Below are 51,602 nucleotides of genomic sequence, written 5' to 3'. Positions count from 1 at the left end.
GCGACCGGCGTCCTGTTCTGGGTGGTCGCCGGGGCGCTGCTGGCGATCGCAGGCGCCCGCCGGGCGGGGGATGCCGTACGGCGCCTCACCACCCCGGACACCTCGCTCTGGGTCCAGTGCGACCAGCCGCGCTGCGGGCACATGCAGACCCGCCACGAAGTGACCGCCGAGGGGCTGCGCTGCAGCGTCTGCGGCCACGTCCTCACCTCCGAGTGAGCAAGGCCTGCGAGTCCGTAAGCCAGCCGCACGCCCTGCGGCCCGCCCGGCTCTACCCGTGCGGCTGGCGCTGCGACCTCCACACCCCCGCCGCCCTGCTGGGCCTCCCCGAGCCCGAGCCGGGCCCGGGGTGGCCCGCCGGGTCCTACCTCAACCAGTTCGCCGAACCGCCCGTAGAACAGGAGCAGTCGACATGACGACCACTGCTGCAGAGCACCGTCCGTCGCCCGCCGATCTGGCCCGCCGGTCCCCGGCCCGCCGACGGGCCGCGGACCGTCTGAGCGAGATGCTCGCCCCGGCCGTCCTCGCTCCCGGCGAGCGGTTCCGTCCGCTGTACGACATCGCGGTGCGCACGTCCGGGATGACGGCGCAGACCCGGCTGACCGCGCTCACCCTCGCCACCTACGCGAACGCCCGGACCGGGCGCATGGGGCAGCAGCCCGGTCTGCACGGTCTCGCGACGGCCACGGGGCTGTCCGCGGGCCAGGTCGTCGTCGCGCTGCGCGTCCTCGAGGGTCGCGGCTGGGTGCGACGCACCGGGCCCATGCCGTACGAGACCGCGCTCCTGCAGCCCGTCATCCCCACGCACTCCATGGGCCGGGCCCGCGCCGGGTTCCACCAGCGCCCCACCGCCCAGCCCGCCTGACCTACCCCGGAGAATCCTGGTGACCACCGCCGTCGCGTACGCAGCAGCCCCGGCTGCTGCTGCGCCGTGCCCTCAGCCGCCCCGCGCGGCCGAGGCGCGGCCGTACGCCGGCGGTGGTCTTCGTGTGCGTGTCCCCCTGCGCCTGGTTGTGGGCGCTCAGTACCGAGACTCGGCCCTGAGCGTCTACATCAAGATCGCAGCGCTGAGCATGAGGACCGAGGGCTGCACCGCCAAGGTCGCCACCCTCGCCGAGTACCTCGGCCTGTCCAAGTCGGAGACGGAGAGGGGTCTCCGCGACCTCGCGACGCCGGACGACGTCGACGGCCTGACCGAGGTCCTGACAACCCGGCGCACCCTGCCCGGTGGCCGCGGGCAGTCCGCGCACCGCACCGTCCGCCAGGCCGCCCCGGCCGAGCACTTCGTGTGGATCCCCGTACGGGCCGCTGACGCCCTCTCACCGCGCCTGCTGCGCCTCTACGCCCTGATCGCCTACGCCGCCGTACGCAACCAGCCGCTGGCCGTGGGGGACCTCGGCGCGATGCTCTACCACCACACCGGTCAGAAGGCCGGCCAGCACCTCGGCGAGCGCCAGGCCGCCCGGCTCCTCGAGGAGCTAGGCGCCACCGGCTGGGTCACCGTCCACCGCCGCGAGGGACTGCAGGGCCGCCACGCCTACGAGGCCTACCGCCACCCGCTGCAGGCCGTCCAGCTCGAGGACATCGCCCCTGACATCCATGACGGATCCGGTCCGGACGATCACGACGGATCCCTCACGTCTAGGGAAGACCCCAGGACTGACCGACCCGTGAAGAAGACGCGGGGTGGTGGTGGGATCCGCCGCAGGCGCCCTGCAGGTAGTAAGCCTGGCCGCCCTGTGGACAACTCGGCTCCGGCCACGTTCCGCGCTGCGGGTCACGACGAAAAGCGCAGCAACACCAGCGGCCCGGGAATCGCCGAGGCCGATGGTCACCTGACCCGCCGCTCCTGGCAGGTCCTCGAGCCCGTCCACCACCTGCTGCCCGGCCTCTCGGCCTGGGTCCTGCGAAGGATCGACGCCGAGATCGGCCGCCAGCTCGCCCACGGCACCGGCATGGAACGCCTCACCGCCCGCCTCACCGCCCGCTACGCCTCCACCGAGGCCCCGAGGGACCCGGGCCGGTGGATCCTCGGCCCGGGCCTGGTCCGCCGCGGCTGCCACCACCCGGGCTGCGAGTCCGGGACGCTCTGGCACACCGGCCAGCCCTGCCAGGTCTGCCTCGAGGACCAGGCGCCCGCCGAGGAGCCCGCGGCGCAGCAGCCGAGCCCGCCTCGGGAGCAGCCGCCGGTGCGGCCGGCGGACGCGCCAACGGTGCCGTGGGCGCCCCCGGCCGTCGACGGGCCGCAGCGCCCCGACCTGAGCCGGGCGCAGCTGCAGGAGCTCCGGGCGGCCGCGACCCCCGAGACCGTCCGCGAGGCCATCGGCCGGTACGGGCGCGCCGGGGCCACCTACCTCTACGGCCACGCCCTGGTCCTGCCTCACCTCGCCGCGATCGATCACTCCGGAGGGAACCCAGCATGAAGCCGAGCACCGCCCACATCACCATTTGCCGCCGCTGCAGCGCCCGGATCTGCTGGGCCCTCACCACGGCGAACGGAAGGCGTCAGCCGGTGGACGCCGAACCGAGCGAGGCCGGGAACCTGGCCGTCATGCAGGGCCCGGACGGGGTGCTGTACGTCCGCAGCATCACTGCGGCCCGGCCGGACATCCGCCCGGGCGAGTGGCAGGCGATGCCGCACCACGCCACGTGCATCTCCCCGCCGCCCAGGCGCAGCAGCAGTTCGGGGCAGCGAGCCCGCGGTGTTCGGCCGGCCCCGCAGAGGTGGCAGCCGTGATTCGGGAGGACGCCGAGACCCTCGCGCGGGTGACCGCTCGCCGGGAGGAGTTCCCGGACGGCTCCTACGGCGGCGCTCGCCGTACGCGCCCGGACCCCGAGGCGGCCGACCACGTCCAGGAGCTCCTCGAGGGCCTGGACGGGTGGCGCCTCGGCGACCGGGCCAAGCACCCATGGCGTCACCCGTCATGACGATCGCCGCCCTGCAGCGCCTCCTGGACGAGGAGCTCCCCGACGTACCGCGCCACCCGGCGCCCGAGATCCCTCACATCACCGCCGAAAAGAGGAAGTTCATGCAGCAGCCCCGACCCGTTCCCGGCCCACGTACTTCGCAGGAGGCTCCGACGGGCGGTGCCGCGCCGCTCCCCGTCGGCAAGCTCCTCGCGTGGGCCGAGGGACACCAGGCGAAGCTCATCGTCCGCAAGGGTGAACAGGCCCGGGCCCTGCTCCGGGAGCTCCGCGGCCTGTACGCGAAGGACGAGGAACTCGCCGAGGTCGCCGCCGAGGAGCAGCGCCTGGAGCGGCAGCTCGCCGAGCTCCGTTCGCGTAAGGAGCAGCTGCGGCCGACGCCGCGCAGATCCCCGACCCGGGACTACGTGCCGGCCGAGGTCCGGGCCTGGGCTCGCAGCGCCGGCGTGGACGTGCCCGCCATTGGCACCGTGCCGAAGGCCGTCGTGGAGGCCTGGCGCGAGGCGACGGGCGGTGCAAGCTGATGTCTCCCGAACAGGTCGACCGGGTACGTGAGATGGCCGCGGCCGGGGTGCCGGACACCGTGATCGGCGCAGAGCTGGGAGTGCACGCGCGCACCGTGCTGCGCGCCCGGCAGCGGCACGACATTCCGAGCACCTGGCAGCCGATCAGCGCCGGATGCGGGTCCGCCGCCCGGTACAAGGCCGGCTGCCGGTGTGCCGCCTGCCGCGCGCAGCACACCGCCCGCCTGCGCGCCGCGAAGGCTGAACGCTACGCCCGACGGGAGGCCGGCCTCGCCGTCTTCACGCACGGGGCGAGCGCCTACACGAACTGGGGCTGCAGGTGCCCGATCTGCCGTGCTGAGCACGGGGCGAGGATGACGGCGCGGGACAGGAAGCGGCCCAGCATGGACGGTTCCCGGTGATATCCGCCCGCCTGCGGTACGCGGGCCTCGTCCTGGCCGGCGCGGCGTTCGCGGTCCTCGCGTTCCTGTACGCCTGCTCCGGCCGTCCGGCTGCTGTCCTGCTGTGCCTCGTCCTGACCGGCGTCTGCTGGGAGGCCTGCTCGTACGTCCGCCGTGCTGCCGAGCAGCTGCAGGCCCTCCACCACCAGGCCCGCCGGCGTGCCCGCGCCGACATGCTCACTGGGATAGACCCGTGGGCCCGCTGGTGCTGCGAGGCGGGATTCGTCAGCCACGGCCGCCAACACGACGCCACCTGCGTACGGGAGCGGCCGTGAGCCTCGGCATCGTCGTGAGCTGCGACCGCCCCGTCCCGTACGGCATCTGCGCGGCGCTGCTTCACACCGGGGCGCGTACGGAGGCCGAGGCGTACGAGGTCGCCGCCCGCGCCGGATGGGCCGCCGGCGGTGCTGGCACCGACCTCTGCCCCGCCCACGCTCCGCGCCGCCCCCGAGGGGGCGGCCCGCGCTGCGGCAACAACCCCAACTTCGAACTGAGCCCCGGCGACCAGGCCGCTGTCGCCGAGTTCAACGCGTACCTCAAGCGCCGCGCGGCCGGAGCTCTGGCCGCCGCACCTCACACCCCCTGACCCACCGCACGACCGGAGCACGCCCATGGACACCACCTGCAGCATCTGCCAGCGCCACGCCCCCGCCGAGCACTACCTGTGCGTCGCCTGCCAGTACCGGCTGCACACGTGGCTGCGGGAGATCCCCCAGCACCTCCCGCTCCTGCAGGACCTGCTGCGCCCGGGCGCCGGTCCGGCGCAGCGCGGCGGCGCCGGCCGCGCCCACTCGCCGCTCCCCGTCGACATCCGGGTCCTGGACCTCCTCGGCCCCGGGCACGTCGTGCCGTGGGTGGACGCGCACGGCGACCAGACCGGTGGCGTCCCGCTCGAGCCGCTGCTGTACGGGTGGGCCCGGTACCTCGCCAGCGAACTGCCCTCCGTCCACCGCGACGCCCACGGGACGGTCCGGGTTCAGCCGTGCACCGGGCCCTGGTCGCGGCGCGGTGCCGATGTGCCGGCCTGGTGCGGGTGGCTGCAGGCCTACCTCCCGTACGCCGCCCGCCAGTCGTGGGCCCCGGCGATGTACGAGCAGCTCGAGGACGCCGTTCACCGGATCCGCCGGATCACCCACACCCGGCCACGCACCAAGGCCATGGACGCTCCCTGCCCCGGCTGCTCCGGCTTCGCCTTGCAGGAGAGGGAGGACGAGCTCCACATCAGCTGCACGGTCTGCTCCGTACGGCTGACGCGCGAGCAGTACACCGACCACCGCGCCGTGGTGATGCCCGGCCTCGTCCGCACCGCCCTCCTCATGCAGGCACGCCGCATGAGCGCCGCATGAGCGCTGCATGAGATGGCTTGGGGCCCCTGCAACCTTCCCCTGCCTTCGCATGTCCTCCATAGGCGCCGCGGATCAGCCGCGAGCAGCAGGCAGGAGGACCATGGAAGAAGTTGCACAGCCCGATCCGCAGCCCACGAAACGCTGCGCCGACTGTGGTGGCCCCATGCGAGGGGACAGCATCCACGTCGAATGCAGGCACTGCCGGAAGTGCATCCGGCCGGCGTCCTGCGGCCACAATCACGACCAGTGGCCCAAGCCGTAGCCTGCTGATACAGCGGCGCCTCGCCCATCTCTCCTGGGCGAGGCGCCGCTGCGTTCGGTCAGTTCTCTGGGCCCTGCAGGTCGGTGCGCCGCCCCTGCGTCATCCCGGCCTGCCGCCGAGCCCAGTACTCGTCGAACCAGGCCACGTCGTACTCCGGGCGGCTGCTCCCCGGGCGGAACACGGGAGCCGGCCATCCCTCGGCCGGGGTCGTCGCCAGCCGGTGAATCAGGGTCCGGCTCCTGCCGACGCGCTCGGCCAATCGCGGGATCGTCATGGTCCTCTTCTCCGGCTCTGGGCCCTCGGGCGGTTCGGGCATGCGGACATCCTCTCGGAGAAGTGTGGACAATGTCCACACTTCTCGCTACGGTCGTACTCGCCAACAACACGGCCCCGACCAGAGGTGCAACTCCGGTCGGGGCCAGCCATCCACCTGACTCACCAGGAGAGATGACCTATGCGCGATCGTATCCGCGCCTCTGCCGTACCGGCAGCCCGTGCCGCCATGGACGCCCGCCTGCAGGAGCTCATGGCCCTGCCGAGCCTCGCCGCGCAGCTGCTCCTTTCGGCCGCCGACCAGCTCGCCCAGAGCCGCCCCGGCGACGACCTCACCATCACCGGATGGGGCCGCACGCTCGCCCGCGCCGACCAGCGCATCCTCAGCGGCTACCCGCAGCCCGTCGCCCAGCACGCCGCCCGCCGCGCCATGAGCGCCCTCTCCGCCGAACTCTGGGCCAGCGCCCGGACCCGCGGTGAGTGGGCCATCTGCCTGCGCTCCGCCGCGAGGACCGTCTGATGGGCGCGCCGCTGCCGAGCACCAGCCCGGCCGCCGCCGCCCAGGCGTACCGCCAGGGCCAGGCCGCCGCCCAGCAGGGCCCCCGACCCAGCACCGCGGACAGCCGCATCCAGCTCGGATCCGCCCGCACCAACGGCAACAGTTCGGGTGCCCGATGAGCCGGGACAACGCCGACGACATTGCCGCGGCGCACCGCCACCCGCTCATCGCGACCATCGCCCCGGACGCCGCCTACACGGGCGAGTTCCAGGACGGTGCGTCGTGGCGGCCCGTGGCCGGCAACCCGAGCGTCTGCGGCGGCCACGTCCAGACCGTCATCGCCGGGGCGGTCCTGCGCGGCGGGACCGCCGTCGCGCACCGGACCGTCATCACGGTCACCCAGCCCGGCCTGGCTCCCACCCGCTGGACCCCGACCACCTGACACCGCGTACGGCCGGGCCGCACCTCGATGCGGCCCGGCCGCCCCTGTCCGCTCCCGGAGGAGCAGCGTGACCACTGAACAGACCGCCACCGAGCAGCAGATGCTCCCCGGCGTCCGCTACCGCACCGAGACCCGGCAGCGCCTCGTCCCGCACACCGTGAACGGCAAGACCCGCATGGTCGACGAAGACTACGAAGTGATGGTCCCCGTCCCGCCCCGCGACTGGGACCAGGCCGTCACCACCGCCGTCACCACCGTCGCCGCGCTCCTGGTGACCGTCGCCGTCATCTGGTCCGTCGCCAGCATCGGCGACCTCCTCGCCCGCGCCGTCGTCGCCCCCATCGCCTACCTCGCCGCGTGCGCGTTCGCCCTCGCCTGGGTGACCTGCATGGCCCTGGAATGGCTCGCCCGCTACGACGCCGCCCGCGCCGCCGGACCGCGCACGGCCGGCACCTGGGCCCTGGCCGTGGACATGGCCGTCGTCGCCACCCACGGCTACGTCGAGGAGGCCCTCTACGTAGGGCTCGCAGGGGCCGCCGTCTCCGCCATCGCGAAGAAGATGTGGTCCACCGTCATGCGCCACCAGTCCCGGCCCCTGCCTGACCGGACCGCCCAGTGGCTGCAGGACGAAGCAGCCGAGATCGCCGCCCGACTCGCCCTCGGCGCCCAGAAGCGACACCTGGCCCGGATTGAGGGCCAGGCCGCCGTCTACGCGCCGCCTCCCGCACCGGCGGCCCTCGAGCAGGACAACGGACGGGACACGCCAGGACAGTTGTCCCCGACTGTCCTGTCGGCTGTCCGGGCCATCCGGGCCACTGTCCCGGACCTGTCCCACGATGACGTCCTGGACCACCTCGACACCCTCGGCCTGGACTACGACCCGGACGTTGTCCTGGCTGTCCTGGACGCCGAGGACAACGCGCAGGACACGCAGGACAGCAGGTCAAGAGGCCCGCTGCCCTCCATCGCCCCGCCCGGGCAGTCCGTCGCGGACAGCGTCAGGACAGCCCTGTCCTCCGGTGTCCGGGACAAGGACAAGGTCGTGTCCTACGTCCACAAGCTCCACGGGACAGCTGTCCCGCGCTCCACCATCGTCCGCACGTACAACCGCGAGCTGGCGTCATGAGCGACGCCGAGAAGAGCCTCCGCGACCGACTGCGCCGCATCGTCGACGGCGCCCCCGTCGACGAGCAGCCGCAGCCGCCCCTCGTCCAGGTCCATGTCATTCCCGAGCCCACCGCGGCCCCGGCCGCCGAGGACCTGGACGACGAGGACGACCAGGAGGACGAGCAGCCGGAGAAGAGCCGGCCGTGGTGGTACGTCGTCCCCCGCCCCTTCGGCACCCGCCCCACCCCGGAGCCCGCGCCGACCCCGCAGGAGCAGACCGCGGCCGCGCCCGGCATCCACGTCACCGTGAACCAGCCCGCGCAACAGCCTCCGTGGACCCCGCCCGTCGACACACGGGCCGAGGAGCGGCTTCACCGCCGCCGTATCTGGGTCGTCTACCACCTCGGCGCAGCTGGCTGCGGGTGGGTCTTCGGTCTCCCGCAGCAGATGGGCGAGCTCATCGCCGACGCCGGCCGGGCCGGAGCAGCCGTCGGCATCGCCCTCGGCCTCGTGACCTGGATCGTCGCCTCCTACCTGCCCGGCCTCCCCTACATGCCCCCGGCGCTGCGCCCCGTCCTCGTCTGGGCCGCCCGCATCCCCGTCTGCTCCGCCGCCATCGCCCTCGCGCTGTACGCCCCCGGCACCGTCTAGGAGTTCACCGTCATGCACCTCGCAGCACCCACCAGCGCGGGCTCCGTCTTCGGATTCATGGGCTCAGGCGGCCTCGCTCTCTGCCTCACCGCGCTACTGATCTTCGGCGTGATCGGCAGAGGAAAGGTCAAGCTCAACACCTTCCGGGCCGGTCTCGTCGCGCTCCTCGCCGGGTCCGCGTACATCGCCGCCGGGAAGATCTGGGCGAGCCCGCAGCAGGTCGTAGAGCAGGGCTGGACAGGCCTCGGAGTCGGCGGCTCCGGAGGCCCGTTCGGAGAGATCGGGATCGGCGCAGCGTGCGCCCTGCTGCTCATCCTGATGCTGGTCGCCCCGCTTAACCCCGTACGGTCCGCGGCCCTCTGCCTGATCGCCGCGTTCACCTGGCCCTCGGCCGGAGACGGCTCCATCTGGGCCGTACCCGGTCAGTTCGTCGCCGCCCTGTTCATGATGGTCGGGGCCTGACATGGAGCACTGGATCGTGTTCTGGACGGCCCTGTGGGTGGGCTCGTCGAAGGTCACCCGCTGGACTGTTGACTGGCTGTGCAACGCCAAGCCGAAGCCCGCGCCGAAGCCTGCAGAAGAGCCGGCCGACGGCACGGGGGAGAGCAGCGAGGGGCCGAAGGCCGACCCGGGGGAGAAGCCCAAGACGCCGACGCAGAAGGTGCCCTCGGCCGAGGGCTCCGCCCTGCTCCGCTGGTTCGTGGTCGCCGCCCTCGCCGTGATCACCAAGGCCACGCCCTACACCACCACGATCGCCCTCGTCCTGGTCGCCGCCTGGGTGCTCACCGCGCTCGTTCTCGGCTACGCGGCGGCCCTCCCCGAGAAGGCGCCGGCGGACGGCGAGGAGAAGCCGGACGAGGAGCCTGCGACCGACCAGAGGCACCCCTCCGAGATCCTGACCCGCGAGCACGTCGCGCTGCTCCTGGCCGAGGTCTACACCGAGGGCTCCGGCGTCCACCTCGCCACCCTCGCCGAGCACCTCACCCGCACCCCCCTCGTCGGCCTCCCCGCCACCCCTTGGAAGACCGGCGATGTGCGCGCCCTCCTCACCCGCCACGGGGTGCGCGTACGGCCCGGCGTACGGGTGCCCCCCACGGGCGGGCGCGAGGGGGTCCACCAAGAGGACTTCCCACCCCTCCCCCAGCCTCCTTCTGAGCCGCCTGTTGTTGGCGTTGTTGTCCCAGGTCAGAGCAACAACAACAACGCGGGCAACGCCCCCCGCTTCACCGTCACCGACGACCCCCACAACCCCGCACAGGCGCACGTCCACCACCACGAAAGGGCCTGACATGCCGATCCACGCCATCCCCGAGAGGGCCGCCCTGCCGCACATCGGCACCGCCGGCTGCACCGTCCCCGTCCGCGTCCTCGAAGACGACGGGACCACCGCCCGCGTGCTCATCGAGGGCTGCGGCATCCACCTCCGGCAGGGCCAGATCCACCACGTCCCATCCGACGCAGTCGAGCCCATCCGCCGCTGACTCCCGAGGCCGGCCGCCATCCGCCAAGAGTTCGGCCGGCCCCGGGCCACCCATCCCCGATCACAGAGACAGGACCCGCATCATGGCACTCCGCAAGACCATGCCCAGCCGCGACCCGAAGCGTGCCGAAGCCGAGCCCCAGCACTCCCGCGAGTACTCCGCCAGCCGCGGCGGCCACGTCCAGACCCCGGCCAAGCCCGTCCCCGGCACCCCGAAGTAGAGGCACTGTCAGTGCCGCGCCGTACCGTCTGACACGTCCAGGTACTCGCTTGCTACTTGGACCCGCGCCCCGCTGGACAAGATCGCCATTCAGCGTCACACTTCTGCCAGCAGCACACGTGTGCCCACCCGAGCCCCTGACCACCGGCCAGGGGCTTTCGCATGCCCGGACGGAGGCCCATGGACACCGACCTGCTCACCACCGCCCAGGCCGCCGCCCACGCCGACAGAGCACGCCAAGCACTGAGTGCCACCGCTGCGCACATCCGCCCATGCACCATCCGCCAATGGAGCAGCCGCGGACACCTCACCGCCGCCGGCCTCGCCGACGACAACAGGACCAGGCTCTACCGCCTCGCCGACGTCGCCCGCGCCGAGCTCGCTACCCGCGGCCGCGCCCTGCGCCTGGTCGGCATCCCAGAGACCGTCACCAGTCCTGCACATCCGTGACACGATCCCCCCACATCACGTCATCCCAGGGGGGACCATGCGCACCACCACCACCGCCGCGCTCACCGCGGCCGTACTCCTCGCCACGCTCACCGCGTGCGGCACCAGCGACCAGGAGGACGCCATGGACGCAGCGCCTACCCAGAGCGCGCTCAGCAAGGCCGACCTCGACAAGGCCCGCGAGGCCGCCGGCCTGCCCGCCGAACCCGACGAGGCGACCGTCGCCGCGTTCATCGACGCCCTGAACGCGATCGACCCCCGCATCGTGAAGCCTGGCAAGGACGACCAAGCCGTGAGCCGCGGGCTCAACCAGTGCAGCTCGATCAAGACCACCAAGGACAGGGCAACGCTGATCGAGCAGACGCTCAGCAGGTTCACCATCGACACGCGCCTGCCTGACATCAGCAACACGGACACGGGCGGCAAGGTCCTGGACGCAGTCCACAAGCACCTCTGCCCCGACTTCTGACCACGCCTCACCCAGGCCCGACCACGCACGCGCATGGTCGGGCCTCGGCATGCCAGGAGGTAGCCATGCCCACACGGGCCCCCAAGCGATGCACCACTGGCGGCTGCGACGGCACCCCCACCCCCGGGTCGGGCAAGTGCCCCCGGTGCGCCCGCCCCCGCCCCCGCCCCTCGGCTGCAGCCCAGGGCTACGGACGCGAGCATGAGCGCCGCTTCCGCGCCGGCGTGCTGGCCCGTGACCCGGTGTGCGTGCTGTGCCAGGCCGCTCCCTCCGCGCACGCCGACCACTGGCCGCTGTCCAAGCGGGAGCTCGTCGACCGCGGCCTGGACGACCACGACCCCCGTCGCGGCCGCGGCCTCTGTGCCTCGTGCCACTCGAGCGAGACGACCAAGCACCAGGCCGGCGGATGGAACCGCAAGGGCCCGCAGTACTGAGCGTGACGGGGTAGGGGGCCTCCGATCGCTGCCCCGGGGCCCCGCGGAACGCGGGGGGGAGCCCCCTCTCGCGCTGACGGGTTACGGGATCCGCCGTACCGGGCCGCCCTAGGTGACACACCGTGACGAGAGGAGAGGGCCGTGGGCAAGCGAGGGCCGGCACCCAAGCCGACGCAGCTGCGCGTCCTGCACGGCGACCGCAAGGACCGGATCAACACCGACGAACCGCGGCCCGCCGCGCTGGAGATCGAGCCGCCGGACTGGCTGAGCGAGGACGCGGCCGAGGTCTGGGACCACCTGGCGGACGACCTGATCGGCAAGGGCGTACTCACCGCGTGGGACATCGAGGCGTACGCCAACTGGTGTGACGCCGTCGTCCGCCGCCGGGACGCCGCCGAGCACGTCGCCCAGGAGGGCGCCGTGGTGGAGCTCCCGGTGTTCAACAAGAACGGCGACCTGACCGGCCACCGCCAGGGGAAGAATCCCTGGCTCCTCGCTCTCGATGCGGCCGACGCCCAGGTCCAGCGGTACGGCGCCCGGTTCGGGCTGACACCGTCCGACCGCAGCCAGCTCAACATCGCACCGCCGAAGGACCGGGCAGGAGCGGAGCGGCTGCTGTCCTGAGCCCGGGGGGTGGTCATGGCTGCGCGGACCACGGCCAGGCCCTCGAGGTCGAAGGCTGCAACCCGCCCGCCCGGGCGCCGGCGGGCGCTGCGGATCGACCACACCAAGCGGTGGCGGCCGCGCTCACGTAAGGGCGGCCGCTGCGGCTACACCCTGGACGGCAAGACGTGCGAGCGGACCGGTGCGCACTACTGCGAGCCGCGGGCCGACCGCGTCGTACGGTTCTTCGCCGAGCTCCTCGTCCACCCCGCCGGCGCGCTCGCCAACCACCGGTTCGAGCTGGCCCCGTGGCAGGAACACGAGATCATCCGCCCGCTGTTCGGCGAGGTGGTCTGGTCCGATCAGTGGGGGCGCTACGTCCGCCGCTACACCCGGGCCACGATCGTTATGGCCCGCAAGAACGGCAAGAGCGCGCTGCTGTCCGGGATCGCGCTGTACATGCTGGTCGGTGACGGCGAGGAGTCCGCCGAGATCTACGGCGCGGCCGCCAACACCCGCCAGGCCGGGAAGGTGTTCGAGCCCTGCACCAAGATGGTGCGGAAGTCGCCGATCCTCGCGGCGCGGCTGGACCACATCAAGAACCAGCGGCGCCTGGTCGACGAGCAGACCGGCTCGCACTACGAGGTCATCCCGGCCGACGCCGACAACGAGCTCGGCCACAGCCCGCACTGCTTCATCCTGGACGAGGTCCTCTCGCAGCCGGACGACTCGCTGTGGAAGGCGATGCGTACGGCGGCCGGCGCGCGGACACAGCCGCTGATGATCGCGATCACCACCGAGACGTCCGACCAGGTGTCGTTCGGTGCGGAGTTCATCGACGAGGCCGACCGGGTCATGGAGGACCCGGCCCGGGCGCCGCACCACTTCGCGTTCGTGCGGAAGATGCCGCGCACGGTCGACGAGCTCGAGCGGCTCTGGCGGCTGTTCCCGGCACGCCCCGAGCTCCCGGTCTCGATCGATCCGTGGGACGAGCGGAACTGGGCCTGGCCCAACCCGGGCCTGGGTAACTTCCTGTCCATCCAGTCGCTGCGCGAGGAGGCCGAGGAGGCACAGAACAACGCCTCTGCGGAGAACGGGTTCCGCCAGTTCCGTCTCAACCAGCGCGTCAGTCAGATCACCCGCTGGATTCCCATGGACCTGTGGGACATGAACGCCCGGGAGATCGCACCGCACCCCGGCTGGATCGCCGGGCGCCTCGATGGCCAACGCTGCTGGGCAGGGCTGGACCTCTCGAGCAAGCTGGACCTGACCGCCTGGACGATGCTCTTCCCGGACGGGTCGATCATCTGGCGGTTCTGGGCGCCGGAGTCCATCTCCCCGCACCTGGACGAGCACACCGGCGGCCAGTTCACCGAGTGGGCGCGGGACGGATGGATCACGCTCACCGATGGCGACACGATCGACTACGACACGATCTACGACGACATCGAGACCGACCACCAGCTGCACCGCATCGTCGACATCACCTACGACAAGTGGTGCGGTGAGCCGGTCCGGCAGGAGATCGAGAAGCGCACCCGGCTCAAGACCGTGGAGTCCGACACCACGTACAGCCGGATGACGCCGCCCATGGCCGAGTTCATGCGCGGACTCAAGGCCCGGGAGTACGCCCACTACGGGAACCCGGTCGCCCGGTGGATGGCGGACAACCTCGAGTGCAAGAGCCCTCGAGACGACCCCGACCGCATCCGCCCGGTGAAGCCGGACCGCGGCAAGACCGGCAAACGAATCGACGGCATGCCCTCCCTGCTGTTCGCCATCGATGGCGGCATGCGCGGCATGCCCGCCCCGTCCATCTACGAGTCGCGGGGCATGGCCCTGTGACCCCCAAGGAGGCCCGCGTGGACCGCTGGGACGTCCTGGTCCTGCTCGGCGTCATCGCCATCGGCACGGGCCTGTTCCTCCTCGCTCCCTGGCTCGGCGTCACAGTGACCGGCGTCGTGCTCCTGGCCGTCGGCGTCGCCGGGGCGCACAGCGCGAACCGCAGCCCGGACGATCAACTGCAGAAGGGAGCCTGACGTGGGTTTCATGCGCAGCGCCCTGTCCGGAATCGCGACCCCGGAGAAGTGGGTGGAGGACTGGATGCGCGGCGGGTCGGTGAACTCCGCCGGCATCCGCGTGGACCAGGACACCGCGCTCACCTACAGCCCGTTCTTCGCGGGGGTGCGGGTCCTGTCCGAGGACCTCGGCGCTCTGCCCACGTTCCTGTACGAGCGGCTGCAGCCGCGCGGCAAGCAGCGCGCGAGCAACCACCCGCTGTACCCGCTGCTGCACGACCAGCCCAACAGCATGATGTCCGCGGCCTGGCTCAAGGAGACGCTGACCGCGCACGCGATCACGTGGGGCGACGGCCTCGGATACGTCGTCAGCAACAAGCGCACCGGCGTCGTCGAGGAGATCTGGCCCCTGCGCCCGGACCGCGTCACCATCGGCGTGAAGCGTACCGGGCCCGGGCAGTTCGAGCGGCGCTACCGCTACGACGACGACGTGAACGGCATCCACACCGTCCTGCTCCCGCACGAAGTCCTGCACATCCCCGGCCTCGGCTACGACGGAGTGCGCGGCTACTCCGTGGTGGAGCTCGCCGCCAACGCGATCGGGCTGGGCCTGGCGACCGAACACCACGGCGCCAAGGTGTTCTCCAACGGAGCCGCTCCCGGCGGCGCTCTGTCCCACCCGGGCAACCTGTCGCCCGAGGCCCGCCACCGTATGGCGGACGACTGGGAGAACATCCACAAGGGCATCGACCGCGCGCACCGCGTGGCGATCCTCGAGGAAGGCGTGACCTGGCAGCAGGTGGGGGTGCCCAACGACGCTGCCCAGTTCCTCGAGACCCGCAAGCTGCAGGTCACCGAGATGGCTCGGTGGCTGCGCCTGCCCCCGCACAAGATCATGGACCTGGACCGGGCGACGTTCTCCAACATCGAGCAGCAGCAGCTGGACTACGTGAGCAGCGCGCTCAACATCTGGCTGGTGCGGTGGGAGCAGGCGATCCTCACGCAGCTGCTGCTGCCCGAGGAGCGTGAGCGGTACTACGCAGAGTTCCTCGTCGACAGCCTGCTGCGCGGCGACACCCTCACCCGGTACCAGGCGTACGCGGTGGGCCGGCAGTGGGGATGGCTGTCCGCCAACGACATCAGGGAGAGGGAGAACCTCAACCCGGTGGACGGCGGGGACGCCTACCTGGTGCCGCTCAATATGGTGCCCGCCGGGCGTTCCGCGCCCGCCCTCGAGTCGGCGGCCAGCCGCCGGGCCCGCGTCCTGCACGGCCGCAACCACGCGGTCCGGGCGACGCTCGCCGAGCAGTACGGGCCGAAGATCGAGGAGTCTGTGACCGAGGTCCTGGACCTCGAGACCGCTCGGGTCAAGGACCTGCTCGCCGAGCACCTCGAGCCCGGCCGCGGCCGCCGCTCGCTGGCCGGGTTCCTCACCGGGCTCGGCGCCCTGTACGCCGATGACGGCCCGGTCATGGAACGGCTCTCCGAGTTGTGGGTGCCCCTGTTCACGCTGTTCGCCGCGGACGTCGCGACGGACGCGGCCGAGGAGGTCGGGCACGAGGACGACGTCGACCTGTCGGTGTGGGCCCGCGCCTACGCCCTGGCCCACGCCGCCTACCAGGTCGCCTCGTCCTTCGGGCAGCTGCGCAACGCAGCCGAACAGGCGGACACTCCCGAGTCGATCGTCGCCGACGTTCTCGAGCGCCTCGCCAAGTGGCAGGACGAGAAGGCCGAGAAGGTCACCCGGTGGGAGACGACGCAGCTCCCGAACGCTGCCGCCCGGGAGGCGTGGCGCGACGCCGGTGTGAAGCAGGTCCAGTGGGTTGCCCGCGGGTCCAAGCACTGCCCGTACTGCACGAAGTTGGACGGCACCGTGCGCGACATCGAGAGGCCGTTCGTCGGCAAGGGCGACGAGATCGACGGCGACGAAGAGGGGGAGAAGCTCGTGGCCAAACGCGACACATTCCACCCACCGGTCCACGCCGGCTGTCAGTGCGAGGTGGTCCCCGTTGTCCAGTGACCAGGAGGACGTCGAACACGGCACCTGCTCGGCCTGCAGTAGCGACGTCGCGCGCAGCCCCTCTAGCGAGGAGCGGCACGAAGACCAACCTTGCGGTCTCTGCGGCGCCACGTCCCAGCTCCGCCAGCAGGACGCGCCGCCGCGCGACCGGCAGATCAAGGAACCCAGGAGGAACCGAGGATGACGCGGCACTATCTGCGCGGCTACGTGCTGCGCGCCGACGACCAGGACCACGACGACACCACGGGCGACGGCAAGCCGCTGCGGATCATCGCAGCCACCGCCGGCCGCAAGGGCGACGGCCTGAACCTGCAGATGGACGGCGCCGACCTCGGCCGGTTCCAGTCCAACCCGGTGGTCGGCTACGGGCACAACTACTGGGGCCGTGACGGCCTGCCCATCGGCCGGTCCGACAAGACGTGGATCGACGGCGACCGCCTGCTGATGGACGTCGCCTTCGATCAGGACGACGACTTCGCCCGCACCGTGGAGCGCAAATACCGCGGCGGCTACCTCAACGCGTTCTCCATCGGGTTCGACGTCTGGAACATCGACGACGCCGGCGTACCCGAGGGCTGGGAACTGTTCGAGGTCTCGGCCGTGCCGCTGCCCATGGACCCCAACGCCGTTGTGGAGTCCGGGCGAGAGCTCGCCGTGATGCGGGCCCTCGAGAGCCGGATGACCCCGGAGGCATTCGCCCAGGGTGTCCTGAACCAGCTTGGTGAGGACCGGCCCGGCCGCGCCGGAGCCGTCCTGTCCAAGAAGAACAAGACCCTCGTGCAGAACGCGGCCACCGCCCTGCAGGAGCTCCTCGACGCCGCCGGCGGAACCGAGGACGAGGAAGAGGACGACGAGCGCCAGGCGCCCGCCGTCGACCACGCCCGGCTGCTCCGGCTCGCCGGTATCTGACCCCCGCGCCGCGCAGCCGCGCGGGGCACCTCACCACACCGAAACGGAGACACCCGTGCCGAACATCCGGGAGCTGCGCACCAAGCGCACCAAGCTGGGCGCCGACGCCCGCGCCATCATGCAGACGGCCGAGGACGAGGGCCGCTCGATGACGCCGGAGGAGGAGACCCGGTTCGACAAGCTGATGGACGAGCGCGACGGCGTCGACACGACGATCGGCCGCGCCGAGCGCCTCGAGGACAAGGAGCGCCAGGACCCGGTCGAGGACGACCAGCCTGGCGCCCGCGGCGGCGAGGCCGCGATGGGCGCCCTGCGTGCCTACCTCCTGGGCGGGCGCTCCGTGCTGACGGAGACGCAGGCTCGAGCCCTGAACGCCGGACACGACCCGGAGGGCGGTTTCCTCGTCGCGCCGCAGCAGTTCGTCAAGGACCTGCTCAAGGGCGTGGACGACATGGTCGCGCTGCGCGGCCTGGCGACCGTGCACCAGCTCACCCAGGCCGAGTCCCTCGGTGTGCCCACCCTGGACAACGACCTCTCCGACGCCGAGTGGACGAGCGAGCTGTCCACCGGCAGCCAGGACGACGGGCTGCGGTTCGGCAAGCGGGAGCTGCGCCCGCACCCGCTGGCCAAGCGCGTCAAGATCAGCCGCAAGCTTCTGCGTGCCGCGGTGATGAACCCGGAGACGCTCGTCCGTGAGCGCATGGAGTACAAGTTCGGCGTCACCGCCGAGAAGTCCTACATGGTCGGAGACGGCAACCAGAAGCCGCTGGGGCTGTTCACCGCGCACGCCGACGGCATCCCCACGACCCGGGACCTGGACATCTCCACGTCCGGGAGCGGGTTCGTGAACACGGCCGGCGGCAACTCGGCGGACGACCTGATCACCGCGAAGTACACGCTCAAGAGCGCGTACCACGCCAAGGCACGGTGGCTGTTCCACCGGATGATGATCGCCTCCGTGCGCAAGCTCAAGGACGGCGACGGCAACTACATCTGGAAGGCCGGCCTCGCCAGCGACCAGGGCGACCGCATCCTGGACCTGCCGTTCATCACCTCGGAGTTCGCCCCCGCCACGTTCGGGGACGGCGACTACGTCGGCATGCTCGGGGACTTCTCCTACTACTGGATCGCCGAGGCCCTCTCGTTCGAGGTACAGCGCCTGAACGAGCTGTACGCCGAGACGAACCAGGTCGGGTTCATCGGCCGCCAGGAGGCCGACGGCATGCCCGTCCTGTCCGAGGCGTTCGTGCGCCTGCAGTCCAACGACGTCGTCGCCTGACCCGCGCCCCGCGCAGGCCCACGCAGAAGAGGAGCAGTACGCATGCGCACTGACATCAAGAACAGCCTGGACGTCGTCGCGACGCTGACACCGGCCGCCCGGACCGACACGGCGAGCGGCACCGCCGTTGACCTGGCGAACTACGACGCCGCCGCGGTGGTCATCACCACCGGGGCCGTGGCCAACGCCGCGTTCTCCATCGAGATCCAGGAGTCCGACGCCTCCGGGTCCGGCTTCACTGCGGTCGCCAACGCCGACCTGGACGGCACCGAGCCCGCCACCCTGACCGCGTCCACGGTCACCGTGATCGGCTACCACGGCATCAAGCGGTACATCCGCGCCGTGGCCACCGACGCTGGCACGGGCGACGCCAGCTTTGGCGTGGCCGTGATCCGCGGCAAGGGCCGCGTCAAGCCCTGACCCTGCAGCACCCGTCTACGCCGCCCGGGCGCCCACCACGGTGGGCGCCCGCGGCGTATCCCCACGAACAGGAGGACCGCTCATGCGCGTTCAGATGCTGCGACTCATGGCCAGCCCGACCCACGGCACCGTCCCGGCCGGGGCAGAGATCGACCTCCCCGCGGACGAGGCCCGCCGGCGGATCGACGCCGGGGACTGCAAGCCCCTCGAGACCACCGCGCCTCGCCGCACCACCGCCCCGACGCCGCCGGCCGATCCGGACGTGCCGGTGGAGGCGATGACCGTGGAGCAGCTCAGGGCGTACGCCGCCGAGCAGTCCATCGACCTCGGCGACGCGAAGAAGAAGGACGAGATCCGCGTCCTGGTCGTCGCCGAGGTCGAGCGCCGCCGCGATGCGGACGAGAACGGCGACGGCGACTGATGGCGTACGCGACCGCGGACGAACTGCGCCGGATGCTCCGGGAGGAGTCGTTCACCGAGGACGACACGGCTACAGCCGAACTCCTCATCGAGCTCGCCCAGGGCGTCATCGAGGACGAGACCGGCCAGGCCCTCGAGCAGTCCGAGGACACCGTCACCCTGGACGGCCCGGCCGAGAACGACGAGCGGTCCCAGAACGGCACCGGCTCGAGGAAACTCATCCTGCCCCGGTGGCCCGTCACCGACGTCGCCTCAGTCAGCCTCACCGACGATGACGGCGAGGACCTCGTCTTCGGCAAGGACCGGGACTACACCTGGTCCGCTGCCGGGATCCTCCACCGGCGCGGCGGCGACTGGCCCGGCCACCAGCGGGCCATCGAGGTCACCTACACCGCCGGATACTCCACCATCCCCGCGGGCCTCAAACGGCTCTGTCTGCGCCTCGCAGCCGGTGCCTGGTCCAACCCGGAGCGGCTCACCTCCGAGGCGCTGGGAGACCACTCCAAGGCCTGGGCGGCTGACGCCCTGGGGATGGAGCTCACCGACTCCGACCGGCGGACGGTGGGCGCCTACCGGGCCCGCACATGAGCGTCGGGCGCTGGCTCAACCGGCGCCTGCAGGTCTGGCGCGAGACCACCGTCCCGGACGGCGCCGGCGGCCAGGTCTCCACCTGGGTCCTGCAGGGCGAGGTGCGGGCCAAGGTGGACCAGCCCTCCGCCTCGGACCGGCTGCTCGCCCAGCAGTCCGGCAGCAAGCACAGCCACTCCGTCTACCTGCTGCCCACCGCCGACGTACAGCGCCGCGACGAGCTGCGCGCGCCGGGCCAGACGTACCGGGTCCTGGCCGCGGTGCAGCCCTCCGGGCCCCGCTACGTCAAGGCCGACTGCGAACTGACCCAGAAACAGGGAGGCCCCTGATGGACCCCACCACCGCACCGCTACCGACCGACCCCCAGGACTGCCGGCAGAACGCCGAGGCCGCTCACAGCGACGCGCGGGCCCTGATCTGGGCGGTCCTCGCCGTGGCCGGGGAGCTCCACGAAATCCGCAAGCTGCTCCGGAAGAGGTGAGCCCATGGCCCGGCGCGGGATGACGGTAGAGATCCAGGGCCTGGCCCGGCTGCGGGACCAGCTCGAGGACGTCGACGAGGAGATCCTGGCCGCCATCAAGAAGGCGGTGAAGGAGTCCGCCGAGGCGGTCAAGGCGGACACCAAGCGCGACGTCGCCAAGGACAGCGGGAACCTGCAGGAGAAGGTCGACGACCGCTACAAGGACGACGGCTTCACAGCGACGGTGGGCTGGCACGACGCCGAGGAGTACTACGCCCGGTTCCTCGAGGCCGGCACCCGGCGGCGACCGGCACGGCCGGCGCTCGGCCCTGCGCTCGAGGCCGAGCGCCACCGCTACCGCGCCCGACTCACCGAAGAGGTACGGCGGGCGCTGCGATGACCACCGCCCCGGAGACCATGCTCCCGATTCAGACCGCGATCTACGCGGTGCTGAGCGGGGACGACGTCCTCACGGACGCGATCGCCGCGGTGTACGACTACCTGCCCGAGGAGGTCCCCTACCCGTTCGTCGTGATCGGCGAGGCGATCGAGACACCGGACAACAGCCACGACCGGTACGGGCGCGAGACCGTCGTGACACTGCACGTCTGGACGCAGGCCCGCGGCCACACCCAGGGCCTGACGATCGCCAAGCGCGTCACGCAGCTGCTGGACCACCAGCCGCTCAGCATCGAGGGCCTGGACCATGTGGTCACCCGTCACGAGTTCTCCCAGACCCTCACCGACCCCGAGCCCCCCGGCACCATTCGCCACGTGGTGCTGCGCTACCGGGTCGTCACCGAACAACCACCCGCCACGTAGGAAGGCATCACCGATGGCAGCTCTCGCAGCCACCACCGTCACCACGGTGGGTGGCCTGGCCGACCTTGCCGGGGCGGCCGTCGCCGCCACCGCGCTCGGCGACACCGCCCCCACCGGGCCGGGCCTGTTCCTGGTCGTCGTCAACGGCGGTGCGTCCGCGCGCACCGCGACGATCGCCACCCCGGGCACCGTGAACGGGCACGCGATCGCCGACGCGGCGCTGGTCGTCGCCGCCGGGAAGACCGGCATCATCCCGCTGACCCACCTCTTCCGGGGCGCCTCGGACCGGGCAGCGATCACCTACGACGCCGTCACGTCGGTGACCGTCGCCGTCCTCAAGCTGGGAGCCTGACATGGCAGGGAAAGACGCCTTCGGTACGCAGTTCCTCCGGGACACGAACGGGGCTGGGTCGTTCACCGCGATCGCGAACGTGTCCGACATCAGCGGCCCGTCGCGGTCGCGGGAGGCCATCGAGGTCACCGCGCACGACTCGCCGAACAAGTACCGCGAGTTCATCAAGGGCCTCAAGGACGGCGGCGAGGTTGAGATCACCCTTAACTACGACCCCGGCAGCAGCACGCATGCGGCGCTGGACGCCGACTTCGAAGAGGACGACCTGCGGGACTACCAGGTCATCCTCCTGCCGGGCGAGCCGGACGAGCACACCTGGGAATTCTCCGCGCTGATCACCGACCTCGGCGACGAGTTCCCCACCGACGACAAGGCCGAGCGCACCGCGACGTTCAAGATCAGCGGCAAGCCCACCCTCACCCCGACCGGCTGACAGGAGAGCACCACCCATGGCAACGCTCAAGGACCTCATCCGTGGCGCCACGGACATCAAGACGCAGGACGACGTGGAGATTCCGGAGTGGGCGCCCGGCGTCCTGTTTCGGGTCACCGGCCTGCCGTCCGGGGACTGGGAGGACTACCACAACAAGCTCTCCAAGATGACCCGCCGGGATGAGTCTTCCGGCATCGAGATGACGATCAAGTCCCGCAAGGCCGAGATCGTCGCCAAGGCGCTGCGCGACCAGGAGACGGACGAGCTCGTCTTCCCCGACCTGCGGGAAGGCATCGCGATCCTGTCCCGGCGCAGCGCGGGAATCGTCGGCGGCCTCTTCCTCCTGGTGCGTCATCTCTCCGACGAGGAGCGCGACTTCACGCAGAAGGTCAAGGTGGCCGAGGCGGATTTCGGCGACGGCCAGAGCTGACGATCCAGTACGACCTGGCCGTGGCGTTCCGGATTCCCCCGTCCGAGGTTCTGGACCGGTTCGCCGAGGAGGAGATCATCCGCCTCCTGGCCTACCAGAACCTCTACGGGCCGATCACGCCCAAGCGTCTGGATCTCCTCTTCGCGCGGCTCGGCATGGACGTGGCCGCCCCGCACATGAAGAAGGGCCGGCTGCCCAAGCTCAAGGACCACCTCATCGAGTGGTCGCGGCCGCGCCGTACGGGGCGTGAGCTCCTCGACGCGATCAAGGGAATCCAAGCCGGGTTCGAGAACCGCGACAAGCGCAGAGGGGGTCCCCGGTGACCGTGCTCGATGAGCTCCTGGTCCGTATCGGCATGGATGCCTCCGGTGTCGATGAGGGTACGGACCAGGTCGCCAGCAAGATGGACAAGATGGCCGGCCCCGCCGCCCTGGCCGGGGCGGCCGCCGGTGGCGCCCTGGCCCTCGGCCTGACCGCCGCCATGGACATCAGCTCTGCACAGAGCAGCCTGCGCGACCAGCTCGGCCTGACCGAGGCCGAGGCCGCCCGGGCCGGTGGCATTGCCGGTGACGTCTACTCCGCAGGGTTCGGCGAGTCCATGGACGACGTCGCGAACGCGGTGGGCGGGGTTGTCTCCTCGATGGGGGAGCTCGGAGATTTCACCGACGCCGAGCTGCAGGGGATGTCCAAGTCCGCTCTGGCCCTGGCGAAACGCTTCGAGATCGACGTGGCGGACGCTGCTCAGGCCGCCGGAAACATGATCAACAACGGGTTGGCCAAGGACGGCACCGAGGCCTTCGACATCCTCGCGGCCGCCGCGCAGACCCTGCCCAAGCAAATGCTGGCCGACATCCCCGCGACCGTGAACGAGTACGGGAAACACTGGGCGCGGATCGGCCTGGACGGCAAGACCGCGATGGGCATGATGTCGCAGTACGTCAAGGCCGGCGGCCGCGACATCGACCAGGCAGGCGACGTCCTGCACGAGTTCGCCCGCATCACCTCGGAGGAAACCGCGCGGGCCGCCGACGGACTCAAGGCGCTGGGCCTGCCGGCCAAGCAGATGCTGGCCGACATCAACGCCGGTGGCGAGCCCGCCAAGGCGGCGCTGCAGAAAACCATCGAGGCACTCCGCGGGGTGAAGGACCCCGCGAAGCAGGCCGAGCTCGGCATCGCCCTGTTCGGCGACATGGCCGGCGAGGGCGCCGACGCCCTGTGGGCCATGGACCCCGCGACCGCGGCCGCGTCCACCGGCATGGCCGATGCGGCCGGGTCGGCGAAGAAGATGACGGACGCGATGGAGGACGACCCCGCGCAGCAGATGGACGCTGCGATGCGGACCCTGACCACCGGTCTCGGCGAGGCCCTGCTGCCCGTCCTGCAGCTCGTCTCGGGATTCATGGCCGAGAACAAGGGCCTGATGCAGGTCCTCGTCCCGATCGTGCTCATCCTCGCCGTGGCCTTCGGGATCTTCGCGATCGCCGTCTGGGCCGTCAACGCGGCCATGCTCGCCAACCCGGTGACGTGGATCGTCCTGGGGATCATCGCCCTGATCGCCGTGATCATTCTGATCATCGTGTACTGGGACGAGCTGGGTGCGGCCGCGGGCCGTGCCTGGGACTGGATCCAGGAGAAGGTCGGCCAGGGGGCCGACTGGGTGTCGGGCAAGATCTCGGGCGCGATGGCCTGGGTGAGGGGCATCTGGGACACCGCCTGGGCGTGGATCTCCGGCAAAACAGCGTCCGCCGTCTCCGTCGTCCTCGGTGCTGTGGGCTGGCTCTCCGCGATCCCGGGCAAGGTCAGCGGCTGGTTCGGCCAGGTCGTGTCCTGGATCAGCGGCCTCCCAGGGAAGATCTCCCGTGCTGCGTCGGGCATGTGGGACGGCATCAGCCGGAGCTTCAAGGGCATGGTCAACCAGCTGATCAGCGGCTGGAACAACTTGTCGTTCACCATTGGCGGCGGCTCGATCATGGGCGTGTCCATCCCGAGCCTGACCCTGTCCACGCCGAACATTCCGATGCTCGCCGACGGCGGCCTGGTCACCGGCCCGACCCTCGCCATGATCGGTGAGGGCCGGGAGGACGAGGCGGTCCTGCCGCTCTCCCGCCTTGAGCAGCTCATCGGCGTTCAGCAGGACGTGCGGGCGCCATCTGTCCGCAAGACGTCCGGGGCGGCCGCCGAGGTCCGCATCACGCTGGACAGCACCGGGGGCAGCAGCGCAATGCGGACCCTCCTGCAAGAGATCGTCCGCATCGACGGGCGCGGTGACGTACAGACCGCCTTCGGGCAGTGAGGAGGCAGCCGTGGCCCTGTCCATAGACCGGCGCACGGAAATCCAGATCGGCGGTACGTGGACGGACGTCAGCGGTGACGTCCGGGAGAAGGACCCGGTCGTCATCGAGCGCGGCTCGAAGAACGAGTCGAGCAAGCCCGCCCCGTCTAAGATGACGCTCACGCTGAACAACCGGCACGGGCGGTACTCGCCGCGCAACCCCATGAGCCCGTACTACAGGCTGATCGGCCGCAACACCCCGGTGCGTTTCAGCGTCCAGGGCCCGGAGTCCTACCTGCAGCTGGAGGGCACCACCTCGTCCTACGCCCGCACCCCGGACACCGCGGCCCTGGACATCACCGGGGACATCGACATTCGTGTCGAGGCGACCGTCGACTGGTACACCGTCCCCGTTCAGACCCTCATCGGGAAGTGGAACAGCGGGACGGCTCAGCGCTCCTACATGCTGCGCCTGGAAAACGGTCTGCTCACCCTGAACTGGTCGACCAACGGAACCGCGTTCTTCTTCGCGTCGCAGGTCCTGCCGAGCCTGCCCCGGCGCGCCGCGGTGAGGGCGACGCTGGACGTGAACAACGGCTCCGGCGGGTGCACCATCGTCCTGTACTGGGCAAAGACGCTGGCGGGGCCGTGGACGCAGGTCGGCGACACGATGGTCGTCGCCGGGGTCACGAGCATCTACTCCGGGACCGCACCGCTTGAGGTCGCCCCGGTCTCGGCTACCGGCTGGGCGCCGATGCGCGGTCGTATCCACCGTGCCGAGGTCCGCTCCGGGATCGGCGGCACCGTCGTGGCGAGCCCGGACGTGCGGGCGCGGGCCGAGGGCACCACGTCCTGGGCGGATTCCGCCGGCCGCACATGGACGCTCGGCACGGACGCCACCATCAGCGACCGGGCGTACCGGTTCACCGGCGAGATCAGCACGTGGCCGACACGGTGGGACGTCTCCGGATCCGACGTGTGGGTCCCGATCGCGGCGGCCGGAGTCACCCGCCGCCTCGGCCAGGGACAGAAAGCCCTGCAGTCCACGCTGCGGCGCCGTATCCCGTCCGACCCTGACCTGATCGCGTACTGGCCGATGGAGGATGGCGACGCGGCCACCGCAGCGTACTCGCCGATGGCCGAGATCAGGCCCCTGCAGATGCCGGGCTGGGACTTCGCCGCAGACGATTCCCTCGGCGGTGCCTCCGCCCTGCCCAAGGCCAAGAATCCGGCCCTTCTACGCGGGACCGTACCGCGGTCCAGTGCCCAGGGCTGGCAGGTGGAATGCGCCTACTACCTGCCGACGATGCCCGCGACGCAGACCGAGATCCTGCGGGTCCAGGTGGCCGGGTCAGTGATGTCCACGGCCATCGTCTACGCCAGCACCGCAGGTATCCGCATCGAGGCACGCGACTCCGACGATGTGGTGATCGCCGCCTTCCTCTACACGGACGCCGTCGCGCTCGGCGACTTCTGGGGCAAGTGGAACAGGCTGGCCCTGTACACCTCGGCAGCCGGGGGGACCGCCTACCTGTACGTCAGCTGGCGGGACATCGCAGAGAACGGCCGGTGGATCTCGCGCACCACCTTCACCGGGGCCCAGGGCGCCGTCGTGGGCGTGTCCGGGACCTACGGGGCGGCCACCGCCGACCTGGTCCTCGGCCACCTCGCCGTTTTCGACGTCCCCGCCACCGGCACCCTGATCACGTCACCCCCCGGCAGCAGTATTTTTGCTGGCGCCGACGACGGATTCGCCGGCGAGACAGCCCTCAACCGCATGTACCGGCTCACCACCGAGGAATCCGACCAGGTCGCTCTGACGACGCGGGACGGTGACATCAGCGTTCTGTCCGAGGCGATGGGCCCGCAGCGCCCCGACACTCTGCTGCACCTCCTGGAGGAGGCCGCGGCCACCGACGGGGGGATGCTGTACGAGACGCGCGACGCCCTGGCCCTGATGTACCGGGACCGCTCCACCCTCTACAACCAGCCCGTCACCCTGGCCCTCGACTACACCGCGCCCGGGGAGGTGCCGCCGCCGCTGGAACCGGACGAGGACGACCAGTTGCTGCGCAACGACATCACCGTCACCCGGCGCGGGGGCTCTTCCTGGCGTGCGGTCATCGAGGACGGGCCGCTGTCCGTGGCCCCGCCGCCGGACGGGGTCGGCGTCTACGACGAAGCGGTGACCCTGTCGCTGTACACAGACGCACAGCCGCAGCAGATCGCCGAGTGGCGCGCGCACCTGGGCACGTGGGACGAGGCCCGCTACCCGACGATCACCGTGTGGCTGCACGCGGCCCCGCACCTCGTCGACCAGGTCCTCGGCCTGGACATCGGCGACCGGATCACCATCGCCCACCTCCCGCCGTGGCTACCGCCCGGGCTGATCGACCAGCACATGCGCGGCTACACGGAGCGGATCGGCGCCGTGGAGTGGTCCCTGGCGATGAACTGCGCCCCTGCAGGCCCGTGGACGGTGGGGGTGTATGACGATCCGGTGCAGGGCCGGCATGACACCGGGGGCTCTTCCCTGTCCTCGTCGGTGACCGCCACAGCCACCACCCTGACCGTAGCCGTGGCTGACGGCACCCGGTGGACCACGGCCGCCGCCAACTTCCCCTTCGGCGTGCGGGTCGGCGGGGAGGTCATGACCGTCACCGCGATCAGCGGAACCTCGTCTCCGCAGGCGTTCACGGTGGTCCGGTCCGTCAACGGCATCGTCAAGAGCCATCCGGCAGGCGCGGATGTACGTCTTGCCCAGCCCACTATCTACGCCCTGTAGGAGGCGCACATGCCCGATCTCGCCCTGGCCGGGGAGCGACTCATCGCGAGTGTGGAGAACGCTCGTGCACCGTTCACCGTGGACTACACCTGTATCACCGCCAACACACCGGCATCTCCGGTGTCGGCCGAAACCGTCTGGGTGACCACCCCGGCCATTCTTTTCCGGGCGGGCCGCGCGTACCGGATGACGGTCAAGGGCTTGATCACCGTCAGCGCCACAGGCAGCGAGGGCCGGATCCGCGTTCGCCGGGCCAACGTTTCCGGGACCACGCTGTTCGACAGCTTCCGGATCAGCACCCCGAACGCGGCCAACTACTGCTTCGAGCTGAGCAACATCTTCTTGAACAGTGGCGCTTCGGACATCTCCGCCGCCTTGGTCGGGACCGTCGCCCGGGACTCCGGAGCCGCGAACTACCACGTCTCGGCCACCCCCGCGGCAAACCCGGCGTACATCCTCACCGAGGACATCGGGCCCATGGCTGACTTCCCCGGGGCCACCGCCCTGTAGTCCACTACCCCTTCGCCCCGCGCCATCCAGGCCCGGGGCTTTCGCATGTCTGGAGACCTGATGGCCACACCACTGACCCCCGACCAATGGCTAACGGTTCTGCGCGCGGAGGGCGTCACCGTCGAGGAGTACCCCGGCTGGCGGACCCGCGGCCGCGACGCCGCGACCGGGATGACCTTCGGCCCGGTCCGGATGTTCCTCAACCACCACACGGCCGGCCGGAACGCCCGCGACGTCGTCGCGAAGAACGGCGTGAGCGGGTTGCCGGGTCCGCTCGCTCACGTCTACCTCGCCCGGTCCGGCGTGGCCACGATGTGCAGCGCAGGCCGCGCGAACCACGCCGGGACAATGGCGGTCAACGCCTACGCGTCGTTCCGCGACGAGAAGAGCAGCCACCCCTCGCCGTCGAAGGCCTCGGGCACGGTCGACGGAAACGACGTCTCGTACGGCATCGAGACGGAGAACCTCGGCGACAACAAGGACGTCTACCCGCGGGCCCAGTACGACGCATGGGTACGGATCGACGCGGCTGTCTGCAGGTTCCACGGCTGGTCCGCCGAGTCGGTCGGCTGCCACAAGGAGACGTCGATCGAAGGCAAGATCGACCCGCGCGGCCCGGTAGAGGGCTACGGCGCCCGCAGCCGGTTCGCCTTCACGCCCGCCCAGTTCCGGGCTGACGTCGCCGAACGCCTCACCCACCCCGCGTCCTGGTCCCCCGGGACCACCGCCCCGTCCACCCCGTCGAAGGAGACCCCTGTGGCCGCCACGGACAAGCAGATCGACGACCTGCACGGCAACCTGCTGCGCATCGGTGACATCGGCACTGAGACCAAGGCCGGCGACACCGCCACCCGCACCATGCACGGCGCCGGGTACTACCTCGCCCACATCCTCGACCAGGTGCGCCAGCTGCGTGCCGAGGTCGCCGCACTCAAGAAGGGGGCCTGACCATGACCGAGCGACACCCCGCCACCGAGCACCTGCTCCGGCAGTTCGAGCACAGCCACCTGCCCGCCCACCTGCAGGCCGTGAGCGCGCCGTGCGGGGAGCTCGCGCGGCAGCTGGTGGATGCGCTGCCGGACGGGCCCGAGCTGTCCGCCGGCCTGCGCCACCTGCTCGAGGCGAAGGACTGCGCGGTGCGCGCCGCCGTCGACGCCCAGCGCGAGGCGTAGGACGTGTCTGTCGACGCAGCGCCGCACCCCAGCCTCGTCCACCGGCTGTACGAGCCGGTGGCCCGGGACGTCGTCCGTCAATACCTCGAATCCCTCCCGCATGCGCCCGAGGTCCCGGAGAGCTTCCGGGGCCCCAACTGGAAGAGAGACCACCATGAGCACCCTGGCCACCGGCGCCTTCTGGAAGGCGACCGCCGAACGCACCGCAAGGACCTTCGCCCAGGCGGAGCTCGCGCTGCTCGGCAGTGACGGCCTCGGTCTGGTCGACGTCGACTGGGGGCAGGCCCTGTCCGTCGGTGGGCTGGCTGCCGTCCTGGCGGTCCTGACCGCCGTGGTGGCGAGCGGTAGCGACACGGACGGCCCGGGTGTCACGGAGGCCGTGGCCAAGGAGTCGCTGACGCTGCCTGCGTACCGAGGGCCGGCAGGAACCTGACCCCTCGAGAGCTCGGCCGGGGGCCGATTGCCCCATGCACAGGAGGTACAGCACGTGGACGCTGCGACGCTCGGCGCCGTCGGAACGATCGTCGTCGGGCTCGCGGCGGCCGCTGCTGCGCTGATCGGACAGCGCAGCAACGCCCGGGCCACACACCAGGGCGCCGTGATGACCGGGTACGGCGGCCTCGTCAACGAGCTCCAGGAGGAGCGCGCCACGCTGCGGCAGGAGCTTACGGCCGCCTACGCCGAACTCGCCGGCGAGCGCGCCGACAAGGCACAGCTGCAGGCGCAGATCGCGCAGCTGCAGGCGGCCATCGCCGACCGTGACCGACAGATCGCCGCCCTGGGAGGGCCGACATCGTGACGACCAGCACCCAGCCCCGGCATCGTACGGCGGGGATCCTGGCCAGGCGATGGCGCTCGCTGGCCGTGACGGCCGTCCTCGCGATCCTCGCGGGGGCGATCGTCCTGGTCTGGCTGCGGATCGAGGCCGAGTCGGACCGCACGCTGCAGGTCGCTGCCGAGGCTGATCGGCGCGGGGCGGCGGTGTCGACCCTGGCGGGCGACGTACGGGTCCTGCGCGCGCAGATCCAGGCGGACGGTAAGACGCCGGCCGCGCCGGATCCCGCGAGGGCGGTCGATGACCTGCCGGATCGGGCCGAGGTGCCGGTCCCGATACCCGGCCCGGCTGGCCCTCGAGGAGCGACCGGCCGGGACGGCGTCGACGGGGAGCCAGGCAAGGACGGGTCTCCTGGCCCCGCCGCCACCGGCGCCCCGGGGCAGGCTGGTCTCGACGGAGCAACAGGACCCGCGGGCCCCGCCGGTCCGGCCGGTCCTGCAGGCCCTGCTGGAAAGGACGGAGCCGACGGCAAGGCGGGCCCCGCCGGTCCGGCCGGTCCTGCAGGACCGACGTGCCCCGACGGGTACGCGCTGCAGGCGCCGCCCGGGGATCCGGACGGGCTGATGTGCCGACGGACCGACGCCCCGCCACCCGCGGTTCCCGACCCGAGCACGCCCGCCTCGTCCCCGGCCGCCCTCGTCCCCGAGCGGCGCCGTCCATGACCACGCCCCTGCCCACCCCCACCGGGTGGGCAGGGGCGGCTTTGTCGCGCGGTGACGCACGAAGGCCCCACCTCCCGCGCGGGAGGTGGGGCCTTCGGAGGTACTCACCGAGCCGACGGCGGTACCGTTCTGGTGTCGAGTCAGAACTGGAGACCAGTATGCATGCTCTGCCCCATGACCACACCGGCGCACGCATCAAGCGGTTGCGCCTCGAGCGCCACCTCACCCAGAGGGCTCTCTGCGACCTAGCGCAGATCCCGTACTCCACCCTCACGAAGACGGAGCAGGGCACCCTCCCCGCGTCGCCGCGGCTTATCGCGGCTGTGGCCCGGGCGCTCCGTGTCGAGGTTGCGACGGTCACCGGCCAGCCGTACACGACGGAGCTCCGGGCGGACGAGCTGGACGTGCTGATCCAGCCGATCCGCGAGGCGCTCGATGTGTATGACCTCGGCGCCGACCCGGACATCACCCCTCGCCCCGGACGGCTCCTCGAGGACGACGCCCAAGGGCTCCTCGTCGCGGTTCGCGCAGGGGAGATCAAGCGGACTGCCAGCCAGCTGCCCGGGCTGATCCTCGAGCAGACGACCGCGGCCCACATTGAGGACACGACGGAGGGGTGGCTGCTCCTCGCGTCGTACTACCGCACGGCGTACGACGTCACGAGCAAACTCGGCTTCCCCGACCTGGCGACGATCGCACTGTCCCGCATGGAGTGGGCGGCAGAGCGCGGCTCCGGTGCAGTGATCGGCGGCATGTACCGGTACATGCGCGCCCTCACCTATCTGCGGGCCGGGCAGTACCGCACCGGGGACCGACTGATCCGGCGAGGGCTCAGCACTCTCGAACAGGCAGACAGCGGCCGGGAGCGAGATGTCCTTGTCGGGCAGCTGCACCTCGGCGCCGCAGTGATGGCCGCTCGAGCGAAGGATCGGGCCGCGGCGGACGAGCACCTCGAGGAAGCGGGCCGGATCGCCCAGCTCACGGGCGACGCATCCGAGGTGCACTGGCTCAGCTTCGGCCCGACGAACGTGGCTGTCCACCGCGTGTCGGTGCTCGCCGAGCTGGACGAGTACGGGCAGGCCGCGCAGATCGGCAAAGCCGTAGCCATGCCGAAGTCCTGGCCGGCCTCGAGGAAGTCCCACCATTTCGCCGAGCTGGCGCGGGCACAGATGTGGAGCGGCCAGCTCGAGGACTCGTTCGCGAATCTGGTGCGGGCGCGGAAAGCGGCACCGCAACAGGCCCGGTACCACCAGACGGTCCGCGAAACGTACGACGGGCTCGAAGCGGCGAAGCGGCAGCTCCCGGATTCGTTCTTGTCGTACGGCTCCTGGCTGGGCGCCTGACACTGGGCGAACCTTTGGCCCCAACTACCATCATCTTGTGGTAGTTGGGGCCTCTCCATGGAGTCACCATGTGGTCACCAGCCAGTGACGACATGGAGCCGACCATGACGACCCCGCCGATTTCACCCCGCCTGCAGGCGACGTATCGGGCGTACATCGTGCACACCCAGAAGTGCCAGAACTGCCGCTCCGGGACGAACTGCGACGACGCGAGCAAGCTGCGGACGGCGTACCGGGCTGCGGAGCGGAAGGCCAGCCGGTGAGCGGCGAACCGTGCGGGGACGCGGTCCTCGCCGACCTGATCTGGCTGCAGCGAACCCGTGCGGCTCGGCTGGCCGAGGCGCGGCGACTGGCCGCACGGCGGACACCGCGAGGAGAGGCGCCACCCACGACGGTGCCGGAGAAGGGGCGGCCGTGAACTGCCCCAGCTGCGGCGCGTGGGCGTACGAGGACAACGCAGGCCGTTGGTTCTGCTCGCAGCAGTGCGGATGGAACAGCGGATACACGAGCGGATACACGATGGGAGATCACCATGGGATGCCCACGATGCGGGGCAGGGACGCAGCAGGGCCCATCGGGCGGCTGGCTGTGCGGAAACTGTGGGTGGCAGAGCGGAGTGGCGCTGCCGCCGGCCGGGGTAGCCTCCGAGCATGACGAGCAGCGAGGCGGCGCCCACACCAGACATCACACGCACTGAATGTTCCCGGTGCGGAACTGAGGTCTATGGCCTCGACGGAAGGTATGCGTGCGGGGGGTGCGGGTGGGTCAACCACTACAGCGACGGACACAGCGAGTTGCAGGGCGCTGAGGCCGACGTCGACTCCCCGAATCCGTTGAGCGCCGGCTGAGCCGCTCTACTACCGCCCCCGGTCACCTGTCCCCCGTCAGGTGGCCGGGGGCTTCGTGTGGTCCCGTGCGAGCTGCCCCTGCTCGCCCTCGAGGAGATACGCCAGCCGGGTGTCCAGCGCCCTGGCGATCCGAAGCAGGTCGGTGAACCGAGGGTTGTTGGCCGCGCGTTCGATGCGCTGGACGGTGTCCCGGGAGACGCCGGCGCGCTCCGCGAGTTCCTCCTGGGTGAGGTTCTGCCGCATGCGCCGCGCCTGTATGTGGACGCCGAGGCGCCAGCGCTCGTCGAGTAGCCAGGTCGAATGATCTTGGTGCGGCACTCGACAAACGCTGCGACCTGCATAAGCTGAAGTCAGCAGCTAGATAGCTGCATTTTTTGATCTTGTTCTGCACGCTGCGGCCCGGCAAGATCGGAGATGAGGGGCAGGTGCTACGGCAAATCCCGGTCCAGGCTGGCAGCCCACCACGCCATCACCTGGTAGAGCGTTCGCATACCCAGCGCCCTGCGGAGCGCCGACAGCTCGCCGGTGACAGTTCGCTCGCTGATCTCCAGACGCCTCGCCGCCTGCCGCTTGGTGTATCCCGCCTCGAGCTCCACCAGGATCTGCCGTTGGCGTCCGGTCGTCACGGTTTCCGTGATCAGTCTGGCGCCGCTCCAGCGGGCCGCCCGATCCCACAGGGCCCCGAATACGGTCTCGGCCCAGGCGACGCAGCCGCGGTCGGTAACGTGCCAGCCCGCGTCGTTGTCGGCCCCGGTGATGATGTGGTTCTCAATGAACAGGTGACGGCTGTCCACGATCATCATGCGCGGGAACCTGCCGGACAGGGTGCGCACCTCGGCGCCGGCAGAGATGATCTGCCCAACGTAGGCAGCAGTCTGACTGTGGCCGACGGCGGCACTGGTGTACAGGCTCCGCACCTCGGCCCCTGCGCCGAGTGTCTCGATTGTGCGCTGTGCGCCCAGGGCGACGACGCGAGGATCCCGGTCGGCCGGCGCTCCCGGTTGCGCGGTGAGCACGGACGTGGACGCGGCGGCCGACACATCCCCGATGCGGCCGTTCATCGAGTCCCGAGTCGGCAGGAATTCAGAGGCCGGCCCTCCGTACATCCGGTGCGGGTCGTAGTCGACCGCCAGTGCGGCGAGGGTGGGGATTTCGTGCATGCGTGCCACCAGCTCGCGGAACTCTGCGAGGGCGTCCCCCATGAGGCTCTGAGCGGCGGCGCGAGGATCGTGCGCGACCCACGACCCGTCGTGGGGGCGGTGCTCCACCAGGCCCAGCGCTGCGAGCCGGTCAGTAGCGAGCGAGGGCTCGGGGTGCTCGCCAGCGGCGATGGACTGGTAGGCGGCGACCTCGGTCGACCGCAAAGTTTTACTCAACATCCCTACAACCCCCACGTTTTGATAGTGCCACTTCACGCAGGTGCCGATTCTGGCACGGCACGTCCCTTGGTTCACTTGTCAATCACATGTAACGATGACCTCACTGCAAGTGACTCGGACATTTGTTCGGGGCATATCCGCATGGAGGGTAACCGTGAGAATCCGCATCCTGGCTGCCAGTGCTGCACTGGCAGCCGCGCTTGCCGTCCCTGCCGTTCCGGCAATCGCTGCCGAGGGCGACGCCGCTCCGGTGCCCACCGTCACCGAGGAGCTGGGGCAAGGTGCCGCCGACGCAAGCAGCGCGTCCCCCGCCCCAGCTGCTCGCCCCAACGACCTGGGTTGGGGATAGCGCGCAGACCCTGCCCGTGGGCGGGGTCCACCGGTCACCGAGGCGGCCGAGCAAGGCCTGGCAGACGTTGAAGCGCGCCGGGCCGTAGTACAGAACCGAACGGGGAAAGGCAGCACAATGATCACGGTGGCACTCGAGGTCCTCATCGTCGCGGGAATCGTCGCGGTTCTCCTGCATGTCCGGGGAGTGCGGCGCCAGATCGAGTCGATGCGGGCGGAGATCGCGGCCGCCCGCATCGCGGGCGTTCTCGACAGGGATAGCCCGGTACCGTGACTACTGCTCCCAGTCCCCCTGTGAGGGGCCGCACCGCCCGGTGCGGCCCCTCACGTTTTCTCACACACGTCTCACAGACTGCGCGAGAATAGAGGGAGTGACGGCCCTCCACCTGGCCTCAGGGCCTCGACCCTGGACTGTATGGACACCATGGACGGCCGTCATACAACTACGGATCAGAAGGTTGCAGGTTCGAATCCTGCCGAGTGCACAGCAGGCGAGAGGCCCTCAGGAGAAATCCTGGGGGCCTCTCGCGTTGTCGCACGACAGCGAAGTCCAGCAACGGGTTCGAAGTGGCCCGGCCCCGCCCCATGGATACGGTGTCCGCTCATGCTGCGTCGGCTGTGATGCCGGGGCGGTGCGTACGGCCGGAGGGGGCTATATGTGGTTCAAGGCAGGGGCAGTGGGCCTGACAGCTGTAGTGCTGGCGGCGATGGCGGGGTGTGGGACGCGGGCAGCCCGAGGCTCGGGTGACACTGAGGGACCAGCATCGACGAGTACCGCACCGGTGGCGGAGAACGGAAGCATCCCTTCCGCGGAGCTCCAGGGCCGATGGTGGACATGGGCTGCCTCTGAGCCCGAGGCGACCAGCCCCGTCGCTGACACAAACGGGCGCATGTGCGGACGCAATCAACCGCCCGACGTGTGGTTTCTGGCCGGCACCCACGGCGGTCGGGCTGTGCGAGCGTGCGAAATTCCCAACGGTCGTCCGATCGCGGTGCCTGTCATCAATCTCGTTGGAGACGACCAGAGCTGTGCGGCCTTCATGGGGAGTGCGCAAGGCACCGTGGCACTCGACGGTAAGCCGGTCGAACCGGAGACCTACGAAGGTGACTCGATCATGGTTGAAGGCGTCCAAGACAACCAGGTCACCGGGGAGGAAGGGCGCTTCACAGCTACAGGTTGCGGTCTCTGGGTGCAGCTTCCGTCCCCGGCTCCCGGCGCACACTCACTGAAGATCCATGGACAGTCAGGCGACTTCTCGGTCGACGTGGACTACGTGTTGACCGTCGGTGCCTCATCGGCCTAGACGAGCCGCCAACGTGCTGGATGAGGAGAGTCTTCGGGAGATCGACCTACTGCGGCGAGTACGCAATAACGTTGTGCGCGGAAGGGATGAACCATCCCCCGGCTATCTGCCGAGGCGACCGAGAGGATTCGGGTAATCACAGTAAGGGTGCGGCACATACCGTCCTGGTGTGCGCTTTCTGGACGCCCGCTGTGAGCGCGGCGGAGTATGGCCTCTCAGAAGCGTTGGACTTCTTCGCCATCCGGGACCTTGTAGCAACCGGACGCCAGGTCCAGGCTCAGCATCGGCGGGTCACCCTTCGCCATGTTGGTGACGTTGACGCTGACCTTTTTCTTGGCGTTGTCGGCGGTCAGGGTGATACTTCTGTTCTTGCTGTTATTTGGCCCGTATTCGACGATCTCCCACCCGTGCTTGGGCAGTTCTGACTTGAGTCGCTCCATCGCCTTGTCGAGGTCGCTCGCCGAAGCGGGGGTGAAGGCCCACGGATGGAAGATCCGGAAGTATGTCTTTGTGTCCTTGCCTGAGCAGTCCATCACTCCCGGAAGGTTCTTTGATGCCTTTCCCTTCACGCCCAGCAGATCGTAGATCTCACTGGAAACCTTTTGCATCGTGTCGGCGGCATCGAGCGAAGCGCTCGTGCCGGCGAACGGGACGCCATCGCTCTTTTCTTCAGTCATTCCACATCCTGCTAGGACAGTGAGTGTAAGTGGTACGGCGAGCACGGAGGTGCGCATTCTGGTCTTCACGTCTGAGCTACCCTTACTTAGAACGCAACACTTCTTCACTCGTCAATGGGTTGGGCGGCGGCTTCAAGTCCACTTCATCACCCCTCCCAGCAATCACCAGACTGGCCGACCGGCCAAGGTCCGGGACCATGTCCCCCTCGGCTTCCTCGTTCCACACATGCCCTTGGGGAAATCCATCTCCTGTTTGCGTGAAGCGGTGGTTGGCGGCCGCCGTCTCCGTCTACTCGGTGTCCTTGGGGTGGCGGGGGGATGCGTATACGAGGATCACGGTGGAGTGATCCGGGTCCACCAGGTAGCGGACCCGTCCTCCGGCTGTGACCTCGTATTCCCACTGTTCGAGCGTGGTGCCCCTCCAGTCCTTCGTGGCGTGTCGGCCGCGCAACTGGTGCTGCCGGTTCCAGTTTGCTCGGGTCAGAGGGTCAGTCCGCAGTGCTTCCAGGCAGCGGTGGGCGTTCGGGAGGGCGACTCGGCAGAGCTCTTCCCAGCCGACAGCCGCTTCCGTGCCGTAGAGGACGTTCCAGCCGCTCAGAGGGGGCGTGCTGACCCGGTCGCCCTTCTTCGGGCTCACGTGTGGGCCTCGACCGGGCCGAGGTCGGCACCGGCCAGCGGGCGCAGGGCGTCGCGGAGTTGGTCGGGGTCGGCGTTGATACGAGCGGTGGCCCGCCAGGAGACGATCGCACGGTGGGCCGTCTCGTTGGCGCCGAGTTCAGCGGCGTCCGACAGGGCCCCGACGAGTTCCACCGTGAACTCGCGGATGTCTCCCTCGTCCAGGTGTCGGACCCAGGGGAACACCTCGGGAAGGGCGAGCAGGAGAGACCGGGCACCCTCGTCCTGCTTCATCAGTGCCAGGAAGAGCCGGGACGCAGTCGAAAGGTTCTCCTCCGCGTGCTCCGCGTAGTCGGCCGTCGACAGCACCATGTCGGGTGCGTCTCGGTGTGTGACCCGCAGCCTTCCCAGCGAAGCGGCCTTCGCGGCCACGCCCTTGGGGTTCCGTGAGAGGTCGGTGAAGGTGACGGACTCCGCGTCGGACTCCAGGTGCGTAGTACTCATGCTCAGACTGTACTCAGATTGCGATCTGATTGCTAGGGAGTCCCTTCGTCATGCGTCACCCCCGCTGGGCAGGGGTCGGGCGTGACCGTGGCCGGGTGCAGGGTGTCTTGTGGACGGTGACCGCGCCGCCCGCCCCCGACGCGCCATGGATCACCACCCGCTCCTCGTCTCCGGCGGCGATCGGCCTGCCGCAGCAATCGCACATCAGCGGCACGTCTGTTCCTTCGGGCAGGGCAGGCAGCTGCGGGGAAACCAGCGGACCGCCGAGCCGTGCGCATCGATCAGTTGCGGGCCGAGGTCCCGGACCGCCCCGGTGCGCAGGGTCGCGCCGCAGAAGACGCAGTGCACGCCCCGCTGCTGCTGTGCGGACAGCTCCACGATCGGCGGCAGCGTGACGAGCCGCCTGTCGGGCGGGGAGTCCGGGGTGGAAGGATGGCGCATGGTCGGTCTCCTGGTGATCTCAGGGTTCTGACTGGCCCCGGCCATGTGGAGGTGCGAACTCCGGGCCGGGGCCGTTCTGTTGCTACGGGACCGTTGGTCGGCCTCGCGAGAACGAAGTTAAACCCCGGGCTTGAATCGCGTCAAGCCCGGGGTTTACAGTCGTGTGGGCCGCGCCGCTGGAGGGAGCGCGGGAATGACGAATGACCCTGAGCAGACCCAGGAGGTGAAGCGCCTCGTGGAAGCCATCGCGGCATTCAGGGACATCGAGGACGACGAGGCTTGCGCCGTGGCTGTGTCGCGGGCGTTGGAGGGCTGGCCCAGCTATCAGACGAAACTCCGACAGCTGCGGCAGCAGCGCGTCAACGCCCTGAAGGAACAAGGCAGGACATGGAAGGAAATCGGGCAGCTCCTGGGCGGCATCTCCGCCGCTCGTGCCCAGCAGATCGGCAAGGGTCAGAGCGGAGCGCAGCGCCGCAGGGCCGACCGGGAAGCGCAAGGGCCTCCCGCCGAATGAGAACGGCCGGGCGGTGTGGAGACCGCCGCCCGGCCGTAGTGACCGGCGGGTCATCACTCCGCCGATCCGAGATTCACCCTGACGAGAAGGACTCGCGTTCGATCGCTTGGCCCGTACGCGCGTGGTGACCGCACCCACGCCCTGAGCCGTCCGGAACGGCCCCTGCTTCTGTGATCCCTGCGGCCTTGCCGGTCGCCCCTCACCCCACGGACTGTGATGCGCCACCCCACCGGCGCGGCTTCGTGCTGCGCTTCTTCGTCATGCCCGGATCCGGAATGGATCCCCGTCCCCCGCCCCTTGCAAGAGCTCGACGCGACGGCCTCCCGCCGTGCCCAGCCGGGCGCGTGGCTGCGGGCCGTGGTGTGGCTCGTCGAGGCGGGCCTGCACCCGCGTGCCGGGGCGACGACGCTGGCCGTCGCGCGTGATCTGGCCGGGCGGATGGACTACCGGCTCGGCTTCGTGCTGTACGACCTGGAGGGCACCGCTGCCCGCTGCGGGGTGTCGGCGGCGACGGTGAAGCGACACGTCCGGGTGTTGCGGGAGTTGGGCGCGCTGGTGTGGCAGCGGCACGGGAGCAAGCGGAACCTGCACCTGCCCGGTCGCCGGTACGCGGGCATGGCGACGATCTACGCCGCGACGATCCCGGCCGCGTACGACTCGGCGATGGGCCACCGTCTGGAGGGTGCCGGGTACGGGGCGCGGGTGTGCGGGGTGACGGATGCGGGCCGGGACCGTGCGGTGGAAGCCGCACAAGCGAGGCCTCGGGCTGTGAATAACTCGGCTGCGGGAAAGCGCAGTTCAGGCGGGTGTGCGCCCCATTCTTCCGGGCCCCACCACGACGTACGCACAGCTGATGTGAGTGGGAGGTTGAACTACACCTCGCGCAGGCGCGCGACAGCCGATCGCGGGCGGCGGCGGTCTCCGCTCCAGGTCGCACGTGACATCGCCGTCGCCCGGCAGGTGCGACCGCTCGTCGGCTGGACCCAGCACGAGGGGCTGCGCCGCCTCGCGTACGCGCTGCGCCCGCTCATCGACCGGGGCCTCGACGCCCGCGACATCGCGGCCGAGCTCTGCGGCTCGGCCGTCGGGTGGCGGCCGGTCCGGCCGGCCGCCTGGATCACCGCGGTGCTGGCGCGGGACCGGGAGGTGCCCGCGAGGCATGGGGGCACGGAGCCGCCGGAGGCGTTCCGGCGTGCTGTCAGCGATGCGCGGGAGTCGTCCGCCGAGTCCGCCGGCGGCGTGGTGCCGGTGGATGGCGTTGACGGGCTGACGCGTGCGGAGGTGGTCCAGTTACGTTCGGCCGCAACGACGGACTCCGGGCTGGTGCTGGCCGCTCTGGAGAACCTCGGTGAGAGGGGCGCCCGCCGTCTGTACACGAACCGCCTGGTGGACGAGGTGCTGTTGTACGAGTTCACCGGGGTGCGCCGTGGGGTACCACCCATTGCGGCGGGCACTCCTGACTGACTTGCTGTGGAAGACGCAACAGCCTGCCATGATCGGGCTGTGACCGAGTCTTCGACAGCCACCAGATTGAACAGAGCCCTCGACTGGGCAGGGCTGCCTCTGTCCTTCCTCATTCTTGTGGTCGGCATCAGGGACTACCGTGCGGGAGGCTCCGTGGGCTGGCCGATCGGTGCAGTGGTGCTTGTTCTTCTCAGTCTCTGGGTGGTCTACCGGGGGATGCGTCGGCAGGGCGGCAAGACCACCGAGTCGCCGTAGGGGCGCAGTCGCGGTGCGAGCTCGCACCGTCCTGCGACCCGTCAACCTCTCCGGACCGGGACCGAGTTGCAGGTCCCGGGCCCGGAGAGGGCCGGACGGGTCAGGCCGACTCCGTGACGGGTGAGGTGGCCGGAGCGTGGTCCTGGATGATCGGGCGGCGCCTGGTCGGGCGGCCGAGGGTCGGGTTGGCCACGCCCCAGGCCGCGCCCTTGCAGACCAGTTCCTTGTAGAGCGCGGCGAGACGGCCCGTCAGGGCTGCCCGGACCGCGCGGTCGTCGGCGGTGACGTACTGGATCAGCCCCTCCTTGCGGCCCAGGGAGATGCACTGGTTGAAGTAGCGGATCGGCATGGTCGGGGGCTTCCCGCCGGTCAGCGCGGCCGCGACCGAGTCGGCGGCCTGCCATGCGGTGGGGATGCCCGAGGCGCACGACATCCGCAGCGGTTTGTCGCCGGGGCCCTGCACCAGGGCCGCGTCGCCGATGGCGTACACGTCCGGGTGCGAGACCGAGCGCATGGCGCCGTCGACCACGATCTGGCCGGTGTCGGAGACCTCCAGCGCGGTGGCCTTCGCGATCGGGTGGACCGCGAAGCCGGCGGTCCACACCGTGACCGTGGCCGGGAGGGACGTGCCGTCGGCGGTGGTGACGTGGTCGGTCTCCACCTCGGTGACGGCGCAGTGCTCGTGCACGGTGATGCCGAGATTCGCGAAGACCTTCCGCAGGTGCTGCCGGCCCCTGGGCGAGAGCGTGTCGCCGAGTCCGCCGCGCACGGCGAGTGCGACGTCGAGGTCCGGGCGGGCCTCGGCGATCTCGGTCGCGGCCTCCAGGCCGGTGAGGCCGCCGCCGATGACGACCACGGGCCGTCCGGCGCCCAGGCCGGCCAGGCGCTCGCGCAGCCGGAGCGCTCCGGGGCGGCCGGCGATCTCGTACGCGTGTTCGGCGGTGCCGGGGACGCCCTGGCTGTTCCAGCCGCTGCCCAGGGCGTACACGAGGCTGTCGTACTCCAGTTCCTCGGCGCCGTTCGTGCCGGTGACGGCGACGGTCCTGCGGTCGACGTCGACACCGGTGACCTTCGCGAGCCTCAGCTCGACGCCGGTGCCCGCGAACATTTCGCTGAAGGGCCGGGGCCTGAGGTCCTGGCCGGTCGCCAGCTGGTGCATCCGGACACGCTCGACGAAGTCGGGCTCGGCGGTGACGAGGGTGATGGTGACGTCCTCGCGGCGCAGTCGCCTGGCGAGGCGGCCGGCGGCGGAGGCTCCGGTGTATCCGGCTCCAAGGACGATGATGCGGTGCTTCATTTCCCTGCTCCTGTCTCGCGCGGTTTCACCCCTTGAACCGGGCAGCCCGGCGATTCCTGACAGGAAGGTGGTGTGAAGCAGGTCACATCGCGAGCGAGGGGTGTCAGAAGGCGTTGAACAGGGGTTCGCCGTGGTCGGAGGCCGCCCATCGCGCGGTCGCGCGTTCGAGCTTGTCGGGGTTGACCTGGCTGAGGATCGTGGCGATGCCCTCGCCGGTGACCTGCAGGCACGTGATGCCGATGATCCGGCCGTCGACGACCGCCACCACGGCGGGGGCGTTGTTGGCGGTCGTGGCGTACACCTCGGCCGTGCCGCCGACGATGGCGCGCTTGGCCTTGCCGGGCTTGAACAGGCCCCGCATGAACGTGGCGACCGCGACGGCGCCCTCGAACGCCTTGGCGCGGGCCGGCACCTTCCCTCCGCCGTCGCCGATGGAGATCGCGTCGTCGGTGAGCAGTCGCACCAGGGGTTCGGTCCGGCCGCTGGTGGCCGCCGCCAGGAACTCCTCGACGATCCGCCGGGCGGCGGCCTCGTCGATGTCGGCGCGGGCCTTGCCGTCCGCGACGCGCTTCTTGGCGCGGTGGAAGATCTGCTGGCAGGCGGCCTCGGTGAGGTCGAGGATCTCCGCGATCCTCCGGTGCGGGTAGTCGAAGGCCTCCCGCAGCACGTACACCACCCGCTCGTTGGGGGAGAGGCGCTCCATGAGGCGGAGGACGGCGTACGAGACGGATTCGCGCTGCTCGGCGGTGTCGGCGGGGCCGAGCATCGGGTCCCCGGCGAGGAGCGGCTCGGGCAGCCACTGGCCCACATAGGTCTCGCGCCGGACGCGGGCCGAGGTGAGCTGGTTGAGGCACAGGTTGGTCAGGGCCTTCGTCAGCCAGGCCTCGGGGACCTCGATGCGCTCGATGTCGGCGGCCTGCCAGCGCAGGAAGGTGTCCTGCACGGCGTCCTCGGCGTCGCTCGCGGAGCCGAGGAGGCGGTAGGCGATGGCCTGCAGGCGGGGCATGAAGGCCTCGAACCGGTCCATGTCGTTCACCGTCAGCGCCATGGACCGGATCCTAGCCCGCGTGCCCGCCGTGCGGCAGGGACGTCGGCCGCCGTGTCAGCGTGCGTACGAGCCGAGGCCGATCAGGCAGTACACGTACTCGTTGATGGCCGCCCCGTTGAGGGTGTAGCTGTACGAGAAGGCGTACTGGGTCGCGGAGTTGGCGTCGCACCTGCTCATGTCCGAGGTGAAGGGGAAGGTCTCGATCACCTGGTAGTGGGCGTCGGAGGCCGAGCAGGAGACCTCGTCCACGCCGCTGACCTCCTGGGCGGTCGTGGAGTCCGGGAGCGTCCCGTTGAGGCAGGTGCCGTTCTCGTACGGGTCGGGGGCGGCCTCGTCGTCCGTGTCGTACGGGTCCTCCGTGGCGGGATCCTCCGTGTACGGGTCCTCGGTCTCCTCCGCCTCGCTGTCCTCGGTCTCCACGGCGGTGGGTTCCTCGGTGTACGGGTCCTCCGTCTCCGTCTCCTGCGCGTACGGGTCCTCGGTGTACGGCTCGTAGGACGAGGAGCCGGCCGAAGGGCGGGAGGACGAGCTGTCGTCGTTGAGACCCGTTGCCAGAACGACCGCGAGCGCGATCACGGCGGCGATCCCGAGCAGCCCCAGCCACGCGCCGTTCGGCGCGCGCCCGGTGACCCGGATGCGCAGGATCACCTCCTGGCCGTCGACCCGCGCCCGGACGAGGTCGTCGTCCTGGACCGGTGGGAGGCGGATGCGGGTGGAGCCGCTCGGCAGAGGGACGGTGACGATGGTGCCGTCGGCGGCCTGCTTCGGCGTGAGCGAGAGTGGGATCTCCGGTAAGGACACGGGGTCAGTGTGGACCGCCGGAGGTCTAATTGGAGGCTTTCTCTAGAAAGTTACTCTAGATTTGCGCGTTCGAGAGGGGTGGCATGAGCGGCTGGCGGTGCACCGGGCTGGGCTGGCCCCACGGCGAGCCCGTCCTCGGGTGGGCACGGGGCGACGGGTCCGGGCGGGGACGGGTGAGCGTCCTGGCGTACGGGAAGGAGCTCGGGTTCCGGGCCGAGGGGGAGCGGCACTGTGTGGGGGCGCGCGGCAACCCGTGTCCGGTCGGGGCCGTGGTGCCCGTACGGAGCACGGGGGCGCGGTGCGCCGAGTGCGCGCGGCTGGACCGGGCGCACTCGGTGGCCGCCGACACGATCGCCGACGACCCGCGTACGTACCGCGTCTACCTGGCCTGGTTCGGGCCGGGCATGGTCAAGGTCGGGATCACCGGGGAGGCCCGGGACGCCGCGCGGCTGCGGGAGCAGGGGGCCGTGGTGTTCAGCTGGCTGGGACGCGGGCCGCTGATGGCCGCGCGGCGCACGGAGGAGCTGCTGCGCTCTGCGCTCGGGGTGCCCGACCGCATCCCGTACGCACGCAAGCGGGCGGTGCGGGGTGAGCTGCCGGGGGCGGCGGAACGGGCCGCCGAGATCGAGGGGCTGTACCGGCGGGCCGCCGCCCTGGAGGGTGCCGGGTGGCCGGAGGCGCTGGAGCGGCTGCCGTTCGAGGCGGTCGACCACGCCCGGGTGTTCGGCCTCGACGGCGCCGGGGCGGCGACGCGGGCCGGTACGGAGGCGCGCGCGGCCGGGCAGGAGAGGGCGGCCGCGCGGGTGGTGACCGGGCTGGTGGACGGCGGGGTGGTGGCCGGGCGGCTGGTGGCGGCCGCCGGGCCCGACCTGCACCTGGAGACCGAGGGCGAGGGGATCGTCGTGCTGGACACGCGGCTCGTCACCGGCTGGGACCTGGTGGCCGCCGACGCGCGGGCCGGGATCAGCGTGCCGGCCGTGGCCCTGGGGGCCGGTGGTGTGCAGGACGGGCTGTTCTGAGATCGTCGCCGGGGGATCGCCGCCGGGGGCGCTTCCGATGACATACGAGGCAGGTGGGGCGGATGAGCATCGAAGACCGTGACCGTGAGGACGTCGTGCGGTTCTGGCAGGGGCTCGGGCTGCCCGGGATCATCGACGTACACACGCACTTCATGCCGGAGCGGGTGCTCAGCAAGGTGTGGGCCTACTTCGACTCGGTGGGGCCCCTGACCGGGCTGGAGTGGCCGATCACCTACCGGCGGGACGAGGACGAGCGCCTCGCTCTGTTGCGCTCGTTCGGCGTGCTCCGGTTCACCTCGATGATCTACCCGCACAAGGCCGGCATGGCCGCCTGGCTGAACGGCTGGGCGGCGGACTTCGCCGCGCGGGTGCCGGACTGTCTGCACACCGCGACGTTCTTCCCCGAGGAGAGCGCGGAGAGCTATGTGCGGGAGGCGGTCGAGGCGGGGGCGCGCGTCTTCAAGTCGCACCTCCAGGTGGGGGGCTACGACCCGAACGACCCGCTGCTGGACCCCGTGTGGGGGCTGCTGGCGGAGGCCGGGATCCCGGTGGTCTCGCACTGCGGGTCCGGGCCGGCGCCCGGCGCGTACACCGGCCCCGGGCCGATCGGCCGGCTGCTGGCCCGGCACCCCCGGCTGAAGCTGGTGGTGGCGCACATGGGGATGCCGGAGTACGCGGAGTTCCTGGCGCTCGCGGCGGCGTACCCCGGCGTGCGCCTGGACACGACCATGGCGTTCACTGACTTCGCGGAGGGCTTCACGCCCTTTCCCGCGGGCGAGCTGAAGCGTCTCGCCGATCTGGGCGACCGGATACTGCTCGGCACGGACTTCCCGAACATCCCGTACCCGTACGTCCATCAGCTGCACGCGCTGGAGCGTCTGGGGCTGGGGGACGCATGGCTGCGGGCGGTCTGCCACGGGAACGCGAGCGAGCTGTTCCGATAGCCCGGCGCACCGTTTCTCAGGAAATTCACAGGTGGGCGAAAGCTCTCTCTCACGGCCGTCTCACAGGCTTGAGCCATGACCACGACCTCGCCCCAGGGGCGTACAGAACTGCTCAGGCCCGACCGTAATCCCGTCCGCGTGCTGGTCGTGGACGACGAGGCTCCGCTTGCCGAGCTGCTCTCCATGGCCCTGCGTTACGAGGGGTGGGAGGTGCGCAGCGCCGGGGACGGTGCGGGTGCCGTCCGTACGGCGCGCGACTTCCGCCCCGACGCGGTGATCCTCGATGTGATGCTCCCCGACATGGACGGGCTGGCCGTGCTCGGCAGGCTCCGGCGGGAGCTCAACGACGTTCCCGTGCTGTTCCTGACCGCGCGGGACTCGGTGGAGGACCGGATCGCCGGGCTCACGGCGGGCGGCGACGACTACGTCACCAAGCCGTTCAGCCTGGAGGAGGTCGTGGCACGGCTGCGCGGGCTGATCCGCCGCTCCGGCACGGCCTCGGTCCGCAGCGAGTCGACGCTCGTCGTGGGCGACCTGGTGCTGGACGAGGACAGCCACGAGGTGAGCCGGGGCGACGACTCGATCCACCTCACGGCGACCGAGTTCGAGCTGCTGCGCTTCCTGATGCGCAATCCGCGCCGGGTGCTCAGCAAGGCACAGATACTGGACCGGGTCTGGAACTACGACTTCGGCGGACAGGCCAACGTCGTCGAGCTGTACATCTCCTACCTGCGCAAGAAGATCGACGCGGGGCGCACCCCGATGATCCACACCCGGCGTGGGGCGGGATACCTCATCAAGCCGGGTGAGTAGCCCCATGAGCGGGAGGAGGGGCGGCGCGAAGCGGCCCTGGACGCTGCGGACCCGGCTCGTCGTGTACGCGGTGACGCTCATCGCGGTCGTCTGCGCCGTGATCGGCTCGGTCACCGCGATCGCCTTCCAGAGCTACATGGACGGGAAGCTCGACGACCAGCTGCGCGACATCGCCAGGGTGGCCCAGCAGCCTCCGCCGGGGAGCGGCAAGGCCGCCCGGGGCGGCCCGGAGGGCGACGAGGAACCGCTGGCCTTCATAGGCAGGGGCGCGTTCAACACCTTCGGGGCCGTGGTCTCCGGCGGTTCCGTCACCGAATCGAAGGTGGTCAAGGGACCGGACGCCCGGGAGAGCACCGAGGAACTGACCGACGCGCAGGAGGCCGCCCTCGAAGGCGCCGACGTGGCGCCGGACGGCGAGCCCCATGACGTCGAGCTCCCGGGCCTCGGCCGCTACCGCGTGCAGCTCGTCCCGTCCGGCGGAGGCACGTCCGGCGGAGGCACGTCCGGCGGTACGTCCGTCGACGGCTCGTCCGGCGGTGGCACGTCCGTCGACGGCTCGTCCGTCCTGGTCGGCATCCCGACGGCCGAGGTGGACAAGGCCGTGACGACCCTGATCCTCGTCGAGGTCTGTGTCACCGGGGCCGGGCTGATCGCCGCCGGGATCGCCGGTGCCGCCATGGTCGGTGTCGCCCTGCGCCCGCTGCGCCGGGTGGCCGCGACCGCGACCCGGGTGTCCGAACTCCCGCTGCACAGCGGCGAGGTCGCCCTGCTCGAACGGGTCCCGGGCGCCGAGGCCGATCCTCGTACCGAGGTCGGTCAGGTCGGTGCCGCCCTCAACAGGATGCTGGGCCACGTCGGTTCGGCCCTGGAGGCGCGGCAGAAGAGCGAGATGCGGGTACGCCAGTTCGTCGCGGACGCCAGCCATGAGCTGCGCACGCCGCTCGCCTCGATCCGCGGGTACGCCGAACTGACCCGGCGCGGACGGGAGAACACCGGGCCCGACACCCGGCACGCCCTGGGGCGGATCGAGTCCGAGGCGGAACGGATGACGGGCATGGTCGAGGACCTGCTGCTCCTGGCGCGTCTCGACGCCGGACGGCCGCTCTCGTACGAGAGCACCGATCTCTCGCCGCTCGTCATCGACGCGGTGAGCGACGCCCGGGTCGCGGACCGCACCCCCGGTGGATCGTCCGGGGCGACCCACCACTGGCGGCTGGAGCTGCCCGAGGTGCCCGCGACGGTGCTCGCCGACCCCACCAGGATCCAGCAGGTGCTGGTCAACCTGCTGGCGAACGCCCGTACGCACACCCCACCGGGTACCACCGTCACGGTCCGTCTGCGCCAGGCGCGCAGGGAGCTGCCCTGGGTGACCCTGGAGGTCGAGGACAACGGTCCGGGCATCCCCGCGGAGCTCCAGCCACGCGTCTTCGAACGCTTCGCGCGCGGCGACGCCTCACGCTCCCGGCACGCCGGATCGACGGGACTCGGCCTCGCCATCGTGCAGGCCGTCGTCGCCGCGCACGGCGGAGTGGCAGAGGTGCGCTCGGTGCCGGGCAACACGGTGTTCGCGGTCCATCTGCCGGCCGACGCGGTGTACGCCGGAGGGGCGGAGAACCACGGCGGCACCCGGGGCGAACGGCTCGGTGACATGCCCGTGAACTGGGCGGATACACCTGACGACACCTCTGCCGCGCACTCACAGGCGCACCACAGGCTCACCACAAGGATGTGACAGCGCGGTTGGTGAGTGTGGGTCTCATGCGAACCGAGACTGCTTGGAGCACCCTGCCGGCCCGGGAACACCTCCTGGCCGCAGCGGTCGGCGCTCCCGCCCCCGTGCCCGTACTCGACGTGGTGATCCCCGTGTACAACGAGGAGAAGGACCTCGAAACGTGTGTGCTGCGCCTGCACGACCACCTGGCGCGGACGTTCCCCTACGGCTTCCGGATCACCGTGGCGGACAACGCGAGCACCGACCGTACGCCCCAGGTGGCGGCGCGGCTCGCGGACCTCATCCCCGAGGTGCGGTCGTACCGGCTGGAGGAGAAGGGCCGGGGCCGGGCGCTGCGGACGGTCTGGTCCCACTCGGACTCGCCGGTGCTCGCCTACATGGACGTCGACCTCTCGACCGACCTGAACGCCCTGCTCCCCCTGGTCGCCCCGCTGATCTCCGGTCACTCCGACCTGGCCATCGGCTCGCGGCTGGCCCGCAGTTCGCGGGTGGTGCGGGGATCCAAGCGGGAGTTCATCTCGCGGGCCTACAACCTCATCCTGCGCTCCTCGCTGGCCGCCAGGTTCAGCGACGCCCAGTGCGGCTTCAAGGCCATACGGCGCGAGGTCGCGCAGCGGCTGCTGCCGATGGTCGAGGACACCGGATGGTTCTTCGACACCGAGATGCTGGTCCTCGCCGAGCGCGCCGGGCTACGCATCCACGAGGTGCCGGTCGACTGGGTCGACGACCCGGACTCCACGGTGCACATCGTGCGGACGGCGACCGACGACCTCAAGGGCGTCTGGCGGGTGGGCCGGGCCCTGGCCACCGGCGCCCTGCCGCTGGACCGCCTGGCGCGGCCCTTCGGGGACGACCCGCGCGACCGGGCCGTGCCCGGGGTGCCGCGCGGACTCGCCCGGCAGCTGGCCGGCTTCTGCGTGGTGGGCGCGCTCTCCACCCTGGTCTACCTCGCCCTGTACTCCCTCTTCCGGCTGGGCGTCGGCCCGCAGTTCGCCAATGCGGCGGCCCTCCTGGTCTCCGCCGTCGCCAACACGGCGGCGAACCGGAGGCTCACCTTCGGCGTACGCGGCCGGGGCGGCGCCGTGCGTCACCAGGCGCAGGGACTCGTCGTCTTCGCGATCGGGCTCGCGCTCACCAGCGGTTCGCTCGCCGCCCTGGACACGGCTTCCGGATCGGCGTCGCACGGCACGGAACTCGCCGTGCTGATCGCGGCCAACCTCGCGGCGACGGTGCTGCGGTTCCTGCTCTTCCGCGCCTGGGTCTTCCCCGACCGGCGCACCGACCTCCAGGACGCCCGCAGCGACCGGCGCACCGACCTCCAGGACGCCAGTAGCGACCGGCGCACCGATCTCCAGGACGCCCGCAAGGGTGCCGCACACGAACTGAGGAACGTCCGATGACCGCCGCCACCACCCACTCCGGCCGCTTCCAGGCCCCGCCCGACACCCCAGGGGCGCCCGCGCACGCCGCGGGCAGGCGCGAGCCGCTTGCACGGCGCATCCCCCGGGGCAGGCCCGAGGACCCGCGCTGGGTGCGGCCCGCCTTCTTCGGGCTGCTGCTGGTGATCGCGCTCGCGTACCTGTGGAATCTGAGCGCGTCCGGTTACGCCAACTCCTTCTACTCCGCGGCCGTGCAGGCCGGCAGCCAGAGCTGGAAGGCCTTCTTCTTCGGCTCGCTGGACTCCGCGAACGCGATCACCGTCGACAAGCCACCGGCCACGCTCTGGCCGATGGCCCTGTCGGTGCGGATCTTCGGCCTGAGCTCCTGGGCGATCCTCATGCCGCAGGTGCTGATGGCCGTCGCCACGGCGGGTGTCCTCTACGGGGCCGTACGCCGCCGCTTCAGCGCCGCAGCCGGACTGATCACCATGGCGGTCCTCGCGCTGACCCCGGTCGCGGCGCTGATGTTCCGCTTCAACAACCCGGACGCGCTGCTCGCGCTCCTGATGACCGTCACCGTCTACTGCGTGCTGCGTGCGATGGAGGGCGGCCGGACGAAGTGGCTGATCTGGGCGGGTGTCGCGGTGGGGCTCGCGTTCCTGTCGAAGACCCTGCAGGCGTTCCTGATCCTGCCGCCGCTGGCCGTGCTGTACGCGGTGTTCGCGCCGGTCTCCGTGCGGAAGCGGTTCGGCCAGCTCGGCCTGGCCGCGCTGGCGATGGTGGTCTCCGGCGGCTGGTGGGTGGCGATCGTCGAGCTGTGGCCCGCCTCCTCACGCCCGTACATCGGTGGCTCGCAGAACAACTCCTTCCTGGAACTCACCTTCGGCTACAACGGACTCGGCCGGATCAACGGCGAGGAGACCGGCAGCGTCGGAGGCGGCGGTGGCGGCGGCCAGGGCGGTGGCTGGGGCGAGACCGGCATCGGCCGGATGTTCAATTCCGAGATCGGCGGCCAGATCTCGTGGCTGCTGCCCGCCGCACTGATCCTGCTGGCCGCGGGCGTCTGGCTGACCTGGCGGGCGAAGCGGACCGACACGGCCCGTGCGGCGTTCCTCGCCTGGGGCGGTTCGCTGCTGATGACGGCCCTCGTCTTCAGCTTCATGGCCGGCATCTTCCACCAGTACTACACGGTGGCCCTGGCGCCCTACATCGCGGCGCTGGTCGGCATGGGCGCCACGGTCCTCTGGGAGGAACGGGGCAAGTGGTGGGCGGGCGCCGCGCTCGGCGTGACCGTCGCGGCGACGGCCGTCTGGTCGTACGTCCTGCTGGGGCGCACCCCGGACTACCTCCCGTGGCTGCGCTGGGCCGTCCTGATCGGCGGGCTCCTGGCAGCGGTGGGGCTGCTGCTCGCCGCACGCCTCGGCCGGGCGCTCGCGCTGGGCGTGGCGGGGCTGGGCCTCGCGGCATCGCTGGCCGGGCCGACGGCGTACACGATCAGCACGCTGAACACCGGACACCAGGGCTCGATCGTCACGGCGGGCCCGTCGGGTTCGAGCATGGGCGGTCCCGGTGGCGGCCGGGGCGGCGGCCCTGGCGGCGGTGAGGGCGGCGGCATGCAGCCCCCCGGCCAGGGCACCCAGCAGCGCGGCCAGGCACCGGGCACGGCGCAGGGCGGTCAGGCTCCCGGCAACGCGCAGGGCGGCGGCTTCCCCGGCGGTGGCACCCCGGGCCAGGGTCAGGGCCAGGGCAAGCAGGGCCAGGCTCCCGGCGGTCAGCAAGGCGGTCAGCAAGGCAACATGCCCGGCGGCGGCACCGGCGAGGGCGGCATGGGCGGAGGTGGTGGCGGCGGCATGGGCGGTCTGCTCAACGGCTCCTCCGTCGACTCCGAGGCCAAGACACTCCTGAAGCAGAACGCCGACGCCTACACCTGGGCCGCCGCGGCCATCGGTTCGCAGAACGCCGCGAGCTACCAGCTCGCCACCGGTGACCCGGTCATGGCCATCGGCGGATTCAACGGCAGCGACCCGTCCCCGACGCTCGCCCAGTTCAAGAAGTACGTGGAGGACGGCAAGATCCACTACCTGATCTCCAGCGGCTCGGGCGGCGGCATGGGAGGCGGCGAAGGCACCTCCTCCCAGATCACCACGTGGGTGGAGAAGAACTTCAAGGAGGTCACCGTGGGAAGCGCGACCTTCTACGACCTCACGCAGCCGACGAGCTGACACCGGCGGCAGAGCGAGCGGGAACAGGGCGGTGGGGGGGGGGGGGGGGGGGGGGGGGGGGGCCCCCCCGCCCGGGGGGGGGGGGGGGGGCGCGCGGGGGGGGGGGGAGGGTAGAGGAGGTTGAGAAGCGAGGACGCACACAACAA

At 70.9% G+C, this 51,602-nt stretch carries 70 protein-coding genes (1 of these 70 running past the window's edge); 60 read left to right on the top strand and 10 right to left on the bottom strand.

Going from position 1 to position 51,602, the window contains the following annotated elements; genetic code table 11:
• The 11 genes from ACIRD8_RS35180 to ACIRD8_RS35130 form a co-directional block, all read left to right on the top strand.
• Positions 1-216, top strand: the 3' portion of a protein-coding gene (locus tag ACIRD8_RS35180) for a hypothetical protein (RefSeq protein ID WP_404001032.1). Its footprint begins 39 nt before the window's first position; 216 of the gene's 255 nt are visible here — the last part of the coding sequence; its start codon lies beyond the left edge, outside the window; it ends in the stop codon at positions 214-216.
• Positions 213-413 carry a hypothetical protein gene (locus ACIRD8_RS35175; protein ID WP_404001030.1) on the top strand — a complete coding sequence of 67 codons (201 nt, stop codon included), beginning with the start codon at positions 213-215 and terminating at the stop codon, positions 411-413. The genes ACIRD8_RS35180 and ACIRD8_RS35175 overlap by 4 nt, the downstream gene beginning before the upstream one ends.
• Positions 410-862, top strand: coding sequence for a hypothetical protein (locus tag ACIRD8_RS35170; RefSeq protein ID WP_404001027.1), 453 nt, complete (start codon positions 410-412; stop codon positions 860-862). Before ACIRD8_RS35175 ends, ACIRD8_RS35170 begins: the two co-directional genes overlap by 4 nt.
• Before the next feature lie 208 nt (positions 863-1,070).
• The gene (locus ACIRD8_RS35165) at positions 1,071-2,420 is read left to right on the top strand and encodes a hypothetical protein (RefSeq protein ID WP_404001024.1); all 1,350 of its coding nucleotides are present in this window, start codon (positions 1,071-1,073) and stop codon (positions 2,418-2,420) included.
• Positions 2,417-2,734, top strand: a complete 318-nt coding sequence (locus tag ACIRD8_RS35160) for a hypothetical protein (protein ID WP_404001021.1) — start codon at positions 2,417-2,419, stop codon at positions 2,732-2,734. Before ACIRD8_RS35165 ends, ACIRD8_RS35160 begins: the two co-directional genes overlap by 4 nt.
• The gene (locus ACIRD8_RS35155) at positions 2,731-2,925 is read left to right on the top strand and encodes a hypothetical protein (RefSeq protein ID WP_404001018.1); all 195 of its coding nucleotides are present in this window, start codon (positions 2,731-2,733) and stop codon (positions 2,923-2,925) included. Before ACIRD8_RS35160 ends, ACIRD8_RS35155 begins: the two co-directional genes overlap by 4 nt.
• Positions 2,922-3,446, top strand: a complete 525-nt coding sequence (locus ACIRD8_RS35150) for a hypothetical protein (RefSeq protein WP_404001015.1) — start codon at positions 2,922-2,924, stop codon at positions 3,444-3,446. The genes ACIRD8_RS35155 and ACIRD8_RS35150 overlap by 4 nt, the downstream gene beginning before the upstream one ends.
• Positions 3,446-3,847: a hypothetical protein gene (locus ACIRD8_RS35145; protein WP_404001013.1), complete on the top strand. Its 402-nt coding sequence runs from the start codon at positions 3,446-3,448 to the stop codon at positions 3,845-3,847. The genes ACIRD8_RS35150 and ACIRD8_RS35145 overlap by 1 nt, the downstream gene beginning before the upstream one ends.
• Positions 3,844-4,161 carry a hypothetical protein gene (locus tag ACIRD8_RS35140; RefSeq protein ID WP_404001010.1) on the top strand — a complete coding sequence of 106 codons (318 nt, stop codon included), beginning with the start codon at positions 3,844-3,846 and terminating at the stop codon, positions 4,159-4,161. The genes ACIRD8_RS35145 and ACIRD8_RS35140 overlap by 4 nt, the downstream gene beginning before the upstream one ends.
• Positions 4,158-4,472: a hypothetical protein gene (locus ACIRD8_RS35135; protein WP_404001007.1), complete on the top strand. Its 315-nt coding sequence runs from the start codon at positions 4,158-4,160 to the stop codon at positions 4,470-4,472. Before ACIRD8_RS35140 ends, ACIRD8_RS35135 begins: the two co-directional genes overlap by 4 nt.
• A gap of 25 nt (positions 4,473-4,497) precedes the next feature.
• Entirely contained in the window at positions 4,498-5,232 is a 735-nt protein-coding gene (locus ACIRD8_RS35130) for a hypothetical protein (RefSeq protein ID WP_404001004.1), read from the top strand.
• Positions 5,233-5,552: 320 nt separating this feature from the next.
• Here ACIRD8_RS35130 and ACIRD8_RS35125 read toward each other — a convergent pair whose 3' ends face one another.
• Entirely contained in the window at positions 5,553-5,768 is a 216-nt protein-coding gene (locus ACIRD8_RS35125) for a hypothetical protein (RefSeq protein ID WP_404001001.1), read from the bottom strand.
• A gap of 180 nt (positions 5,769-5,948) precedes the next feature.
• Between ACIRD8_RS35125 and ACIRD8_RS35120 the strand changes: the two genes are divergently transcribed.
• The 39 genes from ACIRD8_RS35120 to ACIRD8_RS34930 all read left to right on the top strand — a co-directional run bounded on the left by ACIRD8_RS35120 (position 5,949) and on the right by ACIRD8_RS34930 (position 32,115).
• The gene (locus ACIRD8_RS35120) at positions 5,949-6,287 is read left to right on the top strand and encodes a hypothetical protein (protein ID WP_404000998.1); all 339 of its coding nucleotides are present in this window, start codon (positions 5,949-5,951) and stop codon (positions 6,285-6,287) included.
• The gene (locus tag ACIRD8_RS35115) at positions 6,287-6,445 is read left to right on the top strand and encodes a hypothetical protein (protein WP_404000995.1); all 159 of its coding nucleotides are present in this window, start codon (positions 6,287-6,289) and stop codon (positions 6,443-6,445) included. Before ACIRD8_RS35120 ends, ACIRD8_RS35115 begins: the two co-directional genes overlap by 1 nt.
• Positions 6,442-6,708, top strand: coding sequence for a hypothetical protein (locus tag ACIRD8_RS35110; protein WP_404000993.1), 267 nt, complete (start codon positions 6,442-6,444; stop codon positions 6,706-6,708). The genes ACIRD8_RS35115 and ACIRD8_RS35110 overlap by 4 nt, the downstream gene beginning before the upstream one ends.
• Positions 6,709-6,775: 67 nt before the next feature.
• Positions 6,776-7,834: a protein transporter Sec31 gene (locus tag ACIRD8_RS35105; protein WP_404000990.1), complete on the top strand. Its 1,059-nt coding sequence runs from the start codon at positions 6,776-6,778 to the stop codon at positions 7,832-7,834.
• A complete protein-coding gene (locus tag ACIRD8_RS35100; RefSeq protein WP_404000987.1) occupies positions 7,831-8,466 on the top strand; it encodes a hypothetical protein in 636 nt (211 codons plus the stop codon). Before ACIRD8_RS35105 ends, ACIRD8_RS35100 begins: the two co-directional genes overlap by 4 nt.
• A 12-nt stretch (positions 8,467-8,478) precedes the next feature.
• Positions 8,479-8,928 (top strand): hypothetical protein, encoded by a 450-nt coding sequence (locus ACIRD8_RS35095; protein WP_404000984.1) that lies wholly within the window; start codon positions 8,479-8,481, stop codon positions 8,926-8,928.
• Position 8,929: 1 nt separating this feature from the next.
• Positions 8,930-9,754: a hypothetical protein gene (locus ACIRD8_RS35090; protein WP_404000981.1), complete on the top strand. Its 825-nt coding sequence runs from the start codon at positions 8,930-8,932 to the stop codon at positions 9,752-9,754.
• 1 nt (position 9,755) lies between these two features.
• On the top strand, positions 9,756-9,947 hold the full coding sequence (locus ACIRD8_RS35085; RefSeq protein WP_404000978.1) for a hypothetical protein: 192 nt from the start codon (positions 9,756-9,758) through the stop codon (positions 9,945-9,947).
• Positions 9,948-10,029: 82 nt separating this feature from the next.
• Entirely contained in the window at positions 10,030-10,167 is a 138-nt protein-coding gene (locus ACIRD8_RS35080; protein ID WP_404000975.1) for a hypothetical protein, read from the top strand.
• Positions 10,168-10,346: 179 nt separating this feature from the next.
• A complete protein-coding gene (locus tag ACIRD8_RS35075) occupies positions 10,347-10,616 on the top strand; it encodes a MerR family transcriptional regulator (protein ID WP_404000973.1) in 270 nt (89 codons plus the stop codon).
• 37 nt (positions 10,617-10,653) lie between these two features.
• Entirely contained in the window at positions 10,654-11,085 is a 432-nt protein-coding gene (locus ACIRD8_RS35070; protein WP_404000970.1) for a hypothetical protein, read from the top strand.
• A 65-nt stretch (positions 11,086-11,150) separates the two neighbouring features.
• Positions 11,151-11,519: a holin gene (locus tag ACIRD8_RS35065; RefSeq protein ID WP_404000967.1), complete on the top strand. Its 369-nt coding sequence runs from the start codon at positions 11,151-11,153 to the stop codon at positions 11,517-11,519.
• A 141-nt stretch (positions 11,520-11,660) separates the two neighbouring features.
• Positions 11,661-12,143, top strand: coding sequence for a phage terminase small subunit P27 family (locus ACIRD8_RS35060; RefSeq protein WP_404000964.1), 483 nt, complete (start codon positions 11,661-11,663; stop codon positions 12,141-12,143).
• A gap of 15 nt (positions 12,144-12,158) precedes the next feature.
• Positions 12,159-13,967, top strand: a complete 1,809-nt coding sequence (locus tag ACIRD8_RS35055; RefSeq protein WP_404000961.1) for a terminase large subunit — start codon at positions 12,159-12,161, stop codon at positions 13,965-13,967.
• 17 nt (positions 13,968-13,984) lie between these two features.
• Positions 13,985-14,161 (top strand): hypothetical protein, encoded by a 177-nt coding sequence (locus ACIRD8_RS35050; protein ID WP_404000958.1) that lies wholly within the window; start codon positions 13,985-13,987, stop codon positions 14,159-14,161.
• A gap of 10 nt (positions 14,162-14,171) precedes the next feature.
• Entirely contained in the window at positions 14,172-16,160 is a 1,989-nt protein-coding gene (locus tag ACIRD8_RS35045; RefSeq protein ID WP_404001083.1) for a phage portal protein, read from the top strand.
• Positions 16,161-16,340: 180 nt separating this feature from the next.
• Positions 16,341-17,069, top strand: coding sequence for a hypothetical protein (locus tag ACIRD8_RS35040; RefSeq protein WP_404000956.1), 729 nt, complete (start codon positions 16,341-16,343; stop codon positions 17,067-17,069).
• 55 nt (positions 17,070-17,124) lie between these two features.
• Entirely contained in the window at positions 17,125-18,348 is a 1,224-nt protein-coding gene (locus ACIRD8_RS35035; protein WP_404000953.1) for a phage major capsid protein, read from the top strand.
• 42 nt (positions 18,349-18,390) lie between these two features.
• Positions 18,391-18,768: a hypothetical protein gene (locus ACIRD8_RS35030; protein ID WP_404000950.1), complete on the top strand. Its 378-nt coding sequence runs from the start codon at positions 18,391-18,393 to the stop codon at positions 18,766-18,768.
• Between the two features lie 106 nt (positions 18,769-18,874).
• The gene (locus ACIRD8_RS35025) at positions 18,875-19,189 is read left to right on the top strand and encodes a hypothetical protein (RefSeq protein WP_404000947.1); all 315 of its coding nucleotides are present in this window, start codon (positions 18,875-18,877) and stop codon (positions 19,187-19,189) included.
• Positions 19,189-19,776: a hypothetical protein gene (locus ACIRD8_RS35020; RefSeq protein ID WP_404000944.1), complete on the top strand. Its 588-nt coding sequence runs from the start codon at positions 19,189-19,191 to the stop codon at positions 19,774-19,776. The genes ACIRD8_RS35025 and ACIRD8_RS35020 overlap by 1 nt, the downstream gene beginning before the upstream one ends.
• A complete protein-coding gene (locus tag ACIRD8_RS35015; RefSeq protein ID WP_404000941.1) occupies positions 19,773-20,105 on the top strand; it encodes a phage head closure protein in 333 nt (110 codons plus the stop codon). The genes ACIRD8_RS35020 and ACIRD8_RS35015 overlap by 4 nt, the downstream gene beginning before the upstream one ends.
• Complete coding sequence (locus tag ACIRD8_RS35010; RefSeq protein WP_404000938.1) at positions 20,105-20,257, top strand: hypothetical protein; 153 nt, start codon at positions 20,105-20,107, stop codon at positions 20,255-20,257. Before ACIRD8_RS35015 ends, ACIRD8_RS35010 begins: the two co-directional genes overlap by 1 nt.
• A 4-nt stretch (positions 20,258-20,261) precedes the next feature.
• A complete protein-coding gene (locus ACIRD8_RS35005) occupies positions 20,262-20,636 on the top strand; it encodes an HK97-gp10 family putative phage morphogenesis protein (protein WP_404000935.1) in 375 nt (124 codons plus the stop codon).
• A complete protein-coding gene (locus ACIRD8_RS35000) occupies positions 20,633-21,058 on the top strand; it encodes a DUF3168 domain-containing protein (RefSeq protein WP_404000933.1) in 426 nt (141 codons plus the stop codon). The genes ACIRD8_RS35005 and ACIRD8_RS35000 overlap by 4 nt, the downstream gene beginning before the upstream one ends.
• Positions 21,059-21,071: 13 nt before the next feature.
• Positions 21,072-21,410: a hypothetical protein gene (locus ACIRD8_RS34995; RefSeq protein WP_404000930.1), complete on the top strand. Its 339-nt coding sequence runs from the start codon at positions 21,072-21,074 to the stop codon at positions 21,408-21,410.
• Position 21,411: 1 nt separating this feature from the next.
• Positions 21,412-21,843 (top strand): phage tail tube protein, encoded by a 432-nt coding sequence (locus tag ACIRD8_RS34990; protein WP_404000927.1) that lies wholly within the window; start codon positions 21,412-21,414, stop codon positions 21,841-21,843.
• 16 nt (positions 21,844-21,859) lie between these two features.
• Positions 21,860-22,273 carry a hypothetical protein gene (locus ACIRD8_RS34985; RefSeq protein ID WP_404000924.1) on the top strand — a complete coding sequence of 138 codons (414 nt, stop codon included), beginning with the start codon at positions 21,860-21,862 and terminating at the stop codon, positions 22,271-22,273.
• A 20-nt stretch (positions 22,274-22,293) separates the two neighbouring features.
• A complete protein-coding gene (locus ACIRD8_RS34980) occupies positions 22,294-22,596 on the top strand; it encodes a hypothetical protein (RefSeq protein WP_404000921.1) in 303 nt (100 codons plus the stop codon).
• A complete protein-coding gene (locus ACIRD8_RS34975; protein WP_404000918.1) occupies positions 22,593-24,566 on the top strand; it encodes a phage tail tape measure protein in 1,974 nt (657 codons plus the stop codon). The genes ACIRD8_RS34980 and ACIRD8_RS34975 overlap by 4 nt, the downstream gene beginning before the upstream one ends.
• A gap of 10 nt (positions 24,567-24,576) precedes the next feature.
• Complete coding sequence (locus ACIRD8_RS34970) at positions 24,577-27,330, top strand: hypothetical protein (protein ID WP_404000915.1); 2,754 nt, start codon at positions 24,577-24,579, stop codon at positions 27,328-27,330.
• A 9-nt stretch (positions 27,331-27,339) separates the two neighbouring features.
• Complete coding sequence (locus tag ACIRD8_RS34965; RefSeq protein ID WP_404000912.1) at positions 27,340-27,840, top strand: hypothetical protein; 501 nt, start codon at positions 27,340-27,342, stop codon at positions 27,838-27,840.
• A gap of 60 nt (positions 27,841-27,900) precedes the next feature.
• Positions 27,901-28,788, top strand: coding sequence for an N-acetylmuramoyl-L-alanine amidase (locus ACIRD8_RS34960; RefSeq protein ID WP_404000909.1), 888 nt, complete (start codon positions 27,901-27,903; stop codon positions 28,786-28,788).
• 2 nt (positions 28,789-28,790) lie between these two features.
• Positions 28,791-29,012 (top strand): hypothetical protein, encoded by a 222-nt coding sequence (locus tag ACIRD8_RS34955; RefSeq protein ID WP_404000906.1) that lies wholly within the window; start codon positions 28,791-28,793, stop codon positions 29,010-29,012.
• 154 nt (positions 29,013-29,166) lie between these two features.
• Entirely contained in the window at positions 29,167-29,445 is a 279-nt protein-coding gene (locus ACIRD8_RS34950) for a holin (protein ID WP_404000903.1), read from the top strand.
• Between the two features lie 54 nt (positions 29,446-29,499).
• Complete coding sequence (locus ACIRD8_RS34945) at positions 29,500-29,811, top strand: hypothetical protein (RefSeq protein ID WP_404000901.1); 312 nt, start codon at positions 29,500-29,502, stop codon at positions 29,809-29,811.
• Complete coding sequence (locus tag ACIRD8_RS34940; RefSeq protein WP_404000898.1) at positions 29,808-30,509, top strand: collagen-like protein; 702 nt, start codon at positions 29,808-29,810, stop codon at positions 30,507-30,509. The genes ACIRD8_RS34945 and ACIRD8_RS34940 overlap by 4 nt, the downstream gene beginning before the upstream one ends.
• Positions 30,510-30,667: 158 nt before the next feature.
• On the top strand, positions 30,668-31,852 hold the full coding sequence (locus tag ACIRD8_RS34935; protein WP_404000895.1) for a helix-turn-helix domain-containing protein: 1,185 nt from the start codon (positions 30,668-30,670) through the stop codon (positions 31,850-31,852).
• Positions 31,853-31,956: 104 nt separating this feature from the next.
• Positions 31,957-32,115, top strand: coding sequence for a hypothetical protein (locus tag ACIRD8_RS34930; protein WP_404000892.1), 159 nt, complete (start codon positions 31,957-31,959; stop codon positions 32,113-32,115).
• A gap of 621 nt (positions 32,116-32,736) precedes the next feature.
• Here ACIRD8_RS34930 and ACIRD8_RS34925 read toward each other — a convergent pair.
• Both ACIRD8_RS34925 and ACIRD8_RS34920 read right to left on the bottom strand, forming a co-directional pair.
• A complete protein-coding gene (locus tag ACIRD8_RS34925; RefSeq protein ID WP_404000889.1) occupies positions 32,737-33,018 on the bottom strand; it encodes a helix-turn-helix domain-containing protein in 282 nt (93 codons plus the stop codon).
• A 110-nt stretch (positions 33,019-33,128) separates the two neighbouring features.
• The gene (locus ACIRD8_RS34920) at positions 33,129-34,064 is read right to left on the bottom strand and encodes a LuxR C-terminal-related transcriptional regulator (protein ID WP_404000886.1); all 936 of its coding nucleotides are present in this window, start codon (positions 34,062-34,064) and stop codon (positions 33,129-33,131) included.
• Between the two features lie 490 nt (positions 34,065-34,554).
• Here ACIRD8_RS34920 and ACIRD8_RS34915 point away from each other — a divergent pair, with 490 nt between their 5' ends.
• Complete coding sequence (locus ACIRD8_RS34915; protein ID WP_404000882.1) at positions 34,555-34,701, top strand: hypothetical protein; 147 nt, start codon at positions 34,555-34,557, stop codon at positions 34,699-34,701.
• A 616-nt stretch (positions 34,702-35,317) separates the two neighbouring features.
• Entirely contained in the window at positions 35,318-35,731 is a 414-nt protein-coding gene (locus ACIRD8_RS34910; RefSeq protein WP_404000879.1) for a signal protein, read from the top strand.
• 215 nt (positions 35,732-35,946) lie between these two features.
• Here the strand turns inward: ACIRD8_RS34910 and ACIRD8_RS34905 are convergent, their stop codons facing one another.
• From ACIRD8_RS34905 to ACIRD8_RS34890, 4 genes are all read right to left on the bottom strand, one after another.
• The gene (locus ACIRD8_RS34905; RefSeq protein ID WP_404000877.1) at positions 35,947-36,408 is read right to left on the bottom strand and encodes a hypothetical protein; all 462 of its coding nucleotides are present in this window, start codon (positions 36,406-36,408) and stop codon (positions 35,947-35,949) included.
• 289 nt (positions 36,409-36,697) lie between these two features.
• Positions 36,698-37,045: a hypothetical protein gene (locus ACIRD8_RS34900; RefSeq protein ID WP_404000874.1), complete on the bottom strand. Its 348-nt coding sequence runs from the start codon at positions 37,043-37,045 to the stop codon at positions 36,698-36,700.
• Positions 37,042-37,527 carry a prevent-host-death family protein gene (locus ACIRD8_RS34895; RefSeq protein WP_404000871.1) on the bottom strand — a complete coding sequence of 162 codons (486 nt, stop codon included), beginning with the start codon at positions 37,525-37,527 and terminating at the stop codon, positions 37,042-37,044. The genes ACIRD8_RS34900 and ACIRD8_RS34895 overlap by 4 nt, the downstream gene beginning before the upstream one ends.
• A gap of 204 nt (positions 37,528-37,731) precedes the next feature.
• Complete coding sequence (locus ACIRD8_RS34890) at positions 37,732-37,968, bottom strand: hypothetical protein (protein WP_404000868.1); 237 nt, start codon at positions 37,966-37,968, stop codon at positions 37,732-37,734.
• A 193-nt stretch (positions 37,969-38,161) separates the two neighbouring features.
• Here ACIRD8_RS34890 and ACIRD8_RS34885 point away from each other — a divergent pair, with 193 nt between their 5' ends.
• Positions 38,162-38,482: a hypothetical protein gene (locus tag ACIRD8_RS34885; protein WP_404000865.1), complete on the top strand. Its 321-nt coding sequence runs from the start codon at positions 38,162-38,164 to the stop codon at positions 38,480-38,482.
• A gap of 297 nt (positions 38,483-38,779) precedes the next feature.
• On the top strand, positions 38,780-39,946 hold the full coding sequence (locus ACIRD8_RS34880; protein WP_404000862.1) for a cell wall protein: 1,167 nt from the start codon (positions 38,780-38,782) through the stop codon (positions 39,944-39,946).
• A gap of 355 nt (positions 39,947-40,301) precedes the next feature.
• Here ACIRD8_RS34880 and ACIRD8_RS34875 read toward each other — a convergent pair whose 3' ends face one another.
• From ACIRD8_RS34875 to ACIRD8_RS34865, 3 genes are all read right to left on the bottom strand, one after another.
• The gene (locus ACIRD8_RS34875; protein WP_404000859.1) at positions 40,302-41,498 is read right to left on the bottom strand and encodes an NAD(P)/FAD-dependent oxidoreductase; all 1,197 of its coding nucleotides are present in this window, start codon (positions 41,496-41,498) and stop codon (positions 40,302-40,304) included.
• A gap of 103 nt (positions 41,499-41,601) precedes the next feature.
• Entirely contained in the window at positions 41,602-42,546 is a 945-nt protein-coding gene (gene sigJ, locus ACIRD8_RS34870; RefSeq protein WP_404000856.1) for an RNA polymerase sigma factor SigJ, read from the bottom strand.
• Positions 42,547-42,600: 54 nt separating this feature from the next.
• Positions 42,601-43,347: a hypothetical protein gene (locus ACIRD8_RS34865; protein ID WP_404000853.1), complete on the bottom strand. Its 747-nt coding sequence runs from the start codon at positions 43,345-43,347 to the stop codon at positions 42,601-42,603.
• A gap of 83 nt (positions 43,348-43,430) precedes the next feature.
• On the opposite strand from ACIRD8_RS34865, the gene ACIRD8_RS34860 reads away from it, so the two are divergent.
• From ACIRD8_RS34860 to ACIRD8_RS34835, 6 genes are all read left to right on the top strand, one after another.
• Positions 43,431-44,366, top strand: a complete 936-nt coding sequence (locus ACIRD8_RS34860; protein ID WP_404000850.1) for a DUF2797 domain-containing protein — start codon at positions 43,431-43,433, stop codon at positions 44,364-44,366.
• A 62-nt stretch (positions 44,367-44,428) separates the two neighbouring features.
• Positions 44,429-45,310: an amidohydrolase family protein gene (locus tag ACIRD8_RS34855; RefSeq protein ID WP_404000847.1), complete on the top strand. Its 882-nt coding sequence runs from the start codon at positions 44,429-44,431 to the stop codon at positions 45,308-45,310.
• Between the two features lie 75 nt (positions 45,311-45,385).
• Positions 45,386-46,123: a response regulator transcription factor gene (locus ACIRD8_RS34850; protein ID WP_404000845.1), complete on the top strand. Its 738-nt coding sequence runs from the start codon at positions 45,386-45,388 to the stop codon at positions 46,121-46,123.
• A 4-nt stretch (positions 46,124-46,127) separates the two neighbouring features.
• The gene (locus ACIRD8_RS34845) at positions 46,128-47,855 is read left to right on the top strand and encodes an ATP-binding protein (RefSeq protein ID WP_404000842.1); all 1,728 of its coding nucleotides are present in this window, start codon (positions 46,128-46,130) and stop codon (positions 47,853-47,855) included.
• Between the two features lie 26 nt (positions 47,856-47,881).
• Positions 47,882-49,255 (top strand): glycosyltransferase, encoded by a 1,374-nt coding sequence (locus ACIRD8_RS34840; protein WP_404000839.1) that lies wholly within the window; start codon positions 47,882-47,884, stop codon positions 49,253-49,255.
• Positions 49,252-51,456, top strand: coding sequence for an ArnT family glycosyltransferase (locus ACIRD8_RS34835; RefSeq protein ID WP_404000836.1), 2,205 nt, complete (start codon positions 49,252-49,254; stop codon positions 51,454-51,456). Before ACIRD8_RS34840 ends, ACIRD8_RS34835 begins: the two co-directional genes overlap by 4 nt.
• Positions 51,457-51,602: the final 146 nt, after the last annotated feature.

This window comes from Streptomyces sp. NPDC102451 (genome assembly GCF_044765485.1).
Lineage (GTDB): Bacteria > Actinomycetota > Actinomycetes > Streptomycetales > Streptomycetaceae > Streptomyces.
The sequence above is the reverse complement of the archived record's forward strand: the minus strand, read 5'-3'. Positions and strand labels throughout refer to the sequence as shown.

What these genes read in the sequence shown, in the direction of transcription:
- ACIRD8_RS35045 (WP_404001083.1), top strand. Translation starts at nt 14,172, where the DNA reads ATGCGCAGCGCCCTGTCCGGAATCGCGACCCCGGAGAAGTGGGTGGAG.
- ACIRD8_RS35090 (WP_404000981.1), top strand. Translation starts at nt 8,930, where the DNA reads ATGGAGCACTGGATCGTGTTCTGGACGGCCCTGTGGGTGGGCTCGTCG.
- ACIRD8_RS35000 (WP_404000933.1), top strand. Translation starts at nt 20,633, where the DNA reads ATGACCACCGCCCCGGAGACCATGCTCCCGATTCAGACCGCGATCTAC.
- ACIRD8_RS34965 (WP_404000912.1), top strand. Translation starts at nt 27,340, where the DNA reads ATGCCCGATCTCGCCCTGGCCGGGGAGCGACTCATCGCGAGTGTGGAG.
- ACIRD8_RS35005 (WP_404000935.1), top strand. Translation starts at nt 20,262, where the DNA reads ATGGCCCGGCGCGGGATGACGGTAGAGATCCAGGGCCTGGCCCGGCTG.
- ACIRD8_RS35095 (WP_404000984.1), top strand. Translation starts at nt 8,479, where the DNA reads ATGCACCTCGCAGCACCCACCAGCGCGGGCTCCGTCTTCGGATTCATG.
- ACIRD8_RS35125 (WP_404001001.1), bottom strand. Translation starts at nt 5,768, where the DNA reads ATGACGATCCCGCGATTGGCCGAGCGCGTCGGCAGGAGCCGGACCCTG.
- ACIRD8_RS35110 (WP_404000993.1), top strand. Translation starts at nt 6,442, where the DNA reads ATGAGCCGGGACAACGCCGACGACATTGCCGCGGCGCACCGCCACCCG.
- ACIRD8_RS34840 (WP_404000839.1), top strand. Translation starts at nt 47,882, where the DNA reads ATGCGAACCGAGACTGCTTGGAGCACCCTGCCGGCCCGGGAACACCTC.
- ACIRD8_RS34875 (WP_404000859.1), bottom strand. Translation starts at nt 41,498, where the DNA reads ATGAAGCACCGCATCATCGTCCTTGGAGCCGGATACACCGGAGCCTCC.
- ACIRD8_RS34910 (WP_404000879.1), top strand. Translation starts at nt 35,318, where the DNA reads ATGTGCGGACGCAATCAACCGCCCGACGTGTGGTTTCTGGCCGGCACC.
- ACIRD8_RS35075 (WP_404000973.1), top strand. Translation starts at nt 10,347, where the DNA reads ATGGACACCGACCTGCTCACCACCGCCCAGGCCGCCGCCCACGCCGAC.
- ACIRD8_RS34850 (WP_404000845.1), top strand. Translation starts at nt 45,386, where the DNA reads ATGACCACGACCTCGCCCCAGGGGCGTACAGAACTGCTCAGGCCCGAC.
- ACIRD8_RS35030 (WP_404000950.1), top strand. Translation starts at nt 18,391, where the DNA reads ATGCGCACTGACATCAAGAACAGCCTGGACGTCGTCGCGACGCTGACA.
- ACIRD8_RS34950 (WP_404000903.1), top strand. Translation starts at nt 29,167, where the DNA reads ATGAGCACCCTGGCCACCGGCGCCTTCTGGAAGGCGACCGCCGAACGC.
- ACIRD8_RS34990 (WP_404000927.1), top strand. Translation starts at nt 21,412, where the DNA reads ATGGCAGGGAAAGACGCCTTCGGTACGCAGTTCCTCCGGGACACGAAC.
- ACIRD8_RS34930 (WP_404000892.1), top strand. Translation starts at nt 31,957, where the DNA reads ATGACGACCCCGCCGATTTCACCCCGCCTGCAGGCGACGTATCGGGCG.
- ACIRD8_RS35150 (WP_404001015.1), top strand. Translation starts at nt 2,922, where the DNA reads ATGACGATCGCCGCCCTGCAGCGCCTCCTGGACGAGGAGCTCCCCGAC.
- ACIRD8_RS35115 (WP_404000995.1), top strand. Translation starts at nt 6,287, where the DNA reads ATGGGCGCGCCGCTGCCGAGCACCAGCCCGGCCGCCGCCGCCCAGGCG.
- ACIRD8_RS35160 (WP_404001021.1), top strand. Translation starts at nt 2,417, where the DNA reads ATGAAGCCGAGCACCGCCCACATCACCATTTGCCGCCGCTGCAGCGCC.
- ACIRD8_RS35170 (WP_404001027.1), top strand. Translation starts at nt 410, where the DNA reads ATGACGACCACTGCTGCAGAGCACCGTCCGTCGCCCGCCGATCTGGCC.
- ACIRD8_RS35070 (WP_404000970.1), top strand. Translation starts at nt 10,654, where the DNA reads ATGCGCACCACCACCACCGCCGCGCTCACCGCGGCCGTACTCCTCGCC.
- ACIRD8_RS35025 (WP_404000947.1), top strand. Translation starts at nt 18,875, where the DNA reads ATGGCCAGCCCGACCCACGGCACCGTCCCGGCCGGGGCAGAGATCGAC.
- ACIRD8_RS34960 (WP_404000909.1), top strand. Translation starts at nt 27,901, where the DNA reads ATGGCCACACCACTGACCCCCGACCAATGGCTAACGGTTCTGCGCGCG.
- ACIRD8_RS34905 (WP_404000877.1), bottom strand. Translation starts at nt 36,408, where the DNA reads ATGACTGAAGAAAAGAGCGATGGCGTCCCGTTCGCCGGCACGAGCGCT.
- ACIRD8_RS34955 (WP_404000906.1), top strand. Translation starts at nt 28,791, where the DNA reads ATGACCGAGCGACACCCCGCCACCGAGCACCTGCTCCGGCAGTTCGAG.
- ACIRD8_RS35085 (WP_404000978.1), top strand. Translation starts at nt 9,756, where the DNA reads ATGCCGATCCACGCCATCCCCGAGAGGGCCGCCCTGCCGCACATCGGC.
- ACIRD8_RS34895 (WP_404000871.1), bottom strand. Translation starts at nt 37,527, where the DNA reads ATGAGTACTACGCACCTGGAGTCCGACGCGGAGTCCGTCACCTTCACC.
- ACIRD8_RS34855 (WP_404000847.1), top strand. Translation starts at nt 44,429, where the DNA reads ATGAGCATCGAAGACCGTGACCGTGAGGACGTCGTGCGGTTCTGGCAG.
- ACIRD8_RS34935 (WP_404000895.1), top strand. Translation starts at nt 30,668, where the DNA reads ATGCATGCTCTGCCCCATGACCACACCGGCGCACGCATCAAGCGGTTG.
- ACIRD8_RS35040 (WP_404000956.1), top strand. Translation starts at nt 16,341, where the DNA reads ATGACGCGGCACTATCTGCGCGGCTACGTGCTGCGCGCCGACGACCAG.
- ACIRD8_RS35100 (WP_404000987.1), top strand. Translation starts at nt 7,831, where the DNA reads ATGAGCGACGCCGAGAAGAGCCTCCGCGACCGACTGCGCCGCATCGTC.
- ACIRD8_RS35055 (WP_404000961.1), top strand. Translation starts at nt 12,159, where the DNA reads ATGGCTGCGCGGACCACGGCCAGGCCCTCGAGGTCGAAGGCTGCAACC.
- ACIRD8_RS34860 (WP_404000850.1), top strand. Translation starts at nt 43,431, where the DNA reads ATGAGCGGCTGGCGGTGCACCGGGCTGGGCTGGCCCCACGGCGAGCCC.
- ACIRD8_RS35120 (WP_404000998.1), top strand. Translation starts at nt 5,949, where the DNA reads ATGCGCGATCGTATCCGCGCCTCTGCCGTACCGGCAGCCCGTGCCGCC.
- sigJ (WP_404000856.1), bottom strand. Translation starts at nt 42,546, where the DNA reads ATGGCGCTGACGGTGAACGACATGGACCGGTTCGAGGCCTTCATGCCC.
- ACIRD8_RS35065 (WP_404000967.1), top strand. Translation starts at nt 11,151, where the DNA reads ATGCCCACACGGGCCCCCAAGCGATGCACCACTGGCGGCTGCGACGGC.
- ACIRD8_RS35145 (WP_404001013.1), top strand. Translation starts at nt 3,446, where the DNA reads ATGTCTCCCGAACAGGTCGACCGGGTACGTGAGATGGCCGCGGCCGGG.
- ACIRD8_RS34885 (WP_404000865.1), top strand. Translation starts at nt 38,162, where the DNA reads ATGACGAATGACCCTGAGCAGACCCAGGAGGTGAAGCGCCTCGTGGAA.
- ACIRD8_RS35015 (WP_404000941.1), top strand. Translation starts at nt 19,773, where the DNA reads ATGAGCGTCGGGCGCTGGCTCAACCGGCGCCTGCAGGTCTGGCGCGAG.
- ACIRD8_RS35080 (WP_404000975.1), top strand. Translation starts at nt 10,030, where the DNA reads ATGGCACTCCGCAAGACCATGCCCAGCCGCGACCCGAAGCGTGCCGAA.
- ACIRD8_RS34995 (WP_404000930.1), top strand. Translation starts at nt 21,072, where the DNA reads ATGGCAGCTCTCGCAGCCACCACCGTCACCACGGTGGGTGGCCTGGCC.
- ACIRD8_RS35020 (WP_404000944.1), top strand. Translation starts at nt 19,189, where the DNA reads ATGGCGTACGCGACCGCGGACGAACTGCGCCGGATGCTCCGGGAGGAG.
- ACIRD8_RS35130 (WP_404001004.1), top strand. Translation starts at nt 4,498, where the DNA reads ATGGACACCACCTGCAGCATCTGCCAGCGCCACGCCCCCGCCGAGCAC.
- ACIRD8_RS34845 (WP_404000842.1), top strand. Translation starts at nt 46,128, where the DNA reads ATGAGCGGGAGGAGGGGCGGCGCGAAGCGGCCCTGGACGCTGCGGACC.
- ACIRD8_RS34835 (WP_404000836.1), top strand. Translation starts at nt 49,252, where the DNA reads ATGACCGCCGCCACCACCCACTCCGGCCGCTTCCAGGCCCCGCCCGAC.
- ACIRD8_RS34985 (WP_404000924.1), top strand. Translation starts at nt 21,860, where the DNA reads ATGGCAACGCTCAAGGACCTCATCCGTGGCGCCACGGACATCAAGACG.
- ACIRD8_RS35010 (WP_404000938.1), top strand. Translation starts at nt 20,105, where the DNA reads ATGGACCCCACCACCGCACCGCTACCGACCGACCCCCAGGACTGCCGG.
- ACIRD8_RS34890 (WP_404000868.1), bottom strand. Translation starts at nt 37,968, where the DNA reads ATGCGCCATCCTTCCACCCCGGACTCCCCGCCCGACAGGCGGCTCGTC.
- ACIRD8_RS35165 (WP_404001024.1), top strand. Translation starts at nt 1,071, where the DNA reads ATGAGGACCGAGGGCTGCACCGCCAAGGTCGCCACCCTCGCCGAGTAC.